This window comes from Halalkalibaculum roseum (assembly GCF_011059145.1).
In the GTDB taxonomy this organism is placed as follows: domain Bacteria; phylum Bacteroidota; class Rhodothermia; order Balneolales; family Balneolaceae; genus Halalkalibaculum; species Halalkalibaculum roseum.
Genome location: NZ_JAALLT010000002.1, coordinates 865,072 through 922,742, shown reverse-complemented (window position 1 = coordinate 922,742; position 57,671 = coordinate 865,072). Strand labels below are relative to the sequence as shown.

General features: G+C 44.6%; 53 protein-coding genes and 1 pseudogene (2 of these 54 only partly in view). 34 read left to right on the top strand and 20 right to left on the bottom strand.

Annotated elements, in window-relative coordinates; genetic code table 11:
• The 7 genes from G3570_RS08280 to G3570_RS08250 all read left to right on the top strand — a co-directional run.
• Window positions 1–207: the final stretch of a CRTAC1 family protein gene (locus G3570_RS08280; protein WP_165141115.1), read on the top strand. 1,608 nt of this gene lie to the left of the window's left edge; the window shows 207 of its 1,815 coding nt (coding positions 1,609–1,815); its start codon lies off the left edge, out of view; it ends in the stop codon at window positions 205–207.
• Window positions 208–277: 70 nt separating this feature from the next.
• Window positions 278–1,150 carry an RnfABCDGE type electron transport complex subunit D gene (locus G3570_RS08275; RefSeq protein WP_165141113.1) on the top strand — a complete coding sequence of 291 codons (873 nt, stop codon included), beginning with the start codon at window positions 278–280 and terminating at the stop codon, window positions 1,148–1,150.
• A gap of 378 nt (window positions 1,151–1,528) precedes the next feature.
• A complete protein-coding gene (locus tag G3570_RS08270) occupies window positions 1,529–4,531 on the top strand; it encodes a SusC/RagA family TonB-linked outer membrane protein (RefSeq protein WP_165141111.1) in 3,003 nt (1,000 codons plus the stop codon).
• Between the two features lie 34 nt (window positions 4,532–4,565).
• A complete protein-coding gene (locus tag G3570_RS08265) occupies window positions 4,566–6,251 on the top strand; it encodes a RagB/SusD family nutrient uptake outer membrane protein (RefSeq protein ID WP_249066815.1) in 1,686 nt (561 codons plus the stop codon).
• Between the two features lie 146 nt (window positions 6,252–6,397).
• A complete protein-coding gene (locus G3570_RS08260; RefSeq protein ID WP_165141109.1) occupies window positions 6,398–9,742 on the top strand; it encodes an FG-GAP-like repeat-containing protein in 3,345 nt (1,114 codons plus the stop codon).
• A gap of 50 nt (window positions 9,743–9,792) precedes the next feature.
• Window positions 9,793–10,323 (top strand): hypothetical protein, encoded by a 531-nt coding sequence (locus G3570_RS08255; RefSeq protein WP_165141107.1) that lies wholly within the window; start codon window positions 9,793–9,795, stop codon window positions 10,321–10,323.
• Window positions 10,313–13,675, top strand: a complete 3,363-nt coding sequence (locus tag G3570_RS08250) for a CRTAC1 family protein (protein ID WP_165141105.1) — start codon at window positions 10,313–10,315, stop codon at window positions 13,673–13,675. Before G3570_RS08255 ends, G3570_RS08250 begins: the two co-directional genes overlap by 11 nt.
• Window positions 13,676–13,875: 200 nt before the next feature.
• Here the strand turns inward: G3570_RS08250 and G3570_RS08245 are convergent, their stop codons facing one another.
• The gene (locus G3570_RS08245) at window positions 13,876–15,135 is read right to left on the bottom strand and encodes an MFS transporter (protein ID WP_165141103.1); all 1,260 of its coding nucleotides are present in this window, start codon (window positions 15,133–15,135) and stop codon (window positions 13,876–13,878) included.
• Between the two features lie 211 nt (window positions 15,136–15,346).
• Here G3570_RS08245 and G3570_RS08240 point away from each other — a divergent pair, with 211 nt between their 5' ends.
• From G3570_RS08240 to G3570_RS08225, 4 genes are all read left to right on the top strand, one after another.
• Window positions 15,347–16,291, top strand: coding sequence for a sugar phosphate isomerase/epimerase family protein (locus G3570_RS08240; protein WP_249066811.1), 945 nt, complete (start codon window positions 15,347–15,349; stop codon window positions 16,289–16,291).
• An 11-nt stretch (window positions 16,292–16,302) separates the two neighbouring features.
• Window positions 16,303–18,015, top strand: a complete 1,713-nt coding sequence (locus G3570_RS08235) for a GMC family oxidoreductase (RefSeq protein ID WP_165141101.1) — start codon at window positions 16,303–16,305, stop codon at window positions 18,013–18,015.
• Window positions 18,016–18,116: 101 nt separating this feature from the next.
• Window positions 18,117–18,722 (top strand): gluconate 2-dehydrogenase subunit 3 family protein, encoded by a 606-nt coding sequence (locus G3570_RS08230; protein WP_249066809.1) that lies wholly within the window; start codon window positions 18,117–18,119, stop codon window positions 18,720–18,722.
• Window positions 18,723–18,879: 157 nt separating this feature from the next.
• Window positions 18,880–19,539 (top strand): 3-keto-disaccharide hydrolase, encoded by a 660-nt coding sequence (locus G3570_RS08225; protein ID WP_249066807.1) that lies wholly within the window; start codon window positions 18,880–18,882, stop codon window positions 19,537–19,539.
• An 80-nt stretch (window positions 19,540–19,619) separates the two neighbouring features.
• Here G3570_RS08225 and G3570_RS08220 read toward each other — a convergent pair whose 3' ends face one another.
• The 3 genes from G3570_RS08220 to G3570_RS08210 are packed head-to-tail and all read right to left on the bottom strand — an operon-like array spanning window position 19,620 to window position 22,959.
• Window positions 19,620–20,549 (bottom strand): hydroxypyruvate isomerase family protein, encoded by a 930-nt coding sequence (locus G3570_RS08220; protein ID WP_165141097.1) that lies wholly within the window; start codon window positions 20,547–20,549, stop codon window positions 19,620–19,622.
• A gap of 24 nt (window positions 20,550–20,573) precedes the next feature.
• Entirely contained in the window at window positions 20,574–21,227 is a 654-nt protein-coding gene (locus G3570_RS08215) for a gluconate 2-dehydrogenase subunit 3 family protein (RefSeq protein WP_165141095.1), read from the bottom strand.
• A 10-nt stretch (window positions 21,228–21,237) separates the two neighbouring features.
• Window positions 21,238–22,959 carry a GMC oxidoreductase gene (locus tag G3570_RS08210; RefSeq protein WP_165141093.1) on the bottom strand — a complete coding sequence of 574 codons (1,722 nt, stop codon included), beginning with the start codon at window positions 22,957–22,959 and terminating at the stop codon, window positions 21,238–21,240.
• A gap of 177 nt (window positions 22,960–23,136) precedes the next feature.
• Here G3570_RS08210 and G3570_RS08205 point away from each other — a divergent pair, with 177 nt between their 5' ends.
• The 3 genes from G3570_RS08205 (at window position 23,137) to G3570_RS08195 (ending at window position 27,745) form a co-directional block, all read left to right on the top strand.
• Window positions 23,137–24,312, top strand: a complete 1,176-nt coding sequence (locus tag G3570_RS08205; RefSeq protein WP_165141091.1) for a Gfo/Idh/MocA family protein — start codon at window positions 23,137–23,139, stop codon at window positions 24,310–24,312.
• 188 nt (window positions 24,313–24,500) lie between these two features.
• Entirely contained in the window at window positions 24,501–25,961 is a 1,461-nt protein-coding gene (locus G3570_RS08200; protein WP_165141089.1) for a sugar porter family MFS transporter, read from the top strand.
• Window positions 25,962–26,128: 167 nt separating this feature from the next.
• Entirely contained in the window at window positions 26,129–27,745 is a 1,617-nt protein-coding gene (locus G3570_RS08195) for a sodium:solute symporter (protein ID WP_165141087.1), read from the top strand.
• A 175-nt stretch (window positions 27,746–27,920) separates the two neighbouring features.
• On the opposite strand, the gene G3570_RS08190 is transcribed toward G3570_RS08195, so the two are convergent.
• The 11 genes and pseudogenes from G3570_RS08190 to thrS form a co-directional block, all read right to left on the bottom strand.
• Window positions 27,921–28,610 (bottom strand): tetratricopeptide repeat protein, encoded by a 690-nt coding sequence (locus G3570_RS08190; RefSeq protein WP_165141085.1) that lies wholly within the window; start codon window positions 28,608–28,610, stop codon window positions 27,921–27,923.
• Between the two features lie 225 nt (window positions 28,611–28,835).
• A pseudogene (locus G3570_RS08185) lies at window positions 28,836–29,378 on the bottom strand (ABC transporter ATP-binding protein); the annotation flags it as partial.
• Window positions 29,378–30,199: a TIGR00282 family metallophosphoesterase gene (locus G3570_RS08180; protein WP_165141081.1), complete on the bottom strand. Its 822-nt coding sequence runs from the start codon at window positions 30,197–30,199 to the stop codon at window positions 29,378–29,380. The gene G3570_RS08180 and the pseudogene G3570_RS08185, both read right to left, overlap by 1 nt.
• A gap of 1,178 nt (window positions 30,200–31,377) precedes the next feature.
• The gene (locus tag G3570_RS08175) at window positions 31,378–31,671 is read right to left on the bottom strand and encodes a cell division protein ZapA (protein WP_165141079.1); all 294 of its coding nucleotides are present in this window, start codon (window positions 31,669–31,671) and stop codon (window positions 31,378–31,380) included.
• A complete protein-coding gene (locus G3570_RS08170) occupies window positions 31,668–31,925 on the bottom strand; it encodes a Wss1p-related putative metallopeptidase (protein WP_165141077.1) in 258 nt (85 codons plus the stop codon). Before G3570_RS08170 ends, G3570_RS08175 begins: the two co-directional genes overlap by 4 nt.
• 10 nt (window positions 31,926–31,935) lie before the next feature.
• Window positions 31,936–34,341 carry a phenylalanine--tRNA ligase subunit beta gene (pheT, locus tag G3570_RS08165; protein WP_165141075.1) on the bottom strand — a complete coding sequence of 802 codons (2,406 nt, stop codon included), beginning with the start codon at window positions 34,339–34,341 and terminating at the stop codon, window positions 31,936–31,938.
• 70 nt (window positions 34,342–34,411) lie between these two features.
• Window positions 34,412–35,419 carry a phenylalanine--tRNA ligase subunit alpha gene (gene pheS, locus G3570_RS08160; RefSeq protein ID WP_165141073.1) on the bottom strand — a complete coding sequence of 336 codons (1,008 nt, stop codon included), beginning with the start codon at window positions 35,417–35,419 and terminating at the stop codon, window positions 34,412–34,414.
• Window positions 35,420–35,618: 199 nt separating this feature from the next.
• Window positions 35,619–35,966: a 50S ribosomal protein L20 gene (rplT, locus tag G3570_RS08155; protein WP_165141071.1), complete on the bottom strand. Its 348-nt coding sequence runs from the start codon at window positions 35,964–35,966 to the stop codon at window positions 35,619–35,621.
• 35 nt (window positions 35,967–36,001) lie between these two features.
• Window positions 36,002–36,202 carry a 50S ribosomal protein L35 gene (gene rpmI, locus G3570_RS08150; protein WP_165141069.1) on the bottom strand — a complete coding sequence of 67 codons (201 nt, stop codon included), beginning with the start codon at window positions 36,200–36,202 and terminating at the stop codon, window positions 36,002–36,004.
• Window positions 36,203–36,414: 212 nt separating this feature from the next.
• The gene (gene infC / locus G3570_RS08145; protein WP_165141307.1) at window positions 36,415–36,954 is read right to left on the bottom strand and encodes a translation initiation factor IF-3; all 540 of its coding nucleotides are present in this window, start codon (window positions 36,952–36,954) and stop codon (window positions 36,415–36,417) included.
• 20 nt (window positions 36,955–36,974) lie between these two features.
• Window positions 36,975–38,927, bottom strand: a complete 1,953-nt coding sequence (thrS, locus tag G3570_RS08140) for a threonine--tRNA ligase (RefSeq protein WP_165141067.1) — start codon at window positions 38,925–38,927, stop codon at window positions 36,975–36,977.
• A 309-nt stretch (window positions 38,928–39,236) separates the two neighbouring features.
• On the opposite strand from thrS, the gene G3570_RS08135 reads away from it, so the two are divergent.
• The 6 genes from G3570_RS08135 (at window position 39,237) to G3570_RS08110 (ending at window position 42,788) form a co-directional block, all read left to right on the top strand.
• A complete protein-coding gene (locus G3570_RS08135; protein WP_249066805.1) occupies window positions 39,237–39,698 on the top strand; it encodes a DUF4175 domain-containing protein in 462 nt (153 codons plus the stop codon).
• Window positions 39,699–40,011: 313 nt separating this feature from the next.
• A complete protein-coding gene (locus G3570_RS08130; protein WP_165141065.1) occupies window positions 40,012–40,470 on the top strand; it encodes a MamS/MamX family magnetosome protein in 459 nt (152 codons plus the stop codon).
• Window positions 40,471–40,676: 206 nt separating this feature from the next.
• Entirely contained in the window at window positions 40,677–41,129 is a 453-nt protein-coding gene (locus G3570_RS08125; protein WP_165141063.1) for a MamS/MamX family magnetosome protein, read from the top strand.
• 29 nt (window positions 41,130–41,158) lie between these two features.
• Window positions 41,159–41,683: a hypothetical protein gene (locus G3570_RS08120; protein ID WP_165141061.1), complete on the top strand. Its 525-nt coding sequence runs from the start codon at window positions 41,159–41,161 to the stop codon at window positions 41,681–41,683.
• Between the two features lie 155 nt (window positions 41,684–41,838).
• Complete coding sequence (locus G3570_RS08115; protein WP_165141059.1) at window positions 41,839–42,387, top strand: DUF2267 domain-containing protein; 549 nt, start codon at window positions 41,839–41,841, stop codon at window positions 42,385–42,387.
• A gap of 44 nt (window positions 42,388–42,431) precedes the next feature.
• The gene (locus G3570_RS08110) at window positions 42,432–42,788 is read left to right on the top strand and encodes a sll1863 family stress response protein (protein WP_165141057.1); all 357 of its coding nucleotides are present in this window, start codon (window positions 42,432–42,434) and stop codon (window positions 42,786–42,788) included.
• Window positions 42,789–43,184: 396 nt separating this feature from the next.
• Here the strand turns inward: G3570_RS08110 and G3570_RS08105 are convergent, their stop codons facing one another.
• The 5 genes from G3570_RS08105 to G3570_RS08085 form a co-directional block, all read right to left on the bottom strand.
• Window positions 43,185–43,433 (bottom strand): hypothetical protein, encoded by a 249-nt coding sequence (locus G3570_RS08105; protein WP_165141055.1) that lies wholly within the window; start codon window positions 43,431–43,433, stop codon window positions 43,185–43,187.
• A gap of 54 nt (window positions 43,434–43,487) precedes the next feature.
• The gene (locus G3570_RS08100) at window positions 43,488–44,177 is read right to left on the bottom strand and encodes a dienelactone hydrolase family protein (protein ID WP_165141053.1); all 690 of its coding nucleotides are present in this window, start codon (window positions 44,175–44,177) and stop codon (window positions 43,488–43,490) included.
• A gap of 63 nt (window positions 44,178–44,240) precedes the next feature.
• Complete coding sequence (locus tag G3570_RS08095) at window positions 44,241–45,077, bottom strand: universal stress protein (RefSeq protein ID WP_165141051.1); 837 nt, start codon at window positions 45,075–45,077, stop codon at window positions 44,241–44,243.
• Window positions 45,078–45,147: 70 nt separating this feature from the next.
• A complete protein-coding gene (locus G3570_RS08090; RefSeq protein WP_165141049.1) occupies window positions 45,148–45,684 on the bottom strand; it encodes a YciE/YciF ferroxidase family protein in 537 nt (178 codons plus the stop codon).
• Window positions 45,681–46,178, bottom strand: a complete 498-nt coding sequence (locus G3570_RS08085) for a DUF892 family protein (RefSeq protein ID WP_165141047.1) — start codon at window positions 46,176–46,178, stop codon at window positions 45,681–45,683. The genes G3570_RS08090 and G3570_RS08085 overlap by 4 nt, the downstream gene beginning before the upstream one ends.
• Window positions 46,179–46,460: 282 nt before the next feature.
• On the opposite strand from G3570_RS08085, the gene G3570_RS08080 reads away from it, so the two are divergent.
• The 14 genes from G3570_RS08080 to G3570_RS08015 all read left to right on the top strand — a co-directional run.
• On the top strand, window positions 46,461–47,915 hold the full coding sequence (locus G3570_RS08080) for a PAS domain-containing sensor histidine kinase (protein WP_165141045.1): 1,455 nt from the start codon (window positions 46,461–46,463) through the stop codon (window positions 47,913–47,915).
• A complete protein-coding gene (locus G3570_RS08075; protein ID WP_165141043.1) occupies window positions 47,912–48,604 on the top strand; it encodes a response regulator transcription factor in 693 nt (230 codons plus the stop codon). The genes G3570_RS08080 and G3570_RS08075 overlap by 4 nt, the downstream gene beginning before the upstream one ends.
• A gap of 262 nt (window positions 48,605–48,866) precedes the next feature.
• Window positions 48,867–49,319: an Hsp20/alpha crystallin family protein gene (locus tag G3570_RS08070; RefSeq protein ID WP_165141041.1), complete on the top strand. Its 453-nt coding sequence runs from the start codon at window positions 48,867–48,869 to the stop codon at window positions 49,317–49,319.
• Window positions 49,320–49,407: 88 nt separating this feature from the next.
• The gene (locus G3570_RS08065) at window positions 49,408–49,626 is read left to right on the top strand and encodes a YgaP family membrane protein (protein ID WP_165141039.1); all 219 of its coding nucleotides are present in this window, start codon (window positions 49,408–49,410) and stop codon (window positions 49,624–49,626) included.
• Window positions 49,627–49,637: 11 nt separating this feature from the next.
• Complete coding sequence (locus G3570_RS08060; RefSeq protein WP_249066802.1) at window positions 49,638–50,387, top strand: SDR family oxidoreductase; 750 nt, start codon at window positions 49,638–49,640, stop codon at window positions 50,385–50,387.
• A gap of 28 nt (window positions 50,388–50,415) precedes the next feature.
• Window positions 50,416–52,824, top strand: coding sequence for a phosphoenolpyruvate synthase (ppsA, locus tag G3570_RS08055; RefSeq protein ID WP_165141035.1), 2,409 nt, complete (start codon window positions 50,416–50,418; stop codon window positions 52,822–52,824).
• A gap of 13 nt (window positions 52,825–52,837) precedes the next feature.
• Complete coding sequence (gene atpD / locus G3570_RS08050; RefSeq protein WP_282958226.1) at window positions 52,838–54,268, top strand: F0F1 ATP synthase subunit beta; 1,431 nt, start codon at window positions 52,838–52,840, stop codon at window positions 54,266–54,268.
• A 1-nt stretch (window position 54,269) separates the two neighbouring features.
• Entirely contained in the window at window positions 54,270–54,671 is a 402-nt protein-coding gene (locus G3570_RS08045) for a F0F1 ATP synthase subunit epsilon (RefSeq protein WP_165141033.1), read from the top strand.
• Window positions 54,668–54,982, top strand: a complete 315-nt coding sequence (locus G3570_RS08040) for an AtpZ/AtpI family protein (RefSeq protein ID WP_165141031.1) — start codon at window positions 54,668–54,670, stop codon at window positions 54,980–54,982. Before G3570_RS08045 ends, G3570_RS08040 begins: the two co-directional genes overlap by 4 nt.
• An 8-nt stretch (window positions 54,983–54,990) precedes the next feature.
• Window positions 54,991–55,278 (top strand): N-ATPase subunit AtpR, encoded by a 288-nt coding sequence (locus tag G3570_RS08035; protein WP_165141029.1) that lies wholly within the window; start codon window positions 54,991–54,993, stop codon window positions 55,276–55,278.
• A gap of 10 nt (window positions 55,279–55,288) precedes the next feature.
• A complete protein-coding gene (locus tag G3570_RS08030; RefSeq protein WP_165141027.1) occupies window positions 55,289–55,984 on the top strand; it encodes a F0F1 ATP synthase subunit A in 696 nt (231 codons plus the stop codon).
• Between the two features lie 54 nt (window positions 55,985–56,038).
• Window positions 56,039–56,308 carry a F0F1 ATP synthase subunit C gene (locus G3570_RS08025; RefSeq protein WP_165141025.1) on the top strand — a complete coding sequence of 90 codons (270 nt, stop codon included), beginning with the start codon at window positions 56,039–56,041 and terminating at the stop codon, window positions 56,306–56,308.
• 6 nt (window positions 56,309–56,314) lie between these two features.
• Window positions 56,315–57,115: a F0F1 ATP synthase subunit B gene (gene atpF, locus G3570_RS08020; RefSeq protein ID WP_165141023.1), complete on the top strand. Its 801-nt coding sequence runs from the start codon at window positions 56,315–56,317 to the stop codon at window positions 57,113–57,115.
• A gap of 14 nt (window positions 57,116–57,129) precedes the next feature.
• Window positions 57,130–57,671, top strand: the 5' end (the start) of a protein-coding gene (locus tag G3570_RS08015) for an alternate F1F0 ATPase, F1 subunit alpha (protein WP_165141021.1). Its footprint extends 1,021 nt past the window's final position; only the first 542 of its 1,563 coding nucleotides appear in the window; the start codon lies at window positions 57,130–57,132; its stop codon lies beyond the right edge, outside the window.

The following is a 57,671-nucleotide window of genomic DNA, read 5'->3' as shown; positions in this document are numbered from 1 at the left end:
AATCAGCTTCAGGTTATTTCCGGGGGCAGCGGTTTTAGTGCCCAAAATCAGCGTGAGCTATTTTTTGGGCTTGGAGATGCCGCATCGGTTGATAGTGTCAAGGTCAGGTGGCCATCCGGGCAAACCCAATTGCTGCAAGAGCCGGAAACCAATATGACTCATACCATAAAAGAAGGCGAATTTTTGGCTGAAAGTGAGAATCTGTAATTTGGTTCATGAAATTGTTTTTCAAATATCACTGCACTACTGAAACGAAGTGGCAATAATTTTTTAGATCATGCAACAGCAATCCGAAAAAGAGTTGAAGCAACAGGAAGGTTTTTTGTCAAAGTGGGATCTGGACGGCCTTGAGTATAAAAAAAAGTATACGCCATCCCTGTTGATTACAGCCATTTTGTTCGGTGCCCATTTTTCTTTCGGAATACTGGAAAGTTTCGGCATGCTGATGACAGCCATCGGTGCCAGTTTTATTACTGAGGCTGTTTTGCACAGGCTTGTGGTCGGCAAGTGGCGTAATATGTCGAGCGCCTACATTTCAGGTATTAGTGTTGGTATACTGGTTCGCTCTCCTTTTCTATGGCCTTATGCGCTTTGTGCTATGATCTCTATAGCCTCCAAATATGTTTTACGTTTCAGAGACCAGCACCTGTGGAATCCATCAAATTTCGGTATTGTAGCCATTCTGGTACTGGCTCCGGGAAGTGTGGCCGGACTCAGCGTGCAGTGGGGAAATAATATATGGGCCATGCTTGTAATCTGGATAATAGGCTCAGTTTCTATCTATAAATTGCGACGATTCCATATCTGTGGTACCTACGTCGCTTCATTCTTTCTATTTGCCCTACTACGAAGTTGGATGACCGGAGATCCATTTTTTGCCGAGATTTCCCCTATCACCGGTCCGATGTATCAGCTGTTTGTTTTCTTCATGATCACAGACCCTAAAACAACAGTTAAAAGCAAGAAATGGCAGTATGTATTTGCTTTTAGTGTTGCCTTCGCAGAATTTTTCTTCAGACTCGGAGAAGCCGTGTATGCACCATTCTATGCTCTGTTTGTGGTAGGTCCCATTTTCTTACTTGTAGAAATGTGGTGGGAGGGACGAAAACAGGAATCCCTCAACAAGCAAGAAGCTGCTCTGGCGGGCTAACTAATACCCACTTTATTTAGCAGCATTTTGCACTAATTTTAGATGATGTACCATCGGCATATCTCCTTGACTGAGAAAAATTTAAGACGGAGGGAAAATATTTTTCATAAAAGATAAAAAAATTTGCTTCTTTGATTAGAAAACCTAATTATTAGGCTGATTAGGAGTAAATATTAATCACTTAGTTATGATAAGGATCGATTTCCACTAAATTCTTTCCTAGGTGGTTTTACTCTCAGCGATAAGCAGAACAAAGTTCTGAATATTTAATCTTAACCTAAGGGGAACATTATGCTAAGAAATGCGATACGGATTAGCTGTATTTTGCGCAATCCCAGGCTAATTAAGCAGAAGCTGCAAAACGTTGGATTATCTTCGATGATAGTTCAAGTTGGTCTTGCAGCTTTATTAATTTTTGCCGTCGGAAACGTAACAGCTACAGCTCAGAATGTTGAAGTGTCAGGAACGGTAACTGACGCAGAGGACGGATCATCTTTACCGGGTGTTAATATAATTTTGCAAGGTACCAGTACAGGTACTTCAACTAACGCCGATGGATTTTATTCTTTACGAGTACCATCACTGCAAGATACCCTGGTAGTATCATTTGTTGGTTATATCACACAACAGGTGCCCATCAATGGAAGAAGCACGGTAGATATTAGTTTATCACCGGATGTACAGCAGCTTGAAGACGTTGTTGTAGTAGGTTACGGTACTCAGGAAAAGAGACAAATTACCGGATCTGTATCCAGTGTTCAATCTGAAGATTTTGTTTCCGGAAATATTAATAATGCCTCTGAATTGATTCAGGGTAAAGTTCCTGGACTTACAATTTCATCAGCCGGTGGTGACCCGAATAGCAGTCCTACTATAAGATTACGTGGAGTTACTACCTTTAGTGCTAACCAGGAACCACTGGTAGTAGTAGACGGTACTATTGGAGGTAATCTGAATAATCTGGATCCTAACGATATTGCTTCAATTGATGTCCTCAAGGATGCATCTGCTTCCGCTATTTACGGAACACGTGGTGCTGCAGGTGTTATTGTTGTTACAACCAAGAAAGGTAAATACAATGCAGGAGACCCCGGTGAAGCGTTCAGTATCAGCTACAACGGATATTTTACTGCTGAGACCATTGAAAACAAGTTGGATGTTCTTTCAGCTGCTGAATTCAGGGAGCTTAGTCAAGTTAGCGGCCAGTCAATTAATGACCTGGGTGGCAGTTCTGACTATTTTGATGAAGTTTCTCAACTCGGTACCAATAATGTTCATAACCTGGCACTCTCAGGCGGAAATCAGTATACCCAATACCGTATTTCCGGTAACTTCCGTGATCGTAGAGGGATACAGAAAGGAACCGGCTTTGAGCAAATCAACGGTCGTTTGAATCTTACCCAAAGTGCATTAGATGACAAATTAGATATTACCTTTAACTTGGGTGTAACCAATAGGGAATCTGATTTTGGATTCGGTGAGGTTTTCCGATATGCCGCAACCATGAATCCAACTGCCCCGGTAACCAGTGATGGGTTTGATAATACCGGTGGGTACACCGAAATTGGTGCATTTGATATCTTTAACCCGGTGGCTATTCAGAATACTGCAAGCAACACCGGAGAGGAGAACATATTAAATGCTTCTGTAAACGCTACCTACGATTTTGATGACTTGGTACCCGGCCTGAGCGGTTCTGCTTTCTATTCTCTGGAAACCAATAACAATACCAATAACCAGTTCTACTCACAGGAGAACAAGTGGAGAGGAGGCGCAACGCAATCTTCTCTGGGTACCGGAGAAGCACAGCGTTATGCCAACAGCATTAAAGCACAACTGTTTGAAGCTACTGCCAACTATGTAACGAGTATTGATGAACTCAATCTTGAATCAGTAGCCGGTTATTCATACAGCGATTTTGAACAGGAAGGAACATCCGCGATCGGCGGTGATTTCATTACCGATGCCATAGGAACTTTTAACCTTGGTTTTGCGCAGGATTTCAACCAGGGTGAAGGAACCGTTGGAAGTTATAGGAATACCAACAAGATTATCGGTTTCTTTGGACGTGTTAATCTTAATTGGGATAACGCCTATTTCCTAAACGCCAGTATACGACGAGAAGGATCAACGCGTTTTGGCGAAAATGAGAAATGGGGTAATTTCTGGGCTTTAGGTGGCGGTTTGGATGTAACCAGTCTCATAGACGTACCTGAATTCAGCCAATTAAAAGTTCGAGGTAGTTACGGTGTAACCGGTCAGGATGCTCCGTTCAATGGAATTTCCAAGCTTCGTTTCGCACCTCAGGGTAACTTCTTCGTGAATGGTGACTTCGTACAGAGCTTCGGCCCTGTAAGTAATGCCAATCCTGACTTAAAGTGGGAAGAGAACCGTGAGTGGAATGTAGGTATTGATTTTGAGGCGCTGGATGCACGTTTATCCGGTACTTTTGAATATTACCAGAAAACCACTCAAGATCTGCTCTTTGAAGTACAGGTGCCTGTTCCGCCAAACTTGTTCCCTACTACCTGGCAGAACATTGGAGAGCTTCAAAACAAAGGATTTGAAGCACAACTTGATTACGCGGTACTTCAAGATCAAAATGTGAGATGGAATACTGGAATCACGTTCTCCACATTTAACACCAAGCTTACAGAGTATACTACTGGTGACGAAATATTCGTTTCCAATGCCGGTTCTCCCGGATTGAACAGTACACCACTGGTTCGAATCAAGGAGGGTGAAGAGATAGGACAAATCTGGGGTCCCAGATTTGCTGAGATCGGTCCAAACGGCGAATGGTTATTCTTTGACGCTGACGGTAATAAGGTAACCAATGACCAAATTACCAGAGAAGATGAAACGGTACTCGGAAACGGGCTGCCTGACTTCTCCATGAGCTGGACCAACCAGGTGAACTACAAAAACTTTGATGCAAGTGTATTTGTACGCGGAGTCTTCGGTCACGATATGGCTAATATGTATCGACTGTTTTATGAACCCCCATCTTCCATAGGTACATGGAACGTAATACAGTCTGCATTTGATGTAACAGAGCTGACTTCAGCTCCTGTATTCTCCAGTTATTTTGTAGAGGATGCCAGCTTCATTCGACTGCAGAATGCAACGATAGGTTATACCGTACCGTTGCCGAACACCGACCAGATACGAAACCTGAGATTGTATGTATCAGGAAATAACCTGTTTACCATAACCGGTTATGACGGTATCGATCCCGATGTCAATTACATCGATCCCGGCCCCTCTGACAACGGTGGCGTACCTGGAGGCGGAGGCGGTGCTTTAGCTCCGGGAATTGAACGTCGTAATAACTGGTTTACCACACGGTCGTTTACCTTCGGTGTGCAACTGGACTTCTAAAAGATTTTAATACAAATACAAAATGCTATTAGCTATGTATAGACGAATATCAAAACCACTAAAAGGTTGCCTTGTCGCTGCATTCAGTCTGATGTTTGTGTTTACATCCTGCACAGATTTGGATGAGACCATAAACAGCGAGGTTACCTCTGATCAGTTCTTTCAAACCGACCAGGAATTTATTTCTGCCCTCGGTGACGCGTACAGTCCCTTGACAATTTGGGGACAGCACAATACCTGGACTTCAATGCTTCACATCTCTTCCGATGAAGGTATTATTACCGTAAAAGGTACTGACTGGGAAGATGGAGGTATCTGGGTGCGTATGAAAAGGCATACGTATCTTTATGATGATCCGGAAATTAATAATGCATGGACAGCGCTCTACAGTGGTGTCAACAATGCGAACCGGCTTATCTTTCAATTTGAATCACTGGTTGAATCCGGTGACGTAAGTGAGGAAGATGCGGCATCATTTATTGCGGAGCTTAAAGTATTGCGTGCATTCTATTATTACCAGCTGCTTGACGGTTGGGGTAATGTACCGCTGATTACCAGCTTTGCCGATGCTCCTGAAAATCCGGCTAATAACACAGATTTTCAGGCTGGTCGTACGGAAATCTTCAACTTTGTCGAGCAGGAACTGCTGGATAACGTTAACTTGGTTAGTGATGACGCAGGATCTACTTACGGTCGTGTCAATGAATGGGTAGCCCGCATGATTCTGGCCAAACTCTACTTAAATGCTGAAGTTTATACAGGTACACCCCGATGGCAGGACGCTGTAGATCAGGCTGACCTGATTATCGATTCCGGTAATTATAGCTTGGTGTCAAACTACCGCGACAACTTTGTGACCAACAACTCCGGTTCCCCGGAGCTGATGTTCGTGGTACCTTACGACAGGGTATTCCTTACCGGGTTTAACCTGGCACAGATGACCTTGCACTACCAGAGTCAGAACACCTATAACCTGCAGGAGCAACCCTGGAACGGGTACGCTGCCATGGAAGAGGCCTACACACGATACATTGATCCTGCAAGTAATCCCGGCCCACAAGGTGAAGTATGGGGCACGGAAGCGACTTCTACCGATGATGGTTTGAATCGCATTCAGGGTACACAGGATGAGCGATTGGTCAATATGATTGTAGGCCCACAGTTTGATGCACAAGGTAACCGCTTGGAAGACGCGAGTGCTACAGCAGCCGATCCAAATGGTACGCCACTGACCTTTACCCCTGAAATCATGAACCTGCAACCTGACGGTCTTCGTCAGGGGGGAGCACGTGTAGGTAAGTTTGAATTTGCTGCGGGTGCTACTGCCAACCTGAGCAACGATTATCCGATTTTCCGTTATGCCGATGTGCTGCTTACCAAAGCAGAAGCGCTATGGCGGATGGATAACAGTGATCCTGAAGCATTGCGTCTGGTAAACTTGATTCGGAATCGTGCCAATGTAGATGATTACTCAGCACCCCTCACAGCAGATAAAATACTTGATGAGCGTGGTCGCGAAATGTTCTGGGAGGTTACCCGACGTCAGGATCTGATTCGTTTCGATGGGACGAATGGAGGAGCTACTCGCTTCAATGATCCCTGGACCTTCAAAGAGGTATCTGATGCAAATAAGAATGTATTTCCAATACCTAGAGATCAGTGCGAGGCTAATGAAAATTTAGTCCAAAACACAGGTTACACACCTTGTCCCGGAGGATAACTGATTGATAACTTCTTTAGGGAAACACGTAGATACGTGTTTCCCTTTTTTTATTTTAGGCCTTAGCATTACTAATAATCATTTGCATGATCAGAATTATTGGTTTATCAAATTTTTTTATAAGGTTCTTTATTCTAGCATTTTTTGTGTCCTGCAGTTCCCTTGATTCATCCGATAACAAACTTTTTATATATCTTTCACAAGATCATACTGGTGTCACATTTGAAAATAATCTCACCTACAATAAAGAGCTGAATCCCTATACCTATCGTAATTTCTATAACGGGGGAGGAGTAGGCATCGGTGATTTTAACAAGGATGGCCTTCAGGATGTCTTCTTTACCGGTAACCAAGTCTCCAATAGACTTTATCTTAACGAAGGGGATTTCAGGTTTAGGGATATCACTGATACCGCCGGACTAAACTCCGAAGGCGTGTGGTCAACAGGTGTAAGCGTAGTAGACATTAATGGTGACGGGTGGCTCGATATCTATGTGTGCAAGTCAGGCAGCCCGGGTGGGGAAAACAGGCACAACGAGCTTTTCATCAATAATGGGGACAGTACATTTACCGAACAATCAGAGCAATATGGTTTAGACGTAAAGGGACTTTCTACCGACGCTGTATTCTTTGATTATGATCGCGACGGTGACCTGGACATGTACTTACTCAGTAACTCCTTTCAATCGGTTACCGCCTTGAGTCCGCAGCCCGGTCTTCGAAGCACTCCTGATTCTGATGGGGGAGATCGCCTGTTCCGAAATGAAATGGGTTCTACAGAGAACCGTTCTGATGGGTCTCCCATATTTACAGATGTTACCGAATCAGCCGGTATCTTTAGCAGCAGAATTGGTTTCGGACTGGATGTACTGGCCGGAGATGTCAATGGCGATTCCTGGCCGGATCTATATGTATCTAATGATTTTTTTGAACGTGATTATCTCTACATCAATAGTGGAGATGGCACCTTCAGTGAACGCTTACCTGAGCTAATGCGATCGATCAGTTTCAGCTCCATGGGTGGGGATTTGGCAGATATCAACCATGATGGGTATCCCGAAATTTTTGTTACGGATATGCTGCCTGAACCTTGGGCACGTGCTAAATCGAAGACTGCATTTGACTTTTGGGATGACTATAGCGAAAGATTCAGAAACGGCTACTTCTACCAGTTTGTACGCAATACCCTTCAGCTCAATACCGGACTTTTACCCGGAGATGGAGTCAAGTTCCGGGAGATAGGAAGGATGTCAGGCGTGGAAGCCACCGACTGGAGCTGGACTGCTCTGTTTGCCGATCTGAACCTGGATGGGTCCAATGATATTTATGTAACCAACGGTATCTATAAGGATTTAACCGATCAGGACTACATCAGCGATCATAACAGTATGAGAAAATTGCGATCTGTGATTGAAGATGATCAGCCGGTCAGTATTCTATTTGATGAAATTCCATCTACCCCCATCTCCAACTATGCATTTTCTGGAACTGACTCCCTTGTGTTTCATAATAAGGCCAAAGATTGGGGCCTAGCAAAAGAGGGTTTCTCCAATGGAGCTGCCTATGCCGATCTGGATAATGATGGGGATCTCGACCTCGTGGTAAATAATGTGAATAGTCCGGCCTCAATTCTAAAAAACCAATCTGAAGTGGTACAACCGGATCAGAGAGGAATGACCCTGCAACTGCAAGGTGCATCAAATAACACTTTTGCAGTGGGAGCAAAAGTCAGAATCTGGATCGACGGAAAACTGTACTACAGGGAACAGCAACCCATGCGCGGGTTTCAATCTTCGGTAGATCCGAGGCTGCATTTTGGATTTGGGCAGTCAGAGACTATAGACTCACTACTCGTGGAATGGCCCGGCGGGGGATATACTTTTAAGGAGAACATACCTATTGAAACATCACTGGTGATAAACAGGTCGGAAGATGAAGGATCTGAGACCTCAATTGATTCAAGAGCATTGAGTGTGAAATCATCACTACCCAAACCACTATTTCAAAATATAACAGCTTCTGTATCTTTGGATTATAGCCATTCGGAAAATGAATTCGTTGATTTCAGGCGGGATCGTTTGTTGTATGAGATGCATTCAACGGAGGGACCGGCAAGCTGTGTGGCCGATATCAATGGCGACGGTCTTGATGACCTCTACCTTGGAGGTGCTAAAGGTCAGGCGGGAAGGATTTTTATTCAAAGTGAAAGCAGAGTATTTAGTAACCTAGAACAGGAAGCACTGATCAGTGACCGGGATTCGGAAGATACAGACTGTACCTGGTTCGATGCGAACGGTGACGGTGCCCTAGACTTATATGTGACCAGCGGGGGGAGTGAATTCCCTTCCAGTTCATCTTCGCTGGCTGACCGTCTTTATATCAATGAGAATGGTGAATTTATACGCAATAGCAATCTATTGCCGCAAAGCCAGTATGAAATAGCTGCGGTGGTAAAAGCAGAAGATTTTGATCAGGATGGAGACATCGACCTGTTTACGGGTTCACGAATGCAGCCGTTTGCTTACGGAGTTGCGGCAAACGGTAACCTGCTGGTAAATGACGGCAGCGGTAATTTCAGTAACGAAAATGAACAACTTGCTCCGGAGCTCCGGGAATTAGGATTGCTGACAGATGCCGCCTGGATGGATTACGATAGTGATGGAGATTCAGATCTGATCATAGCCGGTGAGTGGATGCCGCTGACGATCATGCAAAACATGTTAAACGAGACCGGTCAGGCCACTTTTGAAGAACTGACTCAAAAATCAGGCTTAGGCGAATCATCCGGCCTATGGAAATCCCTACTCATAGCTGATGTTAATAGAGACGGGCGTCCGGATATCATTGCCGGAAACCAGGGTCTTAATTCACGTTTCAAAGCCTCCAGGGAAAATCCGCTGAAACTCTGGGTTAATGACTTCGACCAGAACGGAAGCATCGAACAGGTTATAACCCAATCAGAGCAGGGAAGAGATATTCCGCTGGTCCTGTTGCAGGATCTCAGGCAACAGATGCCGAGAATCGGCAGCCGGGTACCTGATTTTGAAACCTATTCCGAGATGGATATGAACGATCTGTTTACCCAGGAAGAGTTGAAAGGCGGTAGTGTGCTTGCCGCTAATAACCTGGAGAGTGCTGTATTTGTGAACAAGGGCAACGGTAATTTTGAAATGCAATCGCTTCCGCAGGAAGCTCAGTATACGCCACTCTATGCCGGCTTGTATCATGAACGTTCTCCGGAGAATACTGCTTATCTGCTTACAGCGGGAAATCTTGATGCCGTAAAACCCTTGTTCGGTGCATACCAATCGGGTTATGGTACCGTTTTAGAATTCGGTGAGAATAATATTAACGGGTTAGATCTTGCAGAATCAGGATTTATCGTCGGAGGGGAAGTCAGGGGAATTCATGCCGTGAAATCTCTTGATAATCTTTTATTTTTAGTGATTCGTAATAACAACAGCCACATTTGGTTTAAGCAAACAGATTGATTTTTCAGATGTTCAGAATTTCATTAGTGTTAGGTATTCTATTATCTATTTTGGCAGCCTCATGTGAGCAGAAAACCGAGTACCAGAGACTTGTTGAAAAAGAGTTAGCCAAAGAGTCCAGGAACGACAGCCTTTTTCTCGGTTATTACTTTGGTATGCCGCGCCAGGATTTCTTCGATCACACCTGGGAATTAAACAGTAGGAAGATAGTGATGCAGGGGAATCGGACAGCCAGTATTCGCTATGATCTGGACAATTTGAAATACCCTGCCCAAATGAATTATTATCCGGACTTTTATGAGGGAAAACTATACAAAATGCCTGTCAGATATATGTATAATGGTTGGGCTCCCTGGAATAGGGATTACTGGGCCGACAGTCTGAAAAAAGATGTGTTATCTGTTTTCAGAGAGCGATACCCCAACCGCTTTCGAGAAATGAATCATCCGGAGCTGGATCTACCTGCTTATATCATGGTCGACAAAAATATGAGAATCTCTATTTACGAAATGGATAACAAAGAAGTCGTTGTCGACTATACCGATCTATCGGTGCTGAAAGAAATTAAAGATGAAGAGTAAGTTCGGACCCGTCTACATGATATTTCTCAAACGCCTTTTACTATTATCTATTATTTCTCTTTTTGCATTCTCAGGCTGTCAAACAGATTCTGTAAACAGAACTCTTTTCAGTGAACTTCCCCCGGAGCAGACCGGAATTGAATTTTCTAACGACCTCACCTTCAGTCAGGATTTCAATATCTACCGGTATCGCAATTTTTATAACGGGGGCGGAGTCGGAGTCGGAGATTTTAACAACGATGGGTTGCCTGATCTTTACTTCACCTCGAATATGCAGGAAAACCGGCTATATCTTAACGATGGAGACCTCAGCTTTACCGATATCACCGCCAAGGCCGGTGTAGCCGGGCAAAGAGCCTGGTCGACGGGGGTCAGTGTGGTTGATGTCAACGGGGACGGCTACATGGATATTTATGTATGCAATTCGGGAATTGTGCAAGGTGATGACAAACGCAATGAACTGTTTATCAATAATGGTGACAGTACCTTCACCGAGCGGGCTAAAGAGTTTGGCCTGGATGACTCCGCATTATCCATACATGCCAGTTTTTTTGATTATGATCGTGACGGTGATCTGGACATGTATCTGGTGAATAATTCTTTTCGGGCAATCGGCAGTTTTGAACAGGAAGAAAATACACGCAATATCCGTAATGAAAAGGGCGGGGATAAATTATATCGCAATGAAGGGGAAAGGTTTGTTGATGTAAGTGAAGAAGCGGGCATTTATGGCAGTGAGATCGGTTTCGGGCTCGGCGTATCTGTGGCCGATGTAAATCGCGACGGTTGGGAAGATATGTACGTATCCAATGACTTCTTTGAACGGGACTATCTGTATATCAATAACAGAGATGGGACATTCAGTGAGGTATTGGAAGAGCAGATGAAGAGCGTGAGTGCGGCTGCAATGGGGGCTGATGTAGCCGACCTGAACGGCGACGGATACCCTGAAATATTTGTGACCGATATGCTGCCGGATCCCGAATCAAGATTAAAGCAGGTAACTACTTTCGACGACTGGCAACGCTACCAGAAGTATGTCAGAGACGGGTATTATCACCAATTCACCAGGAATACTCTTCAGTTGAATAACGGTAACGGTACCTTTAGTGAGGTGGGGCGCTATGCCGGTGTGGAAGCGACCGACTGGAGCTGGGGAGCAAATATCGCCGACTTTAACCTGGATGGAGAAAGAGATCTTTTTGTAGCGAATGGCATCTATCAGGACCTGACCAATGTCGATTATTTACAGGAAGTTTCAAAGGAAGAAACCGTGCGAATGATTGTTAGTGACAGCACAGTCAATTTTGAACGGCTGATAGAGATGATTCCTTCGACCCCCATTTCAAATTATGCTTTCAGCAATCGCGGAGGCATGCAATTTGCCGATTCCTCACGTGCATGGGGACTTGATCGTCCCGGTTTTTCCAATGGGTCAGCCTACGCCGATTTGGATAATGACGGTGATCTGGAGCTGGTAATCAATAACCTGAATAGCAAAGCATCGGTATATCAAAATAACTTTGTAGAACAGAATCGGAAGGGTAATTGGCTCAAGATTGAACTGAAAGGACAAGCACCCAACCATTTTGCGGTCGGTTCACAGGTAACTCTTTGGGCAGAGGGAAAACAATGGTATGCGGAGCAGATTCCTGTCAGGGGTTTTCAATCGACGGTAGATCACCGGCTTCACATTGGACTTGGTGATACTGAGAGTGTTGATTCCCTGGTTGTGCAGTGGCCCGACGGGGCAGTTTCAAAGACGACTGAGGTATCTGTCAACCGCAAAATTTCTATTGATAGAGAGGATGCAGATCTTTTGGAGTCCCGTGATGAAATGGCAGATGGCAATAATAAGGAAACTGTCCTGGAAGACATCACGGATGAACTTAACCTCGAATGGCAGCATGAGGAGAGTACCTATAATGATTTCAGCAGGGATCGGCTACTCTTCCACATGCGATCTACGGAAGGTCCGCCACTATGCATAGCCGATGCCAACGGTGACGGGTTTGATGATTTTTATGTAGGAGGGGCCAAGGGTCAGGCGGGTGTTCTGTTTCTACAGTCTGAGGAAGGGGAGTTTAATCAGAAAGGAGTTCCGCTCTTTTTAGAGGATGCCGGCAGTGAAGATACTGACTGTGTATGGCTGGATGCCAATGGCGATGAGCAAATGGACCTTTTTGTAGGAAGTGGCAGTAATGAATTTCCGCCAAGCAGTTCTGCGCTCAGCGATCGATTATATCTGAATGAAGGTAACGGGAATTTCGTCCGTGCCGAACTTGGAGTGCCTTCCTGGAGATATAAGACAGCAGGAAGTGTGAGTGCAGGAGATTTCGACGGAGATGGGGATACCGATCTCTTTCTGGGTGTCAGACTTCAGCCTTTTGGAGTGGGGCTTCCGGTCAACGGGTATCTGCTTGAAAATGACGGAACAGGGTCTTTTGAAGATGTTACCGAATCTATTGCTCCGGATCTTGCGGCATTGGGTATGATAACCGACTCTGAATGGGGCGATGTTGACGGCGACGGCGACATGGACCTGGTACTGGCGGGTGAATGGATGCCATTGACCATTTTTGAAAACTCTGGGGATGGCCAACTTACTAAAATGGAATCATCTACCGGTATAGAGAATGATGTTGGATGGTGGAATTCAGTTAGACTCAATGACCTCGACGGGGACGGTGATCTGGATATTCTGGCTGGAAATCACGGCAAGAATTCCAGGTTTGAAGCTACTAATGACCAACCTGTTGAAATGTGGATCAATGATTTTGACGGTAATGGAAGTATAGAGCAGGTCATTTCCACTTATAAAGATGGCAAGCGGTATCCCATGGCCCTTCGGCACGATTTGCTGGAAATGCTCCCGGAGCTTGAAAGCAAGTATCCTGACTACAACTCTTACGCGGGTCAGACGATCAGCGATATCTTTACGTCTGAACAGCTGGATCAGAGCCAGAAATTCACAGCCAACAGGCTAGAGAGCGTGGTTGGATGGAATGACGGGAGTGGTACTTTCACGTTACAGAATTTGCCTATGGAGGCACAACTTACCCCGCTATATGATTTCCTGACTTTGGATATTACAGGTGATGGTAGCAAGGAAATTCTTACAGGCGGAAACCTGTATGCTGCCAAACCCGAGGTGGGACGTTATGATGCCGGTTATGGTTCCGTATTCGGCGTTGATGGTAAAGAGATACATGAGATACCTAGTACACGATCCGGATTTTCAGTAGATGGAGAGATTCGCAGTATCCAACGTATTAACAGCCCTAAATATGGACAGGTTATCCTGGTGGCCAGGAATAATGCCGGGATCAAAGCTTTTCGGATTAAGAAGTAGGTATCATTCAGGTTTAGGAAACTTCTCAAGTTTCCTAAACCTGGAGTGACAATTGTTACTCAATCAGCCGCTCTGCTGCGGGTGAAAGTTGGTAAGCATGAGTTAATAGATTTGCTTCCGGAGCAAAGCACCGGAAGCAAGGGATTCAGATAATAAAAGGTGTAGCACACATTGGAAGTGTACTACACCTAAGTAGGGAATTATACCGTGAAATCGCTGGCATCCACATCTTCCTGGTCTTCGATAACCTTGTCATCAAAAGTTAGCACAAAGAATAACAATATTACTGCTGCAAAGATGGCCGGTATCCACCAGAAATCGTACCACTGGCTAAGAGTCAATGCTTCGGCAGTTCCAAGAAAGCTATTGTAAACTTGTCCGGCAACTTGGGCTCCGATAAGCATGCCTACCCCATAGGTTATTAATACGATAAGGCCCTGTGCCTGACCACGTACGGTAGGGGTAGATTTCTTGTCGACATAAATTTGTCCGGTAACAAAGAAGAAATCATAGCAGATCCCGTGGAGTGCGATTCCGCCGATAATCATCCATGTTATTTCATCGGGGGCTCCCATGGCAAAGAGGGCATATCGTGCTACCCATGCAAGCATACCTGCAGCAAGCATCCATTTTACTCCTAGCCTCACAAAGAAGAAAGGCATGAGCAGCATGAAGATTACTTCCGACATTTGACCGATGGTTTGCGTGGCGGCAATATTTTCAAAACCGGTTGCACCCAGGAAAATTTGTGTGAAGTTGTAGTATGCTGCCAGCGGTATGGATATAAGCAGTGAACTGGCCAGGAAAATATAAAATGATTTACTACCCAGTTGTTTCAGTGCATCCACACCGATGATGCTTTTTACGGATACACTTTCACCTGCCGCAGGCGGTGGGGTATGTGGGAGGGAGAAACTGAAGAGTCCCAACAGCAAACTAGCACCCGATGCCAAATAGAGAGGCATAGCCGTTTGTTCCGGCTGCAAGCCTTCTGCGACAAAAGCACCAAGAACGAAACTTACAGTCAGACCGGCAACGATCCATCCCACGGTTCCAAATACACGGATGATGGGAAATTGTTTTTCCTGGTCCTCCATATTGTGAAATGCAAGAGTATTTGCAAGACTCATGGTTGGCATATAGCATAGATTGTAAGCCAAGAGTAGAAGAATAAACAAGAGAGGGGCATCAGATGCAAAAGGTGTCAAAAACATAAAGGCAGCGCCCAGAATATGGAGGGTCCCTAGTACTTTTTCAGTGGCAAAATAACGATCGGCAATTAGTCCCACAAAAAAGGGTGCTGCAATAGCAGCTATTGGATTCACTGTAAACGGCCAGTGAGTGAGATCTTCCATTCCATTGGCAGTCATATATACCGCTACCGCAGTATACCATGCACCCCAAATAAAAAATTCGAGGAACATCATGGTGCTAAGTTTTGCCTGTATTAGTTTGTTCATCTGAATACCTTATTGATTATGGTTAATTGGTTAATCCCGATAATTTTACTCCAATCAAAAAAAATTGCGGCCCTATAGCAAAAAAGTTGCACCTAATTTATGAAAAAACTAGACATAGAAAAGTAAAATGCCTTAATTCTTGGTGATGTGTAGGAAATGCTTGCAACGGGATGGCTCACTATTTACATCACTTCATATCAACACTCACTAAATGAACGGGATTACCATGGGAAGCAACAGGAAAGAATTTTTAAAGCAACTCGGATACCTGTCAGCAGGCTCTCTTTTATTACCGGGAATGGCAAAAGCAAACAGTAGTAATATGGGGAATGATCTCTTTTTCGATATCTCACTGGCCCAGTGGAGCCTTCATAAAGAACTGTTTGCAGGCAAGCTGACCCACCTGGACTTCCCTGCAACCGCCAAAAATGATTTCGGCATCGACGCCGTAGAGTATGTCAACCGGTTTTTCGCGGATAAAGTGCAAGACAAATCCTATCTCAATGAAATGAACAACCGCTGCCGGGATCTGGATGTTAACCAGGTACTCATCATGGTTGACGGTGAAGGTGGGCTGGCCGTATTAGATGATAAAAAGCGAAATGAGGCTGTTAAAAATCACTTTAAGTGGGTAGAGGCAGCAGAGCACCTGGGTTGTCACTCTATTAGAGTGAATGCTTATGGGGAAGGGACCCGTGAAGAGACCATGGATGCGGCGGTTGACGGTCTCAGTTGGCTTTCGGAATTTGCAAGTGATTATGGGGTGGGTATTATTGTCGAAAATCACGGAGGCTATTCGTCGGATGGGAAATGGCTCGCGGGTGTAATGGAACAGGTTAGTATGGAAAACTGTGGCACGTTACCTGACTTTGGTACTTCAAATTTCACAATCTCTGAAGGAAATGTATATGACAGATATAAAGGTGTGAAAGAGATGATGCCTTATGCAAAAGGAGTGAGCGCCAAGTCGTATGCCTTTAATGAGGATGGTTATGAAAAGAGTATAGATTACACTAGGATGCTGAATATTGTAAAAAATGCCGGCTTCACCGGTTACATTGGTGTTGAATATGAGGGTAATGAGCTTTCGGAGCGTGAGGGCATCATGAAAACAAAGAATCTACTGACGATGGTCGGGCAGGAAATAACCAAATAACAGGATAGTATATGCAGATAAAAGAAAGTACGAAGGAATACGATGTCTGTATTGTCGGTTCAGGAGCTGGCGGCGGTATGGCAGCGCATGAATTGACACAAGCCGGAGCCGATGTGGTTATGCTCGAAGCGGGTGGCTGGTTCGATTCAGAAGATTTTGCCATGTTTACCTGGCCGTACGAATCTCCAAGAAGAGGTGGTAGCACGCGGGAGCAGCCTTTTGGTGAATTTGATGCCTGTTTCGGTGGATGGGATATTGAAGGCGAACCCTATACAACTACGGAAGGAACCAAATTTGACTGGTTTCGCGGTAGAATGTTGGGCGGTCGAACAAACCACTGGGGACGGATTTCCCTCCGTTTCGGTCCCGATGATTTTCGCGTCAAAAGTATTGACGGAATGGGAGAAGACTGGCCCATTACTTACGAAGAGATAAGCCCTTATTATGACCGTATTGACCGGCTGATTGGCGTTTTCGGAACCAATGAAGGGATTCCTAACGAACCGGGGGGTATTTATCTACCCCCGCCGGAGCCGCGCTGTTACGAACATCTAATCAAGGATTCTTGCGACAATATGGGTATTCCCGTGATTCCCAGTCGCTTGTCAATTATTACCAAGCCTCATAACGGGCGTGCTGCCTGTCACTATTGCGGCCAGTGCAACCGCAGCTGTGCCACGCATTCCAACTTTTCCACACCCTCAGTATTACTGCCACCGGCCCTGGAAACCGGCAACCTGGAGATCATCAACAATGCCATGGTTCGGGAAGTTACCTATAGTGATGGAAAAGCGAGGGGCGTTTCCTACGTCAATAAAAAAGACAGAAAAGAGTATAAGGTACGGGCCAAAGTAGTAGTATTGGCTGCCAGTGCCTGCGAGTCGGCTCGTCTGCTTCTGAACTCTAAGTCCACCGATTTTCCTGCCGGGCTCGCAAATTCCAGCGGGACGGTGGGTAAGTACCTGATGGATACTACCGGCACCTCGGTGGCGGGATTAATACCGAAGCTGATGGACATGCCAGCTCATAATGAAGACGGAGTAGGAGGCATGCACCTCTACATTCCATGGTGGGAAGACAATTCCAAGCTCGATTTTGCCCGAGGTTACCATGTAGAACTGTGGGGAGGCCGCGGCATGCCCAGTTACGGTTTTATGGGAGGCATACAGAATTATAATGACATGTTCCGCAACGGACCCAAACGCAGTGGCGGATATGGAAAGAGCCTTAAAGAAGACTACCGAAAATATTACGGTTCTATTGTCGGGCTATCCGGGCGCGGTGAAAGCATCGGATATGAAGACAACTACTGTGAAATTGATCCTAATGTAGTTGATGAGTGGGGTATTCCCGTTCTGAGATTCAACTACAACTGGAGCGAACAGGAATACAACCAGGTGCGCCATATGCAGAACACCTTCCGGTCCATCATTGATGAAATGGGGGGACACGCACTTTGGGATATGCCCGGTAAGGAAGACGGGTATGGCATATCCAATCCCGGACAGATTATTCATGAGGTAGGTACAACCCGTATGGGTGACGATCCTAATACCTCGGTTCTGAATAAGCATTGTCAAGCACACGATGTAGATAATCTCTTTGTATTGGATGGAGGATCTTTTGTATCCCAGCCTCATAAAAATACCACCTGGACTATTCTGGCACTCTCAATGAGGGGATCGGAATATATTGCGGAAGAGATGAAGAAAGGAAATCTTTAACTGAATGAGTAACGAGTAATGAGTGATAAGTAATACTTTAGACCTAATTATTTTAATTAGCTTACTTACTTATTACTCATTACATATTTAATGTTTTAATAATGGATAGAAGAGAAGCTTTACGAACACTTTCACTGGGTACCCTGGCTGCGGGATTTGTTATGACCGGTTGTGAAACACCACCCCTAAAATCGACCCAGGATAAATTCTGGAAGCATATTTCCGAGGAGGATCTGGAAAAGTGGGAGAAGCAGTTTTTCACGGATCATGAATTTGAGACAGTGCGACAGCTGGCAAACATGATTATTCCCACCGATGAGCGTTCAGGGAATGCAGAGGAGGCCGGCGTACCTGAGTTCATTGATTTTACCATGTTAGATCGTCCGTCATACCAAACCCCGATTCGGGGCGGTTTGAACTGGCTGGATATTCAGTGCCAGAAAAAGTTTGATAACACCTTCACCGACTGCACCGAAGAGGAGAAAGTAGCGATGCTGGACGAGATTGCCTATCCTGATGATGCAAAACCCGAGATGCAGCAGGGGGTTAGCTTCTTTAACCGATTTAGAGATCTGGTTGCCTCCGGTTTCTGGTCGAGTAAAATGGGTATAGAAGATATCGGCTATATGGGTAATCAACCGTACGCCTGGGAAGGCTGCTCGCACGAAGCAATGGAACATATCGGATTAGCAGACAAGAAGAGTTAATCTTATAGATCCGGATAACCTTTGTGTAGCTCTGTACACCTCTGCGAAACTCTGTGTAATAATTATTTTCAATAATGACTAAACCTTAAATATTTTGATGATGATTCACTTACGTGCAATTCTCTCATTACTTCTAATTCTTACACTTACCAACTGTATGTCTAACGCTCAAAACACCCTTACCGAACAGGAAAAAGCCGACGGCTGGCAACTTCTTTTCGATGGAACTTCAACCGACGGCTGGCGAAGCTATAACGGGGATAGCTTTCCCGAGAAAGGCTGGGAAGTAGAAGACGGGATGATTACGGTACTTTCAGAATCGGGTGGAGGAGATATCATCACGGATCAAAAGTTCGGTAATTTTATTCTAAAACTGGAGTGGAGAGTTCAGGAGTCGGGCAATAGCGGTATCTTTTACCGGGCCATGGAGCAGCCTACTCAACCAATTTACTGGTCAGCACCTGAGATGCAGGTCCTCGACAACGAAAATCACCCGGATGCAGAAATGGGTGAAAATGGAAACAGAAAGGCCGGTTCATTATATGATCTAATTCCGGCCAAACCACAGAATGCCAAACCCTTTGGAGAATGGAACAGCGTACAAATCGTAGCTGAAGGCGCACAGATAGAGCACTGGCAGAATGGTGAAAAAGTTTTAGAATATGAGCTTTGGACCAATGAGTGGTATGAAATGATCCGCAACAGCAAGTTTGCCAGTCACCCGGAATTTGGAGATGCCCGTGAAGGATATATCGGTTTACAAGACCACGGCGACCGAGTAAATTTCCGTAACATTAAAATTAAAGAGCTCGAGTAATCTTTGGCCACAGATCTCCACTAATATATTTAGGGCCACGGATTTATGCGGATTTTAGTTAAATCCGTGTAAATCCGTGGCTAAAGAGAAGGGTCACATTCACGGTAGGCATCTATGACAGCCTGTTCACCCTCTTTACCGGGCATTGAATTGCCGTGTTCCATTCCAATAATGCCGTCATATCCCTTGGAATGGATAAATTCGAATACATTTGGGTAATTAATTTCTCCGGTGGTGGGTTCATTTCTTCCAGGGTTATCACCTACCTGTATATAAGCTATTTCCTCCCAGGCATAATCCAAATTGGGTATGAGATTACCCTCAGTGATCTGCTGATGATACACATCATATAGGATTTTACAGCTTGGACTGTCTACTGCTTTGCAAATCTCGTAGGCCTGTGAAGTTTTGGTGAGAAACTGTCCCGGGTGATCTCTTAAAGGATTTAACGGCTCCAGTACCATAACCAGTCCATGAGGTTCCAGGATGGCAGCGGCTTTTTTCAAAATGCCGATTACATTTGCAGTTTGATAAGCCAGTTCGAGACGAGGATGCAGTCGTCCTGGCACTACGGTCATCCATGTGGCATTAACCCTATCGGCAATTGCTACAGATTGCTCTATCTCTTCCAGAAACTTATCGTGAGCGGCAGAATCATCGGTGGTGAGGTTAGGCTCCGACCAGCCTATGGTATGAGCTACAAAGACTCCCATAGCCATATTCAGCCGGCTCATCTCCGCGGCGATGCGCTTTTGCTGCTCCACCGGTCGATTGCGCATCTCATTATCCTCAAGTGACCGAAAACCGGCATCATGCATAAAACGTAGCTGATCCAGAAAATCCGAGCCGCCAAGATTTCCGAACATTCCGAAGTGAGGTGCGTAATTGAGGGTGAACGTATCTGCGGAGTGCATCGACCTATTTCCCGGTGTTGCAATAGCTCGCATCCCACCCAGCGAAGCAAATGCCCCTGTTGCTAAAAGACTCTTTAGAAAGTGTTTCCGGTTCAAGACGCAAAGGTTAGGTTAGCTAGATTATAAAGACCAGGCTCTTCCTCCGGTAGCTTCCTCAAGATCGACACAACCTTCCTGCCTGCCGGGGATAGGTTCATAGGCAAGAATTTCCTCACCGACTGTCTGACTGGTTTTATAGCTCCAGATGGCCATGCTTCTTAGGTTGGTAAGCAGGGCAAAATTGGCAACCTCATCAAAGAGTTCAATAGACTCCCCGTTTTGCTTGGCCTGGGTGTAGTTATTGATCTCCTCATAAATTCTTTGTTCTTCTTCCGGTGATTTTTCGAGACTTTCCGCGACATAAGGCCGGATGTCATCTTCCGTGAGCGAGGAAACATCACTACTATCATTATCAGCACTAAGCTGTTCAATAAATTTACCCAGATATTCCTTTGTACGATCTTGTTCCTCAATGCTTACAACTTCATTAACATATTGATCAATGAACTCGGGAACGTTGACTTCCGAAGCACTGGGTGTGTCGGCCGTTGCCGGCAGTATGATATCAACGATTTTTGTAATGATATCCTTTTCGACATCAGTGAAAAACATTGCTGTTGCACCTGCAGTTGAACCAGAATTGGAACATCCCTGCAGTATGCTCACCGCGGTCGGTGCGCCTACAAGAAAACCGAATGAGAGTCCGAGTTTTTTAAGAGCTTCGCGTCTATTCATAGTATGTCAATTACAGGTTCATCTTTTTGAGTTCTTCTACGGCATGGTTGGCAGCACGGGCTGTCAGCGCCATATAGGTGAGGGAAGGGTTCTGACAACCGGCTGAGGTCATTGCAGCTCCGTCCGTTACATAAACGTTGGGAACGGAATGTACCTGGTTGTTTCCATTCAGAACGGATGTCTTCGGATCTCGACCCATTCTGGCGGTACCCATTTCGTGAATACCCAAACCGGGTGCACCGATGTTATCGTAGGTTGAAACGTCTTTGAATCCGGCATTTTCAAGCATTTCAGCAGCCTGGTTCGCCATATCTTCCCGCATGGCCATCTCATTCTCCTTGAATTCGGCATCGAATGTTACTGTCGGCAGGCCCCATTCATCGGTCTTATCGTAATCCAGCGTCATTTTGTTTTCATGGTAGGGAAGAGTCTCACCGAAAGCAGTAATGCCCATTGACCAGCCGCCGGGCTTCAGTATGGCTTCTTTAAGGTCTTCACCGTAATTCAATTCACGAACGGATTCTGACCAGTCACCACGGCTTGCGCCACCCTGGTAGCCGTAACCTCGCAGGAAGTTATCCATATCGGTACTTCCTCCAAGGTTTCTGAATCTCGGTATATAAACACCATTAGGCCTTCTGCCGGTGTAATATTTATCTTCAAATCCTTCATATCTGCCTGAGGCACCGACCCGGAAATGATGATCCATAATATTATGACCGAGCTCTCCGGAGTCATTACCAAGACCGTTTGGAAAGCGATCGGAGGTTGACTGCATCAATATGCTTGCGGATGCAATGGCTGAAGCACAAAGGAAAATTACCTTTGCACGGTACTCATAAGTTTCTTTTGATTCCCTGTCAATAACACGTACACCGGTGGCCCTTTGTGTTTCAGGATCGTACATAATTTCATGAACGATTGAGTTTGGCATCAGTGTCATGTTTCCGGTTTTATCAGCGGCGGGCAGGGTGGAGGAGTTACTGCTGAAATAGGCTCCGTATGGGCAACCTCTCATACAGCGATTGCGATACTGGCAGGTAACACGTCCGAGACCTTCTTTGGTACCTTCGGTAATATGGGCAGTACGACCAATAGTAAGTACACGGTCGTTGTACTGTTGGGCCATACTCTGCTTGAGGTGATCTTCTACACAATTTAGCTCCATTGGTTTAAGAAATTTGCCGTCGGGCAGCTGGGGAAGACCAAGATTCTCACCGCTCACACCAATATATTCTTCCACGTAATCGTACCATTGTTGGATATCACTATATCTGATTGGCCAGTCAATAGCGATGCCCTCTTTGGCATTGGCCTCAAAATCTATGTCGCTCAGTCGATAACTCTGACGTCCCCACATAAGAGAACGACCGCCCACATGGTACCCTCTGATCCAGTCGAATCTTTTCTCTTCGTTATAAGGGTGCTTAAGATCATCAACAAAGAAGTGGGAGTGGGCCTTATGAGTGACATAACCGGTTCGCGCCTGTTTTTCTTGTCTTTTCTGTTCTTCGCGCGTCGGTTCACCGTTGTTTTCAAAATCCCAGGGATCCATGTGCATGGTGGGGTAGTCGTCCACGTGCTCAACCATCCGTCCTCGTTCCAGGACCAGTGTTTTGAGACCATTTTCAGTTAACTCTTTGGCAGCCCATCCGCCACTGATTCCGGTACCGACTACGATAGCATCGTAATCATCAGATTGGGACTGGATGTTAAAGTTTAAATCGCTCATGGGATCACAATATTTTTAATGGGATTAACCCGAACATTATAGATTAGTAGAGGCATACTTGCAAGCTTTTTGCATAATGCTTAAAGGTATTTTTCTATATTTTTCATTTTCTTGCAATTTACTTCCTAAAATTCCTTATTAAAGAGAATTATAAATCGGGTAAAAAAATACTGATCTATGGAATTTCACAGAAAGTTGCGATACGGGATGGTAGGAGGGGGCCCGGGCGCATTTATCGGAGAGGTTCACCGGATGGCCGCTGCTCTTGACGGTCATATGGAACTGGTGGCGGGGGCATTTTCCTCGTCAAAAGAGAAGTCAGACAAAATGGGTAAGCAGCTTCAACTTGACAATGACCGGGTATACGGCTCATTCAAGGAGATGGCTGAAAAAGAAGCCGCACTTCCAGAAGATGAGCGTATCGATTTTGTATCCGTAGTAACGCCCAATCACCTTCACTACCCGGTTTGTAAAGCCTTTATAGAGCAGGGCATTCATGTTGTTTGTGATAAGCCCCTGACTAATACCATTGAAGAGGCAGAGGAGCTATGCCGCTTGGTGGAGAAGCATGACGTAGTATTTGGACTCACCCATACTTATACCGGTTACCCGATGGTTAAGCAGGCCCGGGAGATGATATGGGATAATAAATTGGGCAAACTGCGGAAGATCGTAGTAGAGTATCCGCAGGGCTGGCTCTCAGAACCTATCGAACAGGAGGGAGCCAAACAGGCCGAATGGAGAACAGATCCAGATAAGGCAGGAATCTCCTCGGCAGTCGGTGATATCGGTACCCATGCCGAAAACCTGGTGGAATATATCACCGGTCTCAAAATGCAGAAGCTCTATGCCGACATTACTTCATTTGTAGAGGGTAGGAAACTCGAGGATGATGCCAACTTGCTGGTACACTATGAGCAGGGTGTCAAAGCCATTTTGTATTGTTCACAGATTTCGGTTGGGGAAGAAAATGACCTAAAAATCAGGATCTATGGTACGGATGCCTCCCTGGAATGGGGTCAGGAAAATCCTAACTATCTCTACGTACGGTACCCGGATCGACCCGAAGAGATCTATAAAAGAGGGAATCCCTATCTTTCGGAAATTGCCAATTTCAACAATCGAATTCCGCCCGGTCACCCGGAGGGATTTATTGAGGCATTTGCCAATATTTATATGAATGTGGGTCGAACCATCCTAGCAAAAGAAAAGGGCGTGGAACTGAACCGGTTTTCCACTGATTTCCCCACTGTTTATGATGGAGCAGTAGGGGTTCATTTCATACATAAAACCATTGAAAGCGGGAAAAAGAATGAATGGGTGGACATGAACTATTCCCCGGGGTCAGGTTGATTATCCAAACGCTACACTCAGCTTAAGAATAACTATACCATTTGGAATAAAGATTCATGCAAAAAAATTTCCAGTGGAAAATTGGAAGAATAGCAATAGCTTCTGAAAGTCCTTCAGGCATTTTCGGAAGATCACATATTAGTAACAATCGTTATCAGACTTTCATTAACATTTAAAACAGAAACGGAATGGCAAATACAGTAGACAGTAATCAAGAAAGAAGCTATGATCTGAAGAGGGTTATACTCTTATCGACAGCGGCCGCGTTAGGCGGTTTTCTCTTTGGATTTGACAGTGGCGTCATCAACGGTACGGTGGATGCTTTGCAAAAAGCTTTTGATTCTGATGCAGCGGTAACCGGTTTCAATGTAGCCTCGGTACTTCTGGGTGCTATGGTGGGTGCCTTTTTTGCGGGTACGCTTGCTGACAAATTCGGCAGAAAGCCGGTCATGATTGCAACAGCCCTGGCTTTTATTCTGAGTGCCTGGGGATCCGGTATATCTGACGGTTCTCTAGAATTTGTAATCTATCGTGTAATCGGGGGTATGGCAATGGGAGCTGCAAGTATTCTGGCTCCGGCTTATATCAGTGAAATTGCACCCTCAAAAATTCGGGGTAGCCTGGCTACCTTGCAGCAGCTTATGATTGTCTTTGGTCTATTCATGGCATTTATGAGCAATTACTGGCTGGCGGGAATGTCGGGCGGTGCCTATGAAGTGTTTTGGGGAGGTTTCCGAACCTGGCAATGGATGTTTTGGGCTGAGATAGTACCGGCTTCTATATTCCTGTTTTCACTCTTAACGATTCCGGAATCGCCTCGGTATCTGGTTGCTGCCGGTAAAGTGGATGAAGCCCAAAGCGTTCTTAAAAATATTTCGCCACTGGCCGACGCGAAGGCAAAAGTTGATGATATCCGATCCACGCTCCGTGAAGGGGTTAAGCCGCGCCTTAAGGATGTGATAAGCAAATATACCGGTAAGATACACCCACTGGTGTGGGTAGGACTCGGTTTGGCAATGCTGCAACAGTTTACCGGTATCAATGTGATTTTCTACTACGGAGCCACACTTTGGAAAGCGGCCGGTTTTACAGAAGCCGATGCGTTGTTGCAAAATGTTATCAGCGGTAGTGTGAATATCTTTTTCACCTTTGTCGCAATTGCCCTTGTAGATAGAGTGGGACGTAAACCGCTCCTGCTGGTCGGTTCACTGGGTCAGGCAGTAATGCTCGGTGTTATGGCATACATTTTCAGTACAGCACCTTCCGGCGGACCGGATTCACTGACTTTAGCCGGGAATCAAGGTTTATATGCCCTGTTGGCTGCAAACGCCTATATAGCTTTCTTTGCATTCTCCTGGGGACCTGTAATGTGGGTAATGCTGGGCGAAATGTTCCCGAACCAGTATCGCGGTGCTGCACTCGCCTTATGCGGGATGGCACAGTGGGGAGCAAACTTCCTGATCACCATGACCTTCCCGGTATTGCTTTCATCTATGGGACTTGGATTCTCCTATGGAATCTATGCCTTCTTCGGAATTGTAGCATACCTATTTGTGAAGCTCTTTGTGAAAGAGACAAAAGGAAAAACGCTCGAAGATATGTCACGTGAAGAGGCAGAACGGGAGAAACTCTCTGGGGGAGTGGTATAACGAATTAATTATTAATAGTTATTTAGTACGTTCAAGATTTAGAGTGCCCGGTATTTTATTTCCCGCAGATTCTCAATTATATATTCTGTGAAAATCAGCGAAATCTGCGGGAGATTTAATCTATGTCACCAACTTAAATTAGCTGATGTTTAATAACATTTCCTTATATGGAAACAAATAATCTTATTGGCATAGATTTATCTTTCCTGGATATTGCTACTATTCTCGTTTACTTCCTGGCAGTTTTTGCCATAGCCTGGTGGGCTTCCCGTCGGGAAAGATCTCAAAATGAGTCTGCCGATTATTTCCTTGCCGGAAGGGATGTAGGCTGGTTTGTCGTTGGGGCGTCTTTATTTGCTTCCAATATCGGTTCGGAGCATCTGATCGGGCTGGCCGGGAGCGGATTTGCAGAAGGATTACCGGTTGCCCAGTATGAAATCCTTGCCGGCCTTGCTTTATTAATGCTGGGATGGATCTTTGTTCCTTTCTATCTGAAAAGCAATGTATCCACGATGCCGGAGTTCCTTGAGAAAAGGTACGACAGCAAATCCAGGGTATATCTATCCGTGGTTTCCATCATCGGTTATGTGCTCACAAAGATATCTGTGACCATCTACGCGGGCGGGATTGTATTTGAGGCTATTGGTGTGAATTTCTGGGTAGGTGCTTTCGTACTGGTGGTAGCTACCGGCATTTATACCATCTTCGGAGGATTGAAAGCGGTAGTATACACCGACATGGTGCAGATGTTCGTGCTCGTTGGGGGTGCCTTAGCAGTCACCTTTTTTGGTTTACAGGAGCTTGGTGGGTGGGGGAAAATGACCGAAGTTGTAGATCCTGAATTTTTTAGTTTATGGAGGGATGCCGAAGATACCAACTATCCTTGGACCGGTATCTTGTTTGGGGCTCCCATTCTGGGCATCTGGTACTGGTGTACTGATCAGTTTATCGTGCAGCGGGTGCTTTCGGCCAGGGATGAGACCAATGCACGAAAGGGAACTATCTTTGCCGGCTACCTAAAGATGCTGCCGCTCTTTATATTTGTGCTTCCCGGAATAGTGGCTTATGCACTGGTTCAGCAGGGTTCCCTTCATATAGCTGAACCTAACGACACACTGCCTGTCCTTGCACAGGCTGTGCTACCGGTAGGTCTTCGTGGTCTGGTTATTGCAGGCCTCTTTGCCGCCCTGATGAGCTCACTCTCTTCTGTATTCAATTCCTGTTCCACGCTGATCACGCTTGATTTCTACAAGAAATACAAACCTACCTCAACAGAACATGAGCTGGTCGTTGTGGGACAAGTATCCACGGTGATCCTGGTTATATTCGGACTGCTTTGGATTCCTTTTATGGAGTATTTTTCCAATCAGCTGTTCCTCTATCTGCAGAGTGTTCAGGCCTATATAGCTCCGCCCATTACGGCGGTATTTTTGGTTGGGCTATTTTACAAACGACTAAACAGCAAAGGGTCGATTACATCCCTCATTACCGGGTTTGTACTGGGATTTCTCAGGTTCTTTTTAGAGTTGTACAAAGATTCCCTATCAGGATTCTGGTATGAACTGGCAACCATCAATTTCCTGCATTTTGCCCTGCTGCTGTTTGTGATCTGTACGGTCATACTGATCGCCGTTAGTTTGCTGACTGAAAAACCGGATGAAGAGCAGATTAAGGATGTGGTGTACCGCAAGGCTGTGGATCAGTCACAGGTAAGCGAGCGCTCTATCTGGTGGACGCTGGGATTACTAGGCATTATTGCCTTCCTGTGGATTTATTTCAGTTAGATAGTAAAAAGGCTGTTACACAGAGCAGCACAAAGTAGTCACAGAGGTGCACAGAGTTTTATAAATATAAACAACCCTCCAAGGGTCTGTTCGACCCTTGGAGGGTTTGGAATTTAGTTTAAGTAGATATATCTAATCAGCGCAGATTTGTAGCATCAGCGTCATCCGTGTTCTATCAATTGCCGGAAGCTACAGTTTTACCTAGCAGGCGTTGGGCTTCCGCAACCTGGGCACTGTTCGGATATTCATCCACGATCCTCTGAGCATACTCGCGAGCCTGCTCCATATCGCCGGCATCCTGAAAAGCATTGGCTGCTTCCAGGTAGTTGTAAGGAGTAGTAGATTCGTTCAGATCCAGTTCTGCTGCTTCTACATAGGTTTGAGCTGCCTCTTCATGATTACCAACCTCAGTTAGCAGTACACCTTTAAAAGACAGAGGTGCCACACCCATGATGCCGTCAGGAAATTCATAGCTGTTGATGTAATTCAGTGCCTGTTCGGTGTTACCAAGTTTATACTCACAAACCGCGGCATAATAGCGAGCGAGGTTGGCGGCATCGGTACCCGAATAATTATTGATGATTTGTTCAAAGCCAACGGTGAAGTCTTCTTCCGATCCCATGAGTGCACTTTCGTAATTACCGTTTAAATAGTAGGTCTCAGCCATACCCATCAATTCCTGGGCTCGGGTTTCCTGTTGCTGGCTGTAATAATAATATCCGAAAGAAAGTGCGATCAGCAGTATTACCGCAACGCCTGCCCAAATGATGGTATTTTTATTCTGCAGGTAAAAGCTCTGTACCTTTGCATACGATTGCAGCAGCGGATCCTGTTCAAGTTCTTCCTGTGTAAGTTTCTTTGCCATTTTTAAAGTTTAACTACGTTATTCTGTGATTTCAAAGGAGGTCAAAATTATCATTGTTTTGGATTTAACCAAAATCTAAAATGGATGTAAATTACCCTTACTCAGCTGATATATAACATCCGATCGTTTTGCAATATCTTTCTCGTGTGTGATGAGCAGAATACTGACATTTTCCAACTCACGAAGCTTAAAAAGCATATCTAACAAGATATCGGTGTTTTCTTCATCCAGGTTACCTGTCGGCTCATCCGCAAGTATAAGTTTGGGATTATTCATCAGCGCTCTTGCCATAGCCACTCTCTGCTGCTCACCCCCTGAGAGTTGTGTGGGACGGTGTTCGGCTCTGGCGGGAATACCGAACTGTTCCATTAATTCCGAGGCGCGGGTCTTTGCTTTTGAGAAATCCGTTCCCGAAATAAGGGCCGGCATCATTATGTTTTCAATGGCCGTGAATTCCGGTAGTAGGTGATGAAACTGAAACACAAAACCCAGCTGCGTGTTTCTAAATTCAGCGAGGCTTTCATCATCCATGGTATAGATATTGTGATCATTCCATGAAACAGTACCCGAATCCGGTTTGTCAAGTCCGCCCAGTACATGAAGGAGGGTACTTTTACCACTTCCGCTGGCTCCGATTACTGAGACGATGGATCCTCGTGCAATGGAAAGGGATACATCATCAAGCACCGTTAATGCTCCTTCTCCATCTTTCTGGGGATAGGTTTTAACAATATTTGAACCGGTTAGTATGGTATCGGCTTCGCTCATTATTCTTCAAGCTTGCTGTTGTTTAGTGTGGGATATACGAAAGATTCAATATGCACACAGAGGTTTGTTTCCATATCGACTTTAGCCTGTATACCACAAATATGATTATTCCCGTCGGCCAGTTTGTACCGGTGAGGCGTACCCAGCATAAAACGTTTCATGGATGTTTCCTTGTCCATTCCAAGAACGGAATCAAATGAACCGGTCATGCCCACATCAGAAATATAGCCTGTGCCATCGGGCAGGATGCGTGCGTCATTAGTAGGTATATGAGTATGAGTACCCACAAATACTGAGATCTTGCCATCCAGATGCCAAGCCAGTGCCATTTTCTCTGCGGTAGCTTCGGCGTGGAAATCAACAAATATCAGATCCGTCTCATCCTTAATCCTGTCGATAGCCCAATCGGCCGTTGAAAACGGATCGTCTATGGCACTCATAAACGTTCTTCCCTGCAGATTTAGCACACCGATTTTTCGGTCCATACCGGGGATGTCATAAATGCCGTAACCGTATCCCGGATTACCTTTCGGATAGTTTAGGGGACGCAGGATATTCCCGTCATTTTTCATGTAGGAAAACACTTTCCATTTGGCAAAGGAGTGGTTTCCCCCGGTAATGACATGTACCCCAAGATCATAAAGCTTTGCTATGATATCCCGGTTGATACCTTTTCCCTGATGGGAATTTTCGCCATTGGCGATCACAAAATCGGCGTCATATTTTTTAATGAATCCCGGTAAAAAGGTATCCAGCAAGTTCAGGCCGGGGTCACCTACGATATCGCCGATGAATAAGATATTCAGTAAATTCTTGGACATAAATTGTTGAAGAATCGTCTAAAATTTGAAGCACAAAGGTAAGGAATTACGAGGGCTATTCAGAATGGGAATTTGAAATAAACTGCCCAAGGTTTTTCTTTTGAAGTAAACCATGTCTGTGACACGCGTCTTACGGATTACTTAGGGTACTCGTTCTAAAGGATTTTGAGCATTGAAGGCGGGAGTACAACTCCCTCAGAGCCAATAATGACAAAAACGAAACAGGCTGCGAGGTGGTTGTACCACCGAGGTAATGCTGTTTACTAGTTTAATTAAATTCTAAAAGGGTTTTTGGGTAAAAATTTGGTAATAATGGTTCATCACACTGTATGATACTCTTGGGCGTCCAAAAGTATCACAAAAAACNAAATTCTAAAAGGGTTTTTGGGTAAAAATTTGGTAATAATGGTTCATCACACTGTATGATACTCTTGGGCGTCCAAAAGTATCACAAAAAACGCCGCCAGGATTTGCTCGGCAGAACGGTGGATACATTTGGCAAGAGTAAAAACAAAGATCCTTACGGTTTATCAGCTGCTTTAAATATCTCATCGGTGTGTTTTTACAACCACTTGCCTGCATGTATCCTCCGTAATCATCTGCTTCACAACTCCAAGTGCGGTTAAGATACTTAAGTTAGATTTCTACACTAATTCACTAACCTTAAAGGTGTCATCCCGACCGCCAGTGGAGGGATCTCATCCGTTCAGACAGTGCTGTATTTCGAATTAAATTTGGCCTTTTAACTAAATTGTGATCGTCATTTCAAGAAGTGGGTAAAAGAGTGTAAATCTAGCATTAAACGGACAGGAGTACGACACCCTCAGAGTATTAGGTGGAATTCTATTCGTAAATGTTGCTCATGAAACGTTTGGCTTAATTTATATAGCTAGGTATTAATGGTAAGGGGTTTGGGGGTATTGCGGGAAAGTCAAATGAAGAAGCATTTAGTGTGGAATAGCACAGTTTTAGAAACAACTATAGTTTGAACAATATCTCAATACCCCCAATGGTTTTTTGGTTCGTTTTTGGCCATCCAAAAATGAACAATACCATATAATTTGGCTCCGGCTCCGAGGTAGTTGCACCACCGTTGATTGGCTTATGTTATTGGAGCATACTGATAAATCTGAACACCGGTGGGTAATTATCCTTGAACTTCTTTGATATGCAAGAGCTTAGCTTTGAATCTCCTCAATCAGACTCTCAAGCGACTTGTTAACCCCTTGCAGTACTTTGTCATCCTGCTGGTTCAGCTCCCGGTTTCGTCGTCTTTCTTCGAAGAGCTCTTCGGCGATACTTAAGGCAGCCAGGACCATTACTGTTGCCTCGGGCTGTTTACTCAGTTCTTTTTTATACTGGCGAAACTTCTCATCCACATACTGGGAAATACGCATCATCGTCTCGACTTCAGAGTCCTCAACTTTGAGGGGATACTGCTTGCCTAATATGGTGATCTTGATGGATTTCATTGTCCGTCCTCGAGGTGTTCATCGATCTTGGAAATGAGGCCCAAAACCTGATGGCGAAGCGCCATGCGTTCGGTTTCCGAAATAGCGGAATAAATATCTGTCTGACCCTCCTGAATTTCCTTGATTTGGTCTTTGAGTTGTGAGTTTTCTTTCTTCAGACTCTTCACCTGATTTTTCAGCGAATCGACTTCATCCCTGATCTGGTCAAGCAGCCTTTGAAATTGCTCATTATGTGGACTGTCGTTCGAAAGCAAGCCTTGATAATTAGGATCGTAATTTAGCTGAATAATTTTTATCCAGTGCCTTAAGTACCTTTTCAATTATAGGTTCTACTTCGTTGATAGTCAATGTTTTATTTTTATCAACGAAGGAGAGACGGAAGGCAAGACTCTTCTTGTTTTTACCTAGAGATTCGCCCTCAAATACGTCAAAGATGTCCAGCTCTTTTAGTGAATCGCTGGCATGCTCTTCGATGGTTTTTAACAGCTTGCCAGCCGGGACATCCGCGTCCACAATGACGGCAAAATCAAAGTCAAATGAGGGGAATTTAGGTACCGGTTCGTAACCTTTCTCTTCAGCACTTTCCAGGGCTTTTGACATTCGGCTTAGTGAAATCTCAGCCGTGAAAGCAGGTTGTTTGATCTCGTAGACCTCCAGGAGTTGCTCGTCTACTTGGAACAGCCTTCCGATCGGTTTGTCATTTATAGAATAATGCAGTTCGTTTCCCTCCTGGGAAGTATTAATTGACTCTTCAGGAACAAACTGTTTAAGGAAGCTGTGCAGTGAAGCTTTCAGGTCAAAAATGTCGTATAATTCAGGTTCCGTCTTCCAGTGGTCAATATGTTTGAAGCCTGCCAGTCCCATAAGCAGGTTGGTCTCTTCCTGAATATTATGGTGATAGGTTCCCGACTTGGCTTTTTCAAATACGTTACCCACTTCAAAGAAGCGAACACCCTTAGCATTTCTATTGAAATTATAGGCTACCGATTTTAGGAATCCATACAACAGGGAAGGGCGGAGAGTAGTCATATCGGTAGAGATGGGATTCAATGTATGAATCATTTCATCCAGATCTCCGAGTAATTCAGCATCTTTATCAGGCATCAATGAATTGCTATAGATCTCTCTAAAACGAAGTCCGCTGGCAGTTCGCTTGGCCTTGGATTTAAGTTTTTCCCAGTCATTAATAGGTTCGGGTGAGGTAAAGCGCGTATGTTTCGGAGCTTCAATATTATTGTAGTCATATAGGCGACCCACTTCCTCAATAAGATCGACTTCACGTTCCAGGTCGGGACGGAAGGTTGGGATACGATAGTGTATGGCATCTTCACTTCTATCAAGCTCTTCAAGTTCCAATCCATTCAGGAGGGTATCAATTTCTGCAATGTCAAATTCAGTGCCAAGCAGGCGGTTTACATAGCTTTTGCGCAGGTTTAACTCCCGTATTTCAGCTTTTTTGGGATGCACATCACTGCACGTTTCCTCCATATTACCGCCGGTCAAATCGGCAATTAGTTTTGCAGCGTGTTCAGCGGCTGTACGCTGCATTTCCGGGTCGATACCCCGCTCAAAGCGATAGGAAGCATCGGTTTGCAGAGTTTGTTCCTTGGCTGTCTTCCGGATAGTACCGGGATCGAAATAGGCACTTTCCAGCAGGATGTCGGAAGTGTCGTCACTGACTTCCGAATCTACACCGCCCATAATTCCGGCAATGGCTACCGGCTCTTCTGCATCGCAAATGAACAGTGTACCCGGTGAGCAGTCTCTTTTAACATGATCGAGTGTTTCAAAGCTAATTTCTTTCTCATAATCCCGGACGATGATCTGGTTGCCCTTTAAGGTATTCATGTCAAAAGCATGAAGAGGCTGTCCCATTTCATACATTACGTAGTTTGTTGCATCTACTACGTTATTGACGGGACGAACCCCGATGGCTTTCAAACGATCTTTTAGCCATTTGGGAGATTCCTCAATGGTAACATCTCTGATAATCTTTCCCACGTACCGTGGACATTTCTTCGGGTTTTTTATACTTATTTCAAAATCTGAGAGCGAACCTTGATCCTCAAATTCTGTTTGATAGGGTTTCTTTAAATCCAGATTAAGTGCTGCAGCCAGATCACGGGCAACTCCGAGGTGACAGGTCGCATCAGGGCGATTGGGTGTAATAGCAATATCAAATATGTAGTCGGTATAGAGATCAAAAATTTCATTGACCGGTTTGCCTATCTTCAGGTTCTCGTCAAGAACCATAATGCCATCATGGTCGGTACCGAGTCCGAGCTCATCCTCTGCGCAAATCATGCCTTTCGATTCTTCCCCACGCAGTTTGGCCTTTTTAATTTTGAGATTGCTGCCATCTTCCAGCTTAACAGGGAGTGTTGTTCCTACTGTAGCTACCGGTACTTTTTGTCCTTTGGCAACATTGTCTGCCCCACATATGATCTGGAGCTTTTCAGAACCGGTATCAACCTTACAGATGCGTAGGCGGTCGGCATTCGGGTGATCGCTTACGTCAAGAACTTCACCTACTATAACCCCATCCAGCGAGGATCCGTATTCTTCTACGCTTTCTACTTCCAGCCCGATAAGCGTAAGTTTCTCTGCTGTCTCTTCAGGGCCCAGTTCAAGGTCAATAAAATCTTTAAGCCAGTTATAGGATATGTTCATTATTCGATAACTCTGTATTTAAACTTTCAAAAAATATCACTACGGTTCCTGCCGCAGGCTGTAACTTGATTTACTTAAATTGCTCCAGGAATCGTATATCATTGTCATAAAAAACGCGGATGTCATCCATGCCATGTCGAAGCATGGCAATACGTTCAACGCCCATGCCCCACGCAAAACCGGTATACTTTTCCGGATCGATGTCAACGGACTTAAAGACATTGGGGTCAACCATACCGGACCCAAGAATTTCAAGCCACTTTCCGCTTCCATCGGTTTCCCACCAGATATCCATTTCGAGGCTGGGTTCTGTAAAAGGAAAAAAGCCTGGACGGATGCGGTATTTTACATCGGTTCCGAACATCAGGCGGGCAAAACTGATCAGTGTCTCCTTTAAGTCTGCCACGCTTACATCAGTATCCACATACAGGGCTTCAACCTGGTGAAAAAGAAAATATGATTTTGGAGTTACCGCTTCGTTGCGATATACCCGGCCGGGCATGATGGCACGGATCGGGGGTTCCTGTTCTTTCATCAGGCGTATCTGAACAGGGGAGGTGTGGGTTCGGAGTACAAGATCCTGCTTTTCAGGGTCATCGTACTTCTCCACAAAAAAAGTGTCCTGCTCATCCCGCGCAGGGTGGTTCGGCGGGAAATTCAGGGCGGTAAAATTATGAAAATCGTCCTCAATTTCGGGCCCGTCTGCAATGGTGAACCCGAGCCGGTAAAAGATTTCCTTCATCTCTTCCAGGGTCTGCGTAAGCGGGTGGTAGGAACCCATAGGTAGTGGGGGAGCAGGCAGTGTAATATCATCTGTTGCCTTTTGTGTTGTTTCCTGCCGGTTCTTCAGCCTTTTTTCAGCTTCTTCGTAAATTTTCTGGGCGAGGTTTTTTACCTCGTTCATGGCTTTTCCCACTTCGGCTTTCTTTTCATTGGGCACTTCGCCCATTCTCCCGAACATGGCTTGAACTTTGCCTTTTCTAGATAAATACGTCAGTCGAAACTTTTCCAGTTCCTCCTCATTGGAGAGGGTATACTGCTTGATTTCATTTTTGAGGGACTCTATATCTGAAAGCATTTACTGGATATTTCTCAGTGGTTAATTAGGGTATTTGTTGTTGCACAGGAAATTAAGAATGACCGACCTGCGAGGGTATAGTAAATCAATCGTTTCCGATTTGTTGTCAAGGTCAAAACTATAGAAATGGCTTATCTCCATCAATAAAAAAACCGACCCCGTGATTTACGGGACCGGCTTATATGATACGCATTACACCCTAGCTTTCTGCTTCTTTAACAAGGGCTGTAAAAGTCTCTGGATCATTGACGGCAAGATCAGCGAGGACCTTACGGTTGATCTGAATATCTTTCTTTGAGAAGGCTCCCATCAGCCTGGAGTAGGTGGTACCGTTTTGACGGGCAGCTGCATTGATACGTGTGATCCAGAGTTTTCTAAACTCACGTTTGCGAACTTTACGATCGCGATATTGATACTGCATCGCTCGTTCAACCGCATTCTTCGCAACGGTGTACACATTCTTACGTCTGCCCCAGTAACCTTTCGCCTGCTTAAGAATCTTGCGGCGACGGCGACGGGAAGCCACATTATTTGTAGATCGTGGCATTTTGTCGAGTATTTAAGTGTTAATGATTAATTTAATTAGCTCTTATAAGGAATCATCTTCTTGACATTCTTTTCCTGGGTCTTGTCGACCGTGGTATCTTTGCCAAGTTTACGCTTCCTTTTGCTCGTTTTTTTAGTGAGGATATGGCTTTTGCCAGCTTTCTTACGCTTTACTTTACCGGAACCGGTAACTTTGAAACGTTTTTTCGCCCCACTGTTTGATTTCATTTTTGGCATAAGTGAAACACCTACTTGAAATTTCTTAGAATTAAAAGGCCTTGAAGATATGAATAATAACCTTCAGATTAAACTGAGATCAAAGAATTATTTGAAGACACTAATTACGTTGATATGGCCTTTACGAAGAAACCATAGAAGCCGGCTAGATATTCAATACCTTTTTATAAAGATGTAATTAGTGCGAAAAGGTAAATCAGCGAAATATGTGATCAGTTTTTCTTACTGGGCGATAGCATCATAATCATGCGTCGTCCTTCCATATTGGGCTTGGATTCAATTTCACTGACATCCTCAAGCTCTTCGGCCAGATCTAGTAGAAGCTCTTTACCGCGTTCGGTATAAAGCATATCACGTCCCCGAAACTGAACGGTAGCTTTAACCTTGTCGCCGCCTTCCAGAAATTCCCGGGCATGCCGTGTTTTAAACTCCAGATCATGGTCATCCGTATTTGGACGGAATCTCAACTCTTTAACCTGAACGGTATGCTGCTTTTTCTTGGCTTCTTTCTCTTTCTTCTTTTTCTCGTACATGAACTTTCCGAAATCGATCACCTTACAAACCGGCGGCTTGGCATCGGGAGCCACCTCTACCAAATCGAGATCGTAGGATTCTGCAATCTGTATGGCACGATCGATAGGCACGATTTCGTGCCCCTCATCCGGCTTTATCACCCGGACTTTAGATGCTCTTATTTCATCGTTAACATTAGGGCGATCGTCATTGCCCCGTGGTCGTCTTCTTCTTCCGATAAGTAACCTCTATTATTTTATTATGTGTTATCGTGTGTAGGATTCTTTTTAGAATCAATCTCTTCGGTGAGATTAGAAATAAATTCAGAAAAATCAAAGGTTCCGATATCGCCTTCTTTGTGCCTTCTAACGGATACCGTACCGTCTGATTCCTCTTTATCTCCAACTATTAACATATATGGAATCTTGCTCGTTTCAGCATCGCGTATTTTAGCACCGATTTGTTCGCTGCGGTCGTCTACCTGTACGCGGATATCGTTTTCTTTTAATTCTGCGGCACATTTATAGGCATATTCATTGTGATCATCGGAAATAGCAATAATTTTTACCTGGGTAGGAGCCAGCCAGACCGGAAAATCACCGGCAAAATGTTCAATTAAAATACTGACAAAGCGCTCCATGGAACCGAAAGGAGCCCGGTGGATAATAACAGGACGATGCTTATTGTTATCAGAACCGATATAGGTCAAGTCAAATCGCTCAGGCATAACATAATCTACCTGAACAGTGCCAAGCTGCCATTTTCTGCCGATGGCATCCCGAATAATAAAATCTATTTTAGGTCCGTAAAAGCTGGCCTCTCCACGGGCTACGGTGTAGTCCAGACCAACTTTATCTGCAACTTCCTTGATTTCTTTTTCTGCTCTGTCCCAGTATTCCGTCTTTCCGCCATACTTTTCATCGTTATCATCCCGGAAAGAGAGACGGATATCTACGGGCATGTCAAAGGTCCCAAAAACAAGTTCAGTCAGGTCAATGCAATTCTTAATTTCATCCTTCAATTGCTCATGGGTGCAATAAATGTGTGCATCATCCTGTGTAAAACCCCGCACTCGTGACAAACCGTTAAGTTCACCGGACTGTTCATATCTATAAACACTGCCAAATTCAGCCAGACGAACGGGCAGGTCTCGATAGCTGTGCAGTTCATTGTCATAAATTCGGTGATGGTGAGGGCAGTTCATCGGTTTTAGCAAATACTCTTCATCATCAACCTCAATGGGATTGTATTGGGAGTCTTGGTAGTAGGGGTAGTGGCCTGAAGTTTTATATAGCTCCAGGTTACCGATATGGGGTGTAATAACCTCCTGGTACCCTCGTTTTTTCTGTTCTTCTCGCAAGAACTCCTCCAGCTTCCGGCGAATCACGGTTCCATTGGGCAGCCAAACGGGTAATCCCTGACCAACCATCTGATCCATCATATAGATGTCGAGTTCTTTGCCCAGCTTCTTATGATCACGCTTCTTGGCCTCCTCGACTCGTTCCAGGTATTCTTCAAGCAGTTTTTGTTTCGGAAAGCTGATTCCGTAAATGCGGGTCAGCTGTTCACTGTCTACATCTCCGCGCCAGTAAGCTCCGGCGAGATTGGTAAGCTTCACAGCTTTTACATCGCCTGAATTCGGTATATGAGGTCCGCGGCATAGGTCGGTAAACTCTCCTTGCTCGTAAAAGGTGATGGTACCGTCTTCAAGATCTTCAATCAGATCGACTTTATACTTATTGTTCCGATCTTTATAAAAAGAGAGTGCCTCTTTCTTTGATACTTCACGGCGCCGGAACTCAGATTTCTTTCGGGCCATTTCAATCATTTTCTTCTCTATCTTCTCTAGATCACCATGACCCACAGATTGATCCCCAAAATCGATGTCGTAGTAGAAGCCTTCTTCGATGGGCGGACCGATACCGAATTTTGCTTCGGGATACAGTTCCTGCACGGCCTCTGCAAGCAGGTGAGCGGATGAGTGCCAGAATGTGTACTTGCCGTCTTCACTATCCCATGTATTGATGGTGATGGTGCCATCCTCTTCCAAAGGACGATCGAGGTCTATGATTTCACCGTTAAATGTAATACTGAGAGCCTGTCTGGCCAGCCCTTTAGAGATAGATTCAGCTACTTCATAGCCGGTTACTTCTTTATCAAAATCTTTGGTACTTCCATCCGGGAAGGTAATCGTAATTTTATCTTTTGCCATCAAGTTCCGGTGGTACGGCTTTAATATTGTTTATATGATTAATTCAGAGCCCGTAAAGATATAAAAAAACGAGTAGAGGGTCAGGTGAAATCGGGTAAATTTTCTATCTGATTTAAAAAGGTGATGAGCACTTTTTGCAAAACGTATATTCGTTTTGTCGTTTTTGTAAATCCCACATAATGTAGGATTTCAGCCTACCTGTTTCGACGCATTTTAACTACAGCAACATTCAGCCAATCCCTTTCCGGTTATCACAGCTTACCGAATTACTATGTATTGAATCTTAAATCTGAATCAAAGGTGACAAACATGCTTAAACAAATAACCCCAATCATGCTGATTCTTCTGCTGGGTATCTATGCTCAACCATTTGCACAACAGACCGGACAACAGCAAATGCAGCAACAGATGCAGCAAATGCAAAATATGATGCAGCATATCAATCAGTTGATGGAACGAACACAGACAATGACTCAGGAAATGAGCCGGAGAATGGAGCAAAGCAAAAACGAGACCATACGCAACCAGTATCAGATGACCCATCGCATGGGTGAACAGCTGGGTATGGTACTGGGTAACCTGAAAAATGCCGCCGAGCGTTGCAATTTGATGCTGCAAAACCGCGAAATGATGCAGGATGAGGAGATGAAACAAGATATGGAACGTTTGAGAACTCGCCTGCAGAATATGACCGGACAAATGGACGAAGCCGTAATGGCCATGGAACGTATAAACAAACGTCTCAGAGCGATGGAATCCACCGGCAGCTAAGATTATACCGGGATGTGAATTCGAAAATTCTCCAATCACAGAATCGACATAGTGCGGTGTTTGCGTAAGTGAATTGGGTTAGGATTGAAAACACTATTCTTGAACAAGAATAGTGAGTGATTCAGATCTGCCATTGAGTACTGTGATGAACCGTCGATGTAAATCGGAACCGAATAAGTTAAGTACAAATCAAGTAAACGACCTATGAGAATCCATTCCCGTTATTGCAGCAGCCTGAAAAGGAAGCTTCGTCTGAAAAGAGTAACTATACAAACAGTTAATTGAAAACAAAGAAACAAATACGGTGATCATCATGAAACAATTACTCTATACAGGTCTGGCTTTTTTGGTCGCCCTGTCAATAGTACCTGATCTTGCTATAGCCCAGCAAAAAGGTAACAAGATGAAAAAGCAGATGTATTCCAGAAATTTTGATGCAAACAGTATGGAAACCATAGAAGGGGAAGTGGCGGAAGTAACCATACAGACCGGAAACAACAATATGGGGACACCCGGCGTGCATATCGTGGTAAAGACAAAAGAAACAACAATACCTGTGCATCTTGGACCGGTTTGGTATATGGAACAACAGGAATACTCTTTCGAAAAGGGTGATAAGGTTACGGTTTATGGTTCACGTATTACCTATGACGGCGCACCTGCAATTATTGCCGTGAGAGTGAACAGGGGAGACATGCTTTTACAATTACGTAACAGGCAGGGAATACCGAACTGGAGAGGATGGAGAATGGGAAGCGGAAGGATTAATTGATGGTTTAATCCGTTTCATAAAATGGATTACTGCTTTATGTGCTTGGAATGTGATTCCTCCAGCTATCAGGTGTAGGGTTTTACATTACAAATAAGCAGTAATTTAAACTACAAATCCTTCAGTTTGGATAATCCATATTGGGTTACATATGCATTTTCCGGCATTATTGAGTGAAATCTGTAGCCTAATATTAAAATTGTACTACCATGAGTAATGAAACAAGTGATCTTGAAAAAGTGGTTAAGCTGTGGCTTAGTGGATTAGCTCTATTTACTGCAGGTATGGCAGTTCTTGCCATAAACAGGACGGTTCATGGACTCAAGAGGTATCGCCGAAATTATAATCCTGACTCCGTTACGGAATTTACCGGTCATGTGGTAGAAGTATTTTATTCCAAGGAGAGCAGGCATGATACACGTGGCGTCATACTGTTTTTAGCAGACGAAGAGGAGGTCATGGAGGTACATTTGGGTCCGTCTTGGTATATCGACCGCCAACTTAGACATATTAAGATTGGTGAGGAGCTCACTGTTAGCGGTTCCGTAATCGACTTTAAAAACCAGGAGATCATGGTTGCCCGGATTCTGAAGAGGGGCAAAAACACATATCAATTAAGAGATGAAGAAGGCTCACCTTACTGGGATAGTAAAGTGAACTGATAAACCAATAATAACTAATCTTCATAAATATGAATGCGGCACATTACCATTTATTGATCAATCATGTACCTATACTGGCATCATTTTTCTCAATTGCAATTCTGGTTTGGGGCATTACGGCCAAAAGCCGGTCCATAAAAAAAGTTGCCCTCGTCGGTTTTATTGTGGCAGGAATATTTTCCATTGTGGCATTTCAAACCGGTGAATCTGCGGAAGAAATTGTAGAAGACTTGCCTACGGTTTCTCATGATATCATCGAAGGTCATGAAGAGTCGGCCGCTACTGCTCAATGGCTGACGATAATATTGGGTGTAGGCGGTATCGTGGGACTGTATATGGTTTCAAAATCAACGAAGGGAGTGAACACATTCATGTGGGTATTATTGGTTTACAGTTTGGTTGCTGCAGCTTCACTTGGGTATACAGCTTATGAAGGAGGTCAGATCAGACATACCGAATTGAGAGAAAATACAACCATTTCTTCTGATACGGAGGCAACACTTGGCAGGGAAGCTGAAAACGAAATAGAAGGTGAAGAAGAGGACTCTCACTGAGAACTCTTCCGATACCATGGAAGGACAATAAGATCATTATGTTAACAATGTAATGAATACTCCTTCATGGAGGGTGGTATTCTGCCTTGCGGTAAATATTAGTGGATTTGGCTATTTATGGGAAAAGTATAAACACCACAAACAATGAGGCCGTTATGAATGACACAAAAAAAGAGGTAAAGTGGTACGAACCGTTACCGGGTGATGAAGAGAAGGGTGAAGTTCACGATGAAAAGGTGAAAAGATCAACCGTGGGACCGGAAGAAAAGGAGGAGGCCGGGGTAAACTTAAAAAAATTTACAAGTGAGTTTGATTATTGGTTGCACGCCATTGCGGTGGAAATGGGCCGGGAAGATCGCCCGGACATCGCTTTTCAGGCCCTGCGAAGTGTTCTGCATACCATCCGTGATCGATCTACTCCAAGTGAGGTATTTGATCTATCAGCCCAGTTGCCGCTTATGGTCAGGGGGGTGTTCTTTGAAGGTTATAATCTAAAGGATAAACCCGAGAAACTGGATGCTGATGAGTTTCTGGAAACCATTGAGATGGGCTTTTTCGGGAATACCTCGATAGATGCCGAAGTTGCCTTACAGGCTGTGCTAAAGCTGCTCTATCAAAAGATCAGTGAAGGTGAGATGGAGGATATTTACAGCGGTATGCCAAAAGATATCAAAGAGCTATGGAGGAATAGCCTGAAAAATTGAATTGAAAGAATAATACAATCTAAAAAAAGGTACCGGTGACTGCTATGATGAAACAATTGAAGGAAAGAAACGGTAATACTATTGAAGCGATTACAAAAAAGTTTACAAAAGGCACTATGAAACGAGAAAAATATATTGAAAAACTGACCCGCCAGCTTAAAGATTGGGACAAAGAGTTGACGGAACTCGAAAAGAAAGCAGGGGATAAGTATTCTGACTTGAAAAGCAAGTTTGCTCAGAAAATGGAGCAGACAAAAAAGAAACGCGATGAGCTGCGTAAAAAGTTGAGCAGGCTTGAAAAAGCCGGGGAAGAGGTTTCCAAAGATCTGAAAAATGATTTTGAAATCCTCTGGAAAGATATCAAAGACGGGATCGCAAATATGAGAAAGCAGCTGAAGTAGGGTATTGGTTTTTTTATGTGTGAAGTGAAAAGGTAAAAGGGAGAAGGAAGGTTGGCAGTGTGTCTGTAACAGTGAACAGTAATCTGAGCGCGTATCACCGCGGAGCGGGAATTGCATGCTCCCCCGCAGAGCGGAAGGCTAAGTAAAATAAAGTTCGTTCTCGTCTCTTCTCATCGATCGCTCCGTGGTCTATGCCGCACCGGACGCTCCGTGTCCAGTACGAATAAATTGAATTGAAAGATGTTTTCAATCCCTGGAATAGTGGCCTAAAACGGGAGTACTCCAATGGAGTGTATGTGGCACAACTCCCTCGGTGCCAGAAATAAATTTGTTCGGTCTATTCAAAATTGACACCTTTTTCCAGCATCCAGCATCCAGCATCCAGCATCCGTCTTTTCAATCGATTCGATCTATGCTCTCGACTTTTTTAATCTTGACCTCCAGGTAAAATTCTTCTTTCTCAGAAATGATGTGACCCTCCTGAACTTCGAATACGTCGCCTGCTCTTAGGGGACTGTCCAGATCATCCAAAATGTCATTCAGGTCAGAAGAATTGCCTCCTTCGCTTTCCCAGCGCAGCAGATCCTCCAGGTATTCTTTGAGATGGGATGACTTATCCAGCTTTACTTTTAATGTCTCATACATAATGAATCCTTTGCATTAAAATTAAATGTAACCTTCAATTACTTACTTCCCAATCTAGCTGTAATCTTCTCCCGGGAGTTCGTACTCAAGAGACGGATCCATGGTGCCTTCCTTCAGGAATTTACTGTACCAGGTCACAGCACCTTTTGCCACCTGTTTCATTTTTCCTGGTTCTTCAATCAGATGTGAAGCACCGGGCACTACCATAAGCTGTTTGGTGCAATGCATGTTCTTAAACGCTTTGCGATTTACTTTGAGCGTGTGGAAATCCAGTTCACCGACAATCAGCAGGGTTGGGCATTTCACTTCTTTTAGCTCTTCGTCTTTGACAAGATCTAAACGTCCGCCCCTGGATATCACGGCTTTAATCATGGAATCAAGTTTTGCGGCTGCCCGCAGTGCCGTTGCAGCTCCGGTACCCGACCCGAAGTAGCCCAGGTCTAAATCGGTATACTCCGAATGCTGATAGATCCAGAGAGTGATACTGACAAGGCGCCGGGTGAGCAAATCCATGTTGAATCTTTTTTCATAATCCTCTTTTTCATGATTACTCATCAGGTCAAATAGCAGGGTACCGAAACCTGCCTTGTGCAGCTCTCTGGCTACCATATTATTTCGTGCGCTGAAACGACTGCTGCCGCTGCCATGGGAAAAAATGATAAGGCTTTCCGCTTTTACAGGAAGGGAGATTTCGCCTTCCAGGTAAAAATTTTCAACCGGGAGTTTTAGAATTGATGTATACATGGCTGAAATCGTTAGGGTGAAGATTTATTTGTGAATTCTTTTACAGAATGTCTTTTAGTTGCTTCATTCTCCCATGAGTACCAGCAACGGTAGCTTGCTATAAAAGCCTAACTCTTTAGAGTGATTCCTGCTAAGTAGTTTGGAGAAGAAAGGCTTTTTATACCGCACCATGGTAATTAATGAAGTGGTCTTAGTTTCAAGGAAATCTGCCACTCCGGCTATGAAATTGTTCTGAATGACCAATTCAAAATCCATATCCTTGTAGTTCAGCTGTTTTGTTACCATATCTATAAATCCGCGATGCATGGTCTCCGTTTTTAAGTTGCGTTCTTTTGCAATATGTAGCACCGTGATTTTGGAGTTGAATAAACCGGCAATATCAGCCGTTTCCTGCAGTGCATTAAGATCTCCATCATTGTAGTCCGTCAGGAATGTAATGTGCTCCAAGCCGTTATAGCCGGAATTTTTGGGTACTACCAGTACCGGTACTTTCGATTGCAGAATGATTTCAGAAGCGTTACTACCGAAGAGCACTTTTTGCAGACCTGTGGCACCGGTTGTCCCCATGACAATAAGATCAGCTTTGCTGAGTTTTGCCTCCTCCAGGATAGCCAATGACACTCGTCCGTTTTGTATGCTGGTATCGATATCCAACTCGCTGTATTCACTGCGTTTTGCTATCTCTTCAAGCTTATCTTTGAAGAGGGTTTTAACTTTACGATTGACCTGTTTTCTGATGTCTTCTAGCATGGGTGCAAAATCATAGGGCTCTTCGATAGTGTGCATCATGGTGATTGAGGCCTTATTACGTTTGGCTAATTCCAATGCGAAAGGCAATGCTTTATCTGAGATTTCCGAGAAGTCGGTCGGTAAGAGGATATGACTGATTTGTAGTGACATAGGTACTCCGCTTTAATTACAGTTTGTATTAGTACCGCACATTGGGATGCCTGCCGGACATTTAGTGACATTAAACCTTCTCTTTTCCTGCTTTTTCTACAATAAATGACCATTTTGCATCGGGATTAATATGGTTTTCAGCAATTTCACTGAGCCCCATATCGCTGGCTTTTTCTTCGCGTAGTGTCTCCAGCAGCAATTCAGCCAGGTCATGACGATTTAACTGTTTGGCATAAGCAATGGCCGTACCGTATCCAGCCATTTCATAGTGATTGATATGCTGCAGAGAAGTAATAATAGATGCGTCACGTACTTCCGGATTTTTGCAGCGCCTTGCCAGCTTCAAAGTCTCGCGGATCAATCCTTTGATACCGTCACAGGATTCGCCTTCGGGTTCTTCTTTCAAAAGTCTGAAAATCTTTTCCAGCCTATCTTTTTGCCGTATGGTTTCCTTGCGGTGATACTCCACAATCTCTTCCAGTTCAAAAGAGTCGGCAAGCTCATCGAGCTTTGGCAAAATCTCGAGCTGCTGCTGTTCTCCGTCATACAGATCCCGGAGCTGTTCCATTAATAGATCATACAGATCAAAAATTTCTACATTTTTCATGATGCGGGCATTTTAAAGTTTATGTTATCAGCTATCATATTCTCTAAGGCTACTTCCATATCATACTCCCGTTGAATAATTTCTTTCATCCTTGTTTGATATTTCTTTTCTGGAGTTTTGGCGCCGGAATTCAACAGTGATTTATACGCTGTTTTCTTACAGGTACTGATTCTTTGAAGAGCAGTAATAATTGCAAGTTCTCTGACTGTTTCATTGCCACACTGTTCGACCAGTTTTTTGGATTCCCGGATGAGTGATTTCATCGTTCGGCAATGATCTTCGAAGTAGGGGGTGTTCCCGTCATCCAGTAACTCCTCCAAGGCTGTTATATGCGACCTGCAGCTGTAAAGATAATCTTGGATCAAATCTTTGAGATCAGGTCGTTCTGCCAGATTCTTGAAATAAAGTAACTCCGTAACAGTCAATACCTCTGCATTGTATAGGTCTTTAAGAACTTCTGTTTGGAATTCTTTTACTGAGGTAATCTTTTCCATAATCGATTTAATTAGGTGTTTTGATTATGGTAAAGAAGAATTACGATAGTATGTCAGAGGCAAAATCGCGCCATGCCCGTACTCCTTAAGACGATAGAAATGTAGGGGAATATACTACTTGGGATCATTCCCTTTTTTGTTATCATGATTTCAAAGAAATGAGTTTACAAAGTATAATATTAGTGCATAAAGAGGGAAAAACTTGCAAGTTCATATGATTTTCAGCAGTATTCCAATAACCTAATTTCTGTCTTTTATTAGCCGAATTAAATTGCTCGTATTATGGGAGACAAACAAAGAGCAGGTTCTAGCATCCTACACTCGCAGAGCTTTTCTGCTGAAGATGTATTGAATAATATCTATCACGCCATCATTGTCACTGACCTTGAGGGAACTATTATTTATTGGAACGAGGGTGGAGAACGTTTGTTCGGTTACAAGAGCGACGAGATCATCGGGAAAAAAGCTTCTATCTTGTACCCCAAAAGGCGGAAGAATAATTTTGTGGATGATTTAGAAAATCTAAATGAGGGAGGTACCATGACCGGCCAGTGGCTTGGCAGGCATAAAAACGGAGCATGGGTCTGGTTGGATATAAAAACAAGGCTGTTGAAAAATCAAGAAGGGGATCCCATCGGCATTGTAGGATCGGCCTGTGATATTGCAAAACAGAAAAAAGCTGAATCCCGCCTGCAGGAGAGCAAGGCTCTTGCAAACGCCATACTTGAAACTACGGTAGAAGGCGTGATTACAATAAATCCCAGGGGTATCATTCTAAGCTTCAACAAATCGGCTGAAGAGATGTTTGGCTACAAAGAAGAAGAGTTGCTCGGCCGGAACATCAAGATGCTAATGCCATCTCCGCATAAGGATCGTCATGATCAATATCTGAAAAACTATCTGAGCACCGGTAAGAAAAAGATTATCGGTACGGATCGGGAGGTAAGAGGAAGGAGAAAGGATGGCTCTACCTTCCCTATGGAACTTTCGGTAAGTGAAGTTAACTGGGACAATCACAAAATATTTACCGGGCTGATTAAAGACCTGACTGAGAAAAGAGAACTGGAACGTGAAATTATTCAAATCAGCGAAGAGGAGAAGCGACGCATAGGACAGGATCTGCATGATGGGTTGGGTCAGATGCTTACCGGTATCGGGCTGATGAGTCAGAACCTTGCCCAGAAAATGGAAGCCAATGGCATACCCGGCTCTTCCGAGCTTAAAGAAATTACAGAAATGATCAAGGAAGCGGATAATTATGCCCGTACGTTATCTCACAGCCTGACCCCGGTAGAAGTTGAGTCAGGCAGCCTAACCGTTTCTCTGGAACAGTTATGTAGGAGGGCTAGAAAATTGTTCGATATTAAATGCAAGTTTGAAGGAAATGGGGATGTTAAAGTGGACAATCAAACTGCGGCCATACATCTGTATCGTATCGCCCAGGAAGCGATAAGCAATGCCGTGAAGCACGGGAAAGCAGATAACATACATGTAAGCCTGGAAAACCTGGATGACAAAATCAGAATGGTTGTGGAAGATGACGGTATAGGTTTTGAAAAAGCAGCCGAAAAGGGTTCAAAAGACGGTTTAGGCGTACACACTATGCGTTACCGGGCACATATGTCGGGCGGGGATCTTCAGATAGGGGAAAGCAGCGATGGCAAAACACAAATCGAATGTCTCATACCTGAATCAGACATTCTGATCAAAACCAACAAATCGGATATCCTATTATGAGTAACGAATATAAAAAACGAATAGTTATTGTCGATGATCATCCCATGATGCAAAAAGGGCTGGCGATGACGCTGGAAGCGGAGCACGGCATTGAGGTGCTAAAGCAATTCAGCCATGCCGAGGCATTTTTGCAGGAGTTCGATACTTTATCTCCGGACCTGGCTATTATTGATATATCCCTTCCCGGGATGAGCGGTCTCGAACTCGTAAAACATCTTTCAACGCTTGACCATGAGCTTAAAATGCTGGTCGTTTCACGTCATGACGAGTCTCTTTACGCAGAAAGAGTTATACGGGCAGGTGCTCACGGCTACCTGATGAAGCTGGAGGCAGGAGAAAAACTGCTTAAAGCGGTCAAGAAAGTATTGAAGGGTGGCATCTATGTCAGTGAAGAAGTCAGCGAAAAATTACTGATGGGCATGGCCAGAGGTCAAAAGGAGATAAACGATTCACCTATCGACCAATTGAGTGACCGTGAACTCGAAGTCTTTGAATTTACTGGCAAGGGTAATACTACACGCGAGATAGCTGAAAAGCTGCATCTTTCGGTTAAAACGGTGGAGTCGTACCGAGCCCGCATCAAGACCAAACTGAACCTGGACAATGCTACCGAATTGATGATGCATGCCGTGAAATGGGTAGAAGGAGAGAACAACAGGAATAGCGAAGTCAATATTGATGTCGAGTGAGGTTACAGGTTAACTTACACCTTATACCCCAAATTTCATTTTTAAAGCCTGATTTTAAGCCCAATGAGTAAGGATACACACCTTTAATCAGGCTTATCTTTCCATGTAGGGATATCCACTAAAACCTATTCTGCCTATCTCCTACACACATCTTGAGAGTCTCACTGAATGTCTTTTCCGGACAAGTTTATTTAATTGATGCTGTACACCAGATGAGAGGTATAATGCCTTTCAGAAAATTCGCAAAACACGGTATAGTATCATGAAAACATTAACCAAATATTCAGATATGTCGCCGCTGGAAGCTATCAAAAGAGATATGGATCTCATCTTCGATGACATATCTCCATTTTCCAGGATACGGCGCGGTAACGGAGGCTTTGGCATGGAGCTGTGGGCTCCGGATACTGATATGAGTGAAACCGAAAACGCATATATACTGACTATGGACCTTCCCGGTCTGAAAAAAGATGATGTAGATGTCAGTTTCACAGATAATAGATTGACAATAAGTGGTGAGAGAAGCCGAGAAACCAAGGAAGAAGATAAAGACTTCATTCGAAAAGAGAGATACCTGGGTAAATTTTCACGGGCTTTCACTATGCCTGCTGACGTGGTGGAAGACAAGATTAAGGCAACATTCAAAAATGGAGTGTTGACTGTTGACATTCCTAAAGCAGAGGTTAAAAAGCCTAAGAAAGTAAGTATTGACTAGGTGAAGTGGCATATCCTTAATACGAGCGATAGAATCAGCCGTGACGGGTTGATTCTATTTTAATTGAAATAATAAATAATAATCTGCTATGAGATATAATACAGGAAAGTTAGACAGGTTGCTGCGCGTTATCACATCCCTCATTATAATTGCTGCCGGCATTGCATACCAGAGCCTATGGGGGCTTATCGGAATCATCCCATTGGTGTCGGGAATCTCGGGATTTTGCCCGCTCTATTCCATTTTTGGAATATCAACCTGTCATTACACTATTGATTCACAAAAATCGGAACGGTTTAACTTATAACCTTTATGACCATGAAAAACAAAGTAGCATTGGTAACCGGAGCCGGGGCTGGAATCGGGCGGGCAACAGCATTGGCATTTGCTCGTGAAGGTGCCAGGGTTGTTATCAGTGATGTTAATGAAGAGGGACTGAAAGAGACCGCCAAGCTGATTGAGGAGAAGGGTGGTAAGACGCTAATCTCAGTCACTGATGTCTCCAAAAGCAAGGAAGTGAAGGAGATGATTGATAAGACACTGAAAAAGTTCGGAAGGCTGGATTACGCCTGTAACAATGCAGGAATTGAAGGTAAATTGGCTGTGACAGCCGAATATACTGAAGAAGATTGGGACAGGGTTCTTAACATCAATCTGAGAGGGCAGTGGCTCTGCATGAAATACGAAATTCCTGCCATTTTGAAGCAGGGCGGAGCTATCGTTAATGTCTCATCCATACTTGGTAAAGTTGGGTTTGCAGAAGCTCCGGCATATACGGCAGCCAAACATGGCCTGAACGGGCTCACTAAAGCAGCTGCACTTGAATACTCCGCTCAGGGCATTCGCATCAACTCAGTATGCCCCGGATTTATTGAAACACCGATGCTGGATAGAGCCGGTATTACTTCCGACAAAGAAGCTAAAGAAAATACAATATCACTACATCCCATCGGCCGCCTGGGGCAGGCAGATGAAGTTGCTGAAGCTATAGTATGGATTGCATCAGAAAAGGCTTCGTTTATTTGCGGTCACACCTTATTGGTGGATGGCGGTTATATAGCAAAATAGAGCTGGAACTAAATTTGTGAGGTAGGCTATGGTTAATCAGCAAAACGGACTAATTCGTTGGTTTGATGATTTGGGAATGGATGATCTTAAATTTGTGGGCGGTAAAAATGCATCCCTGGGGGAAATGGCTCGCAATCTTGTACCTATGGGTATCAATATACCCGACGGGTTTGCCACCACCTCGTACGCCTACCGTAAATTTCTTCAAGAAAATAAACTGGAAGAGCCGATTCGAAAGGAACTAAAGAAATATGAAGAGGGGTCCCAAAGCCTTGAAGACACGGGACATCAGATTCGTGAGCTTTTTCACCATGGTATCTTCCCGATACCGGTAGCGGAAGCTATACGAAAAGCTTATGATAAACTGTGTGAAAAAACCGAGATCAACAACATTGCCGTAGCTGTGAGAAGCAGCGCCACGGCTGAAGATTTGCCGACAGCCAGTTTTGCCGGACTTCAGGAAACTTTTCTGAATGTAAGGGGAAAAGAGCAACTCATTGAGATGTGTAAGGAGTGTTATGCCTCTTTATTTACCGACAGAGCTATTTCCTATCGCTACGAAAAAGGGTTTGACCACCTTGACGTTGCTCTGTCAATCGGTGTACAACGGATGATACGTGCTGACAAGGCGGGATCTGGCGTCATGTTTACCCTGGATACCGAAACCGGGTTTCCCAATGTGGTTTTGATCAACGCTGCATGGGGTCTTGGAGAAAATATTGTTCAGGGTATCATCAATCCTGATCAATACCTTGTTTTCAAGCCATTGCTGGAAAAAGAATCTTTCAAACCGATTATTGAGAAAAAGCTGGGCAGTAAAGAACAAAAGATGATTTATGCATCGAACAGCGTCAGCAGAACCGTGAATGTCCAAACTTCAGCCGAAGAACAGGCCGCATTTGTACTCGAGGATGATGAGATCATACAACTTGCTCTTTGGGCAAAAAATATTGAGGAGCACTACGGCAAACCTATGGATATAGAATGGGTGAAGGACGATAAGACCGATGAACTTTTTATTGTTCAGGCAAGGCCGGAAACGGTTCAGTCGAACGTCTCCGAAAACGAGTTCAATACCTATCACCTGCAGCAAAAAGGTGAAAACCCGATACTGACCGGGATCAGCATAGGCAGCAATATCGTCCATGGCAAAGTGCGCAAAGTAGAGCAAATCAGTGAACTTGAAAAACTGGACGAAGACAGCATTCTGGTAACACAGATGACCGAACCCGACTGGGTACCGGCTCTGAAAAAAGTGAAGGGAATCATCGCCGATTCTGGCGGTAGAACCTGTCATGCTGCTATTGTGAGTCGAGAAATGGGAATCCCGGCCATCGTGGGCACCAAAACAGGTACCAAAGTTCTAAAAGAAGGAAAAGAGATAACCCTTTCGTGTGCGGGTGGAGATGAAGGACAGGTTTATGACGGTCACCTTGAATTTGAGAAGGAAACTATAAATCTGGGTGAACTGCCCGACACACAGACTGATATCATGATCAATCTTGCCACACCCGAATCGGCATTCAAGTGGTGGCGTCTGCCGGCTAAAGGGGTTGGGCTTGCACGTATGGAGTTCATTATCAGCAATCATATAAAGATTCATCCAATGGCCCTCATTCATTTTGACCGTGTGATTGAGGAGACGGCGCGCGAGCATATCAGAAAGATTACCTACCATTACAAAGACAAGCGTGAATTTTTTATTGACCGACTGGCTGCCGGCATTGCCAAAATAGCCGCGGCTCAATACCCTGATCCTGTCATTATGAGAACCAGTGATTTCAAAACCAACGAATATGCTGATTTGATAGGAGGCCGGGAGTTCGAACCTGATGAAGAGAATCCCATGCTGGGTTGGCGCGGGGCTTCCCGTTACTATTCCGAGGGATATAAGGAGGGCTTCGCACTTGAATGCCTGGCCATCAAGAAAGTGAGAGAAGATATCGGCCTAGAAAATGTGATCGTGATGATTCCATTCTGTCGTACCACGGATGAGGCAGACCGTGTATTACAGGAGATGGAAAAAAACGGACTGAGAAAGGGTGAACAAGACCTCAAGGTATACATGATGTGTGAAATACCGGCAAATATCATTCTTGCCGAAGAGTTTGCACGGCGCTTTGACGGGTTTTCCATTGGCTCGAACGACCTGACCCAGCTTGTGCTTGGAGTTGACCGCGATTCTACCGATTTGAATTACCTTTTTGATGAGAATAATGAAGCTGTCAAGCAGTCTATACGAGATGTCATTAAAAAGTCCCATAAAGTGGACTGCCCCGTAGGATTTTGCGGTCAGGCTCCCAGTGATCAGCCGGAATATGCCCGGTTCCTGGTTGACTGTAATATCGATTCCATTTCTGTGAATCCCGACAGTGTTGTGGAAGTACTTAAGCACGTGAGCGAAGCTGAAAAGGCCAGGAGGGAGGTAACTACATAACAGAAGGTCAACCATGGCACATGCACTTTCAATAATGAATGGCAAGTCTTATAGAGATAATGAAGGTGCGAGAAATTGTGGTAAGGTGACCGCCATCAGGGGTAGCGTAGTTGACGTCCGGTTTGAGGAAAGGCTGCCGGAGTTGCAGTCTCGGCTGGTGGTTGATTGTGATAAAAAGGTAATTATTGAGGTGACAGCCCATCTGGACGATCAAACCGTACGGGGGCTGGCACTCAACTCCACTCGCGGTATCAGACGGGGATTACGTGTGTTTGATGATGACACCACGGTTAAAGTACCTGTGGGTGAGGATCTACTTGGGCGCATTTTTAATCTTTTCGGTGATGCTATTGACGAGAAAGGAGCTGTTAGCGGTGAGGACAGCCGCTCCATGTTTCACTCTTCAGCCTCATTGACCCTACAACATTCGGAGCAGGGTATTCAGCCAACCGGAATCAAAGCGATTGACCTGCTTTCTCCCATAGAAAGAGGAGGAAAAGCCGGACTGTTCGGTGGGGCAGGAGTAGGCAAGACTGTACTCATCATGGAGTTAATCAGGAACATGGTATCACAGCATGAGGGAGTTAGCCTGTTTTGCGGGATAGGAGAGCGAAACCGTGAAGCTGTTGAAATGTATAAAGAGATCAAGGCTGCCGGGGTACTGGATCACACTATAATGGTATTCGGTCAGATGAATGAACCGCCGGGAGCACGTTTTCGGGTGGCCCAATCGGCATTGACCATGGCGGAGTACTTTCGTGATCAAAAACGCAGAGATGTCCTTCTGTTGATTGACAATATTTTTCGCTTTGTGCAGGCAGGCTCTGAGGTATCCGGCCTGATGGGAAAGATTAACTCCCGAATGGGTTATCAGCCTACACTTGGAAGTGAAATGGCAGAAATACAGGAGCGTATCTGCAGCACACAAAATGCAGCCATTACCTCAATACAGGCTGTTTATGTACCTGCGGACGACTTTACCGACCCGGCAGTGACACACACTTTTTCCCATCTCTCCTCATTCATTGTTCTTTCGAGAGAACGGGCCAGTCAAGGGCTTTATCCAGCTATTGACCTGTTGAAGTCTGGTTCAAAAATGCTTGCTCCACACATCACAGGCAAACGGCATTACCGGATAGCCCAAAAGGTAAAACAGATTCTGTCGCAATACGAAGAGCTTAAAGATATCATATCCATGCTTGGCATGGAAGAACTTTCAAAAGAGGACCAACAAACAGTACAGAGAGCACGCAGGCTTGAGCGCTTTTTTACGCAACCCTTTGGGGTGACACGGCAGTTTACCGGAAAGGAAGGCAAAGCCGTGGCAATTGAAGAGACTATCGACGGCTGTGAGCGAATTATCAAGGGCGAGTTTGACGAGATATCGGAAAGAAAGCTGTATATGATTGGCAGTATTGACGAGGTGCATTCTGATGAGCAATAGCATGATACATCTGAAAATAATGACGCCGGAGCAGATTATAGCAGACCGGCAGGTAGACAAAATCATTGCTGACGGTCAGAACGGGTTCTTCTGTCTAAAGCCGCGTCATGTTGATTTCACCTCGGCTCTAAGGGCCGGCATCTTTTATTATTACATAGGTGAGGAAGAGTTTTTTACCGCTATCGACAGCGGTATTCTGGTCAAATGCGGTAAGGAAGTACTGGTTTCAGCACTCAACGCGATTTCAGGAAAGGATCTGAAAGAGTTGGAAGAGTTGGTGAAGCAGAAATTCGTAGAAGTCGAAGAGACAGAACAGGCTTCCGTTATGGCTTTACGAAATCTTGAAGCTGAGCTGGTGCAGCATTTTGTGGATCTGGAAAAAAACAGGGAAAGACATTATTGAAAAGTGAAAAAGAACATAGCGAAAAAGAATTTCAAAAAAGCGTCAGGAAAAAATCCCGTCGCAAGATTGAGGTTCGCAGCGAAGACCGTAAAGGGTTGCTCTACGGACTGGGTATGTTCGGATTAGTGGGGTGGTCGGTTGCAATTCCCACAATCTTGCTGCTAGGACTCGGAATATGGATAGACAGCGCCTACGACAGTCCGTACTCATGGACCCTGATGATGCTGGTTCTGGGCATTATGATAGGATGCTGGAATGCCTGGTACTGGGTTCAGCATGAGAGCCAAAGTCAAAAAAAACATAACCATTGAGGAATACCATGGACTGGATAATCATACTTTTTGCATTGCTAAGCGGTGCGTTGACCGGATTTATCTATTTCGGCGGGCTCTGGCTTACAGTGAATAAAATAGCTCAATATAAGTTGTCATATACGCTGCTCCTGTTAAGTTTCGCCGTCAGGGCAGCTTTTGTATTGCTGGTATTTTATGCCATGGTGATCTACCACTGGGCGTATCTTGCTATTGCTCTGATCTCATTCCTGGCCATGCGGCAGCTGCTGCTATCAAAGCTGGGAAAGGTAGACCATTCAAGTATTTACACTTAAAAAAAGACGGATGGAATTCAATATTGATGATATTATTTATTGGCAGGAAGGTTTCCTGAAAGTGAATGCAACCCTTCTAAATACCTGGTTGGTAATGCTGTTGCTTATCGTTTTTTCCTGGGTTGTTACTAGGAAGTTGACATCCGGACTGAATATCAGGCGAGGACAGGCTTTGCTCGAATCATTTGTGGTGCTGGTGTTGGATCAAATCCGCGAAGAAACACATGAAGAAGCCGATAAGTACCTGCCATTTATCGGTACACTTTTCCTGTTCATTGTAGTTTCAAATATCATCGGTGTAATACCTGCCATAGAATCACCTACGGCATCACTTTCTACGGCTGTAGCTCTGGCCATCTGTGTATTTATCGCGGTGCCGGTCTTCGGTATTTCAAACCGGGGATTTTCCGGATATCTGAAGCATTACATTCAGCCCACGCCGTTTATGCTACCGTTTAACATTATCGGGGAACTTTCCCGAACACTCGCACTGGCTATCAGACTGTTTGGCAATATAATGAGCGGCAGTCTTATCATAGCCATTTTATTAAGCCTGAGTCCGCTTTTTTTTCCGGTTGTCATGCAAGCTTTCGGTCTGTTGATTGGGGTCATTCAGGCTTATGTCTTTGCCATTTTGGCTTTGGTATATATCGCCTCGGCAACACGAGTTCAAAACCTTAAACAGTTGGAAAAACAGGAAGGATAATAGGTATGCATAGAGAGTGGAATCAATTGAACATTATAACTTAACCATACTAAAATGGATACTATTAGCATAATTGGAATGGTTTCAATCATCATGGCAGGTCTCACGATAGCCGTCGGATCCATTGCCCCTGCCCTTGGAGAGGGTCGAGCATTATCGCAGGCGCTTAATGCTATAGCCCAACAGCCCGATGAAACACCCAGTATCACCCGGACACTCTTTGTGGGTTTGGCCATGGTAGAATCAACGGCGATCTACTGTTTCGTAGTTGCTTTAATCATAATCTTTGCGAATCCATTTTGGGATTACGTAACAGGACTATAAAGTCATATGAATATAGACTGGTTCACATTAACGGCCCAGATTGTCAACTTTCTTATTCTGCTGTTCCTGCTTAGAAAATTTCTCTACGGACCTCTTAGAGATGTCATGGAGAAAAGAGAGCAAAAAGTAACATCTCGCTTGGAAGAGGCACAGCAAAAACTGGGAGAAGCAGAAACTAAACGAGAAACCTACCAACAAAAACTGGATGAGCTGGAGCATAAAAAGGAACAGATGATTAGCGAAGCAAAGGCAGAGGCTGATGAGAAACGTAAAGAGCTGGAACATGAGGCTCGCAAGCAAGTGGAGACTATGCAAAAAAACTGGGAGGAGTCTATTGAGCTGGAAAAAGAATCATTTTTCAATGAGCTGCATCAACAGGCTACTTATAACGCCATAGACTTGCTTCGCAAACTGGTCAATAGCCTTGCCAGCAGAAGTCTCGAAGAGGTGACCATCCAAAAATTTATTGAGCTATTGAAGAGGATGGATAAAAAAGAACGAAAGCGGGCGCTACAGTCGGCCCTGGATTTTGGTGAGGGAAAAATGAAGGTTGTCAGCTCTTTTGAGTTGCCGGAAGAGACAAAAAATGAGATAAAAAATGTGCTGAAGGAGGTATTTTCCGCGGAGTTGAATTGTGAATTCGAGATCTCTTCACGACTGGGATTCGGAATTGAGATGCGAGCCGAAGGGTGGAAAATAGGATGGAATGCCAATATTTACCTCGAAGATCTCACCGAAAACCTGGAACACCTGTTTCAGACCGGGAAAAAGGAAAAAGAGCACCAGACTATAAAACAAGGATTATGATTTGAGGCGTCCCTGTGAAATACCAAAAATCTGCTATAGCGATTGTTGATGATGTATTTGAGGCCATAAACGAAGCATGGCAAGAGGATCCGGGGCTGATTGTACGGGAAACAGGAAGAGTACTTTCTGTAGGAGAGGGTATCGCTCGTGTCGACGGCCTACCGAACGTTTTGACGGATGAACTTGTGCGATTCTCTAGCGGGTCACTGGGACTTACCTATAATCTGGACCCAAAAGAGATCGGTGTTATTCTTCTGGATGATGAACATACTATCGAAGCCGGAGAAGAAGTGTTTCGAACCGAACGTGTTCTTGAAGTGCCAGTGGGTGATTCGCTGCTTGGCAGAGTCGTTGATTCTCTTGGTCGTGCTTCCGACGGCAAAGGCAATATTCGGCATTTTGATTATTATCCGGTAGAGCGACCGGCGCCTACTATTATGAGTCGAATATCCGTGGACACACCGCTGCAAACCGGTATCGTAACTATTGATGCCCTGCTGCCTATCGGACGCGGGCAGCGTGAACTAATACTCGGGGACCGGCAAACCGGAAAAAC

Coding starts and splice junctions, on each gene's coding strand:
- G3570_RS08115 (WP_165141059.1), top strand. CDS start 41,839: ATGAATGACACAAAAAAAGAGGTAAAGTGGTACGAACCGTTACCGGGT.
- G3570_RS08235 (WP_165141101.1), top strand. CDS start 16,303: ATGCAGATAAAAGAAAGTACGAAGGAATACGATGTCTGTATTGTCGGT.
- G3570_RS08270 (WP_165141111.1), top strand. CDS start 1,529: ATGATAGTTCAAGTTGGTCTTGCAGCTTTATTAATTTTTGCCGTCGGA.
- G3570_RS08175 (WP_165141079.1), bottom strand. CDS start 31,671: ATGAAATCCATCAAGATCACCATATTAGGCAAGCAGTATCCCCTCAAA.
- G3570_RS08135 (WP_249066805.1), top strand. CDS start 39,237: ATGCTTAAACAAATAACCCCAATCATGCTGATTCTTCTGCTGGGTATC.
- G3570_RS08275 (WP_165141113.1), top strand. CDS start 278: ATGCAACAGCAATCCGAAAAAGAGTTGAAGCAACAGGAAGGTTTTTTG.
- atpD (WP_282958226.1), top strand. CDS start 52,838: ATGGCACATGCACTTTCAATAATGAATGGCAAGTCTTATAGAGATAAT.
- G3570_RS08090 (WP_165141049.1), bottom strand. CDS start 45,684: ATGAAAAATGTAGAAATTTTTGATCTGTATGATCTATTAATGGAACAG.
- G3570_RS08035 (WP_165141029.1), top strand. CDS start 54,991: ATGGACTGGATAATCATACTTTTTGCATTGCTAAGCGGTGCGTTGACC.
- atpF (WP_165141023.1), top strand. CDS start 56,315: ATGAATATAGACTGGTTCACATTAACGGCCCAGATTGTCAACTTTCTT.
- G3570_RS08230 (WP_249066809.1), top strand. CDS start 18,117: ATGGATAGAAGAGAAGCTTTACGAACACTTTCACTGGGTACCCTGGCT.
- G3570_RS08215 (WP_165141095.1), bottom strand. CDS start 21,227: ATGAATAGACGCGAAGCTCTTAAAAAACTCGGACTCTCATTCGGTTTT.
- G3570_RS08265 (WP_249066815.1), top strand. CDS start 4,566: ATGTATAGACGAATATCAAAACCACTAAAAGGTTGCCTTGTCGCTGCA.
- G3570_RS08120 (WP_165141061.1), top strand. CDS start 41,159: ATGAATGCGGCACATTACCATTTATTGATCAATCATGTACCTATACTG.
- G3570_RS08190 (WP_165141085.1), bottom strand. CDS start 28,610: ATGGCAAAGAAACTTACACAGGAAGAACTTGAACAGGATCCGCTGCTG.
- G3570_RS08225 (WP_249066807.1), top strand. CDS start 18,880: ATGTCTAACGCTCAAAACACCCTTACCGAACAGGAAAAAGCCGACGGC.
- G3570_RS08125 (WP_165141063.1), top strand. CDS start 40,677: ATGAGTAATGAAACAAGTGATCTTGAAAAAGTGGTTAAGCTGTGGCTT.
- G3570_RS08240 (WP_249066811.1), top strand. CDS start 15,347: ATGAACGGGATTACCATGGGAAGCAACAGGAAAGAATTTTTAAAGCAA.
- rpmI (WP_165141069.1), bottom strand. CDS start 36,202: ATGCCAAAAATGAAATCAAACAGTGGGGCGAAAAAACGTTTCAAAGTT.
- G3570_RS08130 (WP_165141065.1), top strand. CDS start 40,012: ATGAAACAATTACTCTATACAGGTCTGGCTTTTTTGGTCGCCCTGTCA.
- G3570_RS08180 (WP_165141081.1), bottom strand. CDS start 30,199: ATGTCCAAGAATTTACTGAATATCTTATTCATCGGCGATATCGTAGGT.
- G3570_RS08045 (WP_165141033.1), top strand. CDS start 54,270: ATGATACATCTGAAAATAATGACGCCGGAGCAGATTATAGCAGACCGG.
- G3570_RS08195 (WP_165141087.1), top strand. CDS start 26,129: ATGGAAACAAATAATCTTATTGGCATAGATTTATCTTTCCTGGATATT.
- G3570_RS08250 (WP_165141105.1), top strand. CDS start 10,313: ATGAAGAGTAAGTTCGGACCCGTCTACATGATATTTCTCAAACGCCTT.
- pheS (WP_165141073.1), bottom strand. CDS start 35,419: ATGCTTTCAGATATAGAGTCCCTCAAAAATGAAATCAAGCAGTATACC.
- G3570_RS08105 (WP_165141055.1), bottom strand. CDS start 43,433: ATGTATGAGACATTAAAAGTAAAGCTGGATAAGTCATCCCATCTCAAA.
- G3570_RS08245 (WP_165141103.1), bottom strand. CDS start 15,135: ATGAACAAACTAATACAGGCAAAACTTAGCACCATGATGTTCCTCGAA.
- G3570_RS08095 (WP_165141051.1), bottom strand. CDS start 45,077: ATGTCACTACAAATCAGTCATATCCTCTTACCGACCGACTTCTCGGAA.
- G3570_RS08085 (WP_165141047.1), bottom strand. CDS start 46,178: ATGGAAAAGATTACCTCAGTAAAAGAATTCCAAACAGAAGTTCTTAAA.
- G3570_RS08210 (WP_165141093.1), bottom strand. CDS start 22,959: ATGAGCGATTTAAACTTTAACATCCAGTCCCAATCTGATGATTACGAT.
- pheT (WP_165141075.1), bottom strand. CDS start 34,341: ATGAACATATCCTATAACTGGCTTAAAGATTTTATTGACCTTGAACTG.
- G3570_RS08030 (WP_165141027.1), top strand. CDS start 55,289: ATGGAATTCAATATTGATGATATTATTTATTGGCAGGAAGGTTTCCTG.
- G3570_RS08065 (WP_165141039.1), top strand. CDS start 49,408: ATGAGATATAATACAGGAAAGTTAGACAGGTTGCTGCGCGTTATCACA.
- ppsA (WP_165141035.1), top strand. CDS start 50,416: ATGGTTAATCAGCAAAACGGACTAATTCGTTGGTTTGATGATTTGGGA.
- G3570_RS08025 (WP_165141025.1), top strand. CDS start 56,039: ATGGATACTATTAGCATAATTGGAATGGTTTCAATCATCATGGCAGGT.
- G3570_RS08075 (WP_165141043.1), top strand. CDS start 47,912: ATGAGTAACGAATATAAAAAACGAATAGTTATTGTCGATGATCATCCC.
- G3570_RS08080 (WP_165141045.1), top strand. CDS start 46,461: ATGGGAGACAAACAAAGAGCAGGTTCTAGCATCCTACACTCGCAGAGC.
- G3570_RS08205 (WP_165141091.1), top strand. CDS start 23,137: ATGGAATTTCACAGAAAGTTGCGATACGGGATGGTAGGAGGGGGCCCG.
- G3570_RS08110 (WP_165141057.1), top strand. CDS start 42,432: ATGATGAAACAATTGAAGGAAAGAAACGGTAATACTATTGAAGCGATT.
- G3570_RS08060 (WP_249066802.1), top strand. CDS start 49,638: ATGAAAAACAAAGTAGCATTGGTAACCGGAGCCGGGGCTGGAATCGGG.
- G3570_RS08100 (WP_165141053.1), bottom strand. CDS start 44,177: ATGTATACATCAATTCTAAAACTCCCGGTTGAAAATTTTTACCTGGAA.
- G3570_RS08070 (WP_165141041.1), top strand. CDS start 48,867: ATGAAAACATTAACCAAATATTCAGATATGTCGCCGCTGGAAGCTATC.
- G3570_RS08200 (WP_165141089.1), top strand. CDS start 24,501: ATGGCAAATACAGTAGACAGTAATCAAGAAAGAAGCTATGATCTGAAG.
- rplT (WP_165141071.1), bottom strand. CDS start 35,966: ATGCCACGATCTACAAATAATGTGGCTTCCCGTCGCCGTCGCCGCAAG.
- thrS (WP_165141067.1), bottom strand. CDS start 38,927: ATGGCAAAAGATAAAATTACGATTACCTTCCCGGATGGAAGTACCAAA.